The organism is Ruminiclostridium hungatei (genome assembly GCF_002051585.1).
Classification (GTDB): domain Bacteria; phylum Bacillota; class Clostridia; order Acetivibrionales; family DSM-1351; genus Ruminiclostridium; species Ruminiclostridium hungatei.
Genome location: NZ_MZGX01000019.1, coordinates 57,672 through 115,342 on the forward strand (window position 1 = coordinate 57,672; position 57,671 = coordinate 115,342).

Sequence of the window (57,671 nt, forward strand, 5' to 3'; positions counted from 1 at the left end):
TTGGGGGAATAACGTTACATATTACTGGAGGACATTGGAAAACGATGATATAAGCGGTGTGCAGTATGTATATACACTGATTAAATAAAAGGATGAGGTGTTATGAAAGATACATGTGGCAAGTCAAAGTGGATTTCACGCAGCGAAAGCCACTGCGTGTCTTTCATTACTATTTATGTATGCGCTATGCGCGTAGAGGGGAGATAAAATGAAAAGAAAAATTATTCCGGCAGCATGTTTAGCAGCCGCCGTAGTGCTGCTTTTTGCAGCATATACTATAAATAATGTCTACAAAGATAAAGACACAGCTAATGCAACAGCAGATATATCCAGTAAAGCTAATTCAGGAATGGGACATTTCAGCGAAATAAGATATGATCAGAATACACTTATAGACAGCTCCGACGTTATAGTCAGGTGTATATTCACCGGAAAAAAAGAAACAAAGAATATAACATCTTTAACTAAAAATGGAAGAGGAGAAGATATGGAATTTGAGGCTCCTGTAACCACCTACAAAATGAAAACGGTGGAAAGCCTGAAAGGTTCCGTTGATGATAAGTTTGAATTTGGCCTGATAGGTACCGGTGACGGGAATTTTATAAAGGGCGGAGACTATGTACTGTTTTTAAACTATAACAGCGAACTGGATAAGTATAAGCTTGTAAGCTACAGCCAGGGCTTCAACAGAGTCAGGGAAATCAGCAAGGAAAAGATAAATGCAGCAAAAGCTGCTGCAGACGGAACGTTATCTCAGGATCAGACAATTGAAATTGAGACGGTTGAAACAAACGAGGTAATGAATTATATGGACCTTAAGAATAAAATAAAAGAGCTGGAAAAATAGCTAGAAGTGATGCAAATATAAACATTCCCATTATGAAGAGCCGGTAGTCTTAATATTGCCGGCTTTTTGTATTGACAAGTCATGACTATATGGCATTATATGGTTGAAATTCAAAATAGCATAATACAGGTTTGCTTTATGAATAAAGGCATATTACATATTTGAGGGGTTAGCGTGAAAGATATATGTGGCAAGTCAAAGTGGATTTCACGCAGAGAAAGCCACTACGTGTCTTTCATAACTATTTATGTATGCGCTATGCGCGTAGATGGGAGATAAAATGAAAAGAAAAATTATTCCGGCAGCTTGTGTAACAGCCGCCATAGTGCTGCTTTTTGCAGCATATATTATAAATAATGTCTGCACAGACACAGCTACTGCAACAGCAGGCATAACCAGTATGGATAATTCCGGCATGGCTAATTGTGGAACAAGCTACTTCAGTGAAATGAGATATGATGAAAATACGCTTATAGGCAGCTCTGACGTAATAGTCAGGTGCATATTCACCGGAGAAAAAGAAACTAAAACCGTAACTGCCTTGACAAAAAACGGTAAAGGGGAAGAGGATGGAATGGTGGCCCCTGTAACCACCTACAAGATGAAAACCGTGGAAGGCCTGAAAGGTTCCGTTGACGATAAGTTTGAATTCGGTTTAATAGGTACCGGTGACGGGAATTTTGTAAAGGGCGGAGACTATGTACTGTTTTTAAACTATAACAGCGAATTGGATAAATATAAGCTTGTAAGCTACGGACAGGGTATCAACAGGGTCAAGGAAATCACCAGGGCAGGTGAAGGTACTGCAATATCTTCAGCAGACGGCACGATGTCTCAGGACGGGAATATTGAAATTGAGACGATAGAAACAAACGAGGTAATGAATTACTTGGAGCTTAAGAATAAAATAAAAGAATTGGAAAAATAGAATAATATTTTAATTGTTTGCCTTATGATAAATAAGGAGCCGGAGATATATATAATTTGTGACGGCATATAATAATAGCCGTTAATAATTTTACAGCCAGGAGCCTTAATAAACAGCAATAAAATGTGCTGAAAATCATACAAGCTCTATATATTTTTTGCTGTGCCACCCCATCTTTTTAAACTCCAAATTTAGTCCACCATATATCCAAATATACTCTATTGTTCAGGAAAAGATATGAGACTACAATATAAAATAACAAATTGAAGTCAAAAACCTAGTAAATATATATGTGAAATAATATATTGCCGGGTTTTTCTCAAATTCAAAGGAACTGCCCCTGGCAAGTCAGGGCTGCCTTTATGAAAAGCATAAGGAGGATATCATTATGTCAATTGATAAGGAAGAAATTAAAGTTTACTTGAATAACAGCAAGACTCTGGCCCTTGCAACGGTGAATGAAGCCGGAGAACCGGATATCAGAACTCTTGGGGGGTACGGTGTATCCGGTTTGGAGGTATATTTTGCCACGGCAAAAGAAAGCAATAAGGTTAAGCAGTTGGAGAGTAATAATGAAGTCGCCGTATTATTCCAGCATGAAAATCAGACAATACCTGATTTTGTAAATGTAACTCTGTACGGAAGGGCTTTACTGACTGAGGGTGATGATTTGGGCGCCGGCAGGCAGGCTATTTTGCAAAGAAGACCCCAACTGTCTTCAGCGATACATAATCATAATATTTACAGGATTAAAACCGAAAGAATCAAGGTTCTGGATTTTAAAGCCTCTGAACCGGCGGAGAGAGTTAACACAATAACTTTATAGCATCACATCCAGTCAGAGAAGGGAGGCCTTCAGATATGAAAAACCTAAGAGTAATTCTGCTAAGTCTGATAATACCGGCGGCAGTAATCATATTCTGGAGTATTGCAACAGCCCGGGGAATAGCGCCTGAAGCCATATTGCCAAGTATAAGGAGCGTTCTTAAGGTATTTAAGGAAAACCTGGCGTCGGGACAGCTTGAGCTGGACCTGGGAATAAGCCTTATGAGGGTTGTAAAGGGATATTTTGCCGCAGTTCTGCTGGGAGTAATACTTGGAACCACCATGGGCATGTCAAAAAATATGAATTATATTTTTTCCCTTACTTTGAATGCAATACGTCAGATTCCCATGATGGCGTGGATTCCGCTGATTATTTTGTGGTTCGGTATAGACGAATTATCAAAGATAGTGGTAATTATACTTGGAGCCTTCTTTCCCATCATGGTAAATACCTTCAGCGGCATCAGGGGCACTCCGCCCGGCTATATTGAAATAGCCAGGCTGTATAAGCTGAGCAGATGGAATACCTTCAGAAAAGTATATCTGCCTTCTGCAATACCGCAAATCTTTGTGGGCCTGAAGCTGGGACTTGGAATATCCTGGATGGCTGTCGTAGCTGCCGAGCTCATTGCCTCCACCGAAGGAATAGGTTTCAGAATCAGCGATGCAAGAAGCCTCATGAAGCCGGATGTTGTCATAATGGGAATGATTGTGATTGGTGTAGTTGGAATATTGATGGATAAGATACTCACGTTTGTTTCGAGAAAAGCTACTCCGTGGATAGGAAGCAAAAGGTGATACATTTGTGAAGGGAGTCGGGGCATATGGCCGGGCAGGTTTTAAAAATAAAAGATTTATACAAATCCTTTAAGGTGGGCAAGGATGAGATTCCGGTTTTGCAGAATATCAGCCTTGAATTCCGGAAAGGCGAATTTGTAACTATTGTGGGGCACAGCGGCTGCGGAAAGAGCACCTTGCTGAAAATCATTGCCGGGTTGGTGGAATATGAGACCGGCGAAGTCACCTACGGAGAGAAAAGGATAACCGCACCGGGAACTGACCGGGGAATGGTATTTCAGGAACACAGGCTGCTTCCCTGGCTGACCATTGAAGAAAATATAGGTTTTGGCCTGTTCAGCTTATCAAAGGAGAAAAAGAAAGCTGCCATTTCCAAGCATGTTGAATTAGTCAGGCTCAATGGCTTTGAGAAAGCATATCCCAGTCAGCTTTCCGGGGGAATGGCCCAAAGGGCGGCAATTGCCAGAGGACTTGCAAGCAATCCCGAGATACTGCTGCTGGATGAGCCCTTCGGAGCACTGGATGCCTTGACCAGAATCCAGATGCAGAAAGAAATTCTGAGGATATGGAAAGAGGAAAAAACCACCATGATCATGGTCACTCATGACATTGATGAAGCAATATTTCTCGGACAAAAGGTAGTGGTAATGTCAGCGCGGCCAGGTGAAATCAAGGAGATTATAGATGTGAACACCGCTACTGTAAAGGACAGGGGAAGCACTGAGTTTGCACATATAAAGAAAAGGATCTACAATCATTTCTTTGAGGACGAAAATATGGAAATTGAGTACGTAATCTGAGACGGAGGAAGCATTATGAGAAAGAATAACTTTAAAGTTTTAGCATTTTTAGTTTTGGCATTATTAATTGCCGGCTGCGGATATAATTCCACCGCTGAAACGTCTGTTAAGGCCAATGGTTCCATAAGCCCGGGTGCAAAAAGCACTGCGGGGCAGGATACTGCTTCAGGAAAAGCCTCAGAGCCTTCGGAAAAAACCGTTACCCTGGCCTTGGCTCAGGAGTCAAACGAGCTCACAGGTATTTGGGGGCTGGCCGACAAAAAGAAGTATCTTGAGGAGGAATTGAACAAGGTAGGATACAGGCTGAAGGTATTGGGCTTTGCAGCGGCAGGTCCCGCTGTGAATGAAGCCTTTGTGTCCGGGAAAATAGACCTGGCCTATTATGGCAATCTTCCGCCGGTGGTTTTAAAGGCAAAGGGAATAGATGTATCCATTGTGTCCATCGGGGACTCCCGGTTCAATTTATCGGTGATTGTGCCGGCGGCTTCGGATATCAGGACGCCAAAGGACCTGGAGGGCAAAAAAGTCATAGTTGGCCGGGGCACCATACTGGATGAATATTGGGGCAATCTGGTAAAGGCATACGGAATAGATGCGGGAAAAGTGAAATTGATAAATGATGTGGCCAATGCAAATTCCACACTCATAAGCGGAAATGCCGATGCACTCCTGTCTGTTGACCTGACGGCACAACTGATAAACAAGCAGTATCCCGTAAAAGTCATAGAATCAACTGCAAAAAATTATCCGGAATTTGCAAGTCAGACAGTTTTGGCAGCAGCGGGCAAATTTGCAAAAGAACAGCCCCAGGTGGTCGTTGCAGTTCTTAAGGCTTACATCAGAGCATATGACTATGCGCTGGAGCATAAGGACGAGGCACTGCAGGCCTTTGCCACAAAAAGCATTCCCGTTGATGTTATAGAAAAGGTGTACTCCAGTGAATTTAACTTTGCAAATCTGGACGGGGGAATTGAAGAAGCCGACAAGGCCAGGTTGAATAAGCTGAACGAGTTTCTTCTCGAATACAAATACATAGAAAAAAGTGCTGATATTGACAATCTGGTTGACACCAGCTTTTTTGAAAAAGCTAAAAAGGAATTGGGAAAATAGCACGGGTCACGGCACAGGCCCGGCCCGGTGTAAAAACAAACATACAAAAAAAGGGTGGTATGAATGAGTAAAAAAATCAAGCATATTGCAATATATGGAAAAGGTGGAATAGGTAAATCCACCACAACTTCGAATATAAGTGCGGCACTTGCGGAAGCCGGCTACAGGGTTATACAGATAGGCTGCGATCCCAAGAGCGATTCCACAAATACCTTGCGCGGAGGAAATTATCTTCCCACTGTGCTGGACAGCTTGAGGGACGGAAGCAATGTAAAAATTGAGGATATATCCGTGGTAGGCTTCAAAGGGGTGCTTTGCATAGAGGCCGGAGGGCCCGTCCCGGGGGTGGGCTGTGCGGGAAGGGGAATAAATGCCGCAATCACACTGCTTCAGGAGCTGGACCTTTTTGAAAAATTCAAGCCTGACGTGGTTCTGTATGACGTACTGGGCGACGTGGTGTGCGGAGGCTTTGCGGTACCTATCCGTGAAGGCATAACCGACAAGGTGTATGTGGTAAGCTCCTCTGATTTTATGGCCGTATATGCGGCAAACAACCTGTTCAAGGCAATAAGCAAATATGCTCCCACGGGAGGGGCCCAATTGGGCGGTATTATAGCAAACAGTGTACTGACACCCTATGCAAAACCGCTTATAAATGACTTTGCATCCAAGACAGGCACAAAGGTGGTTCAATATGTGCCCCGTTCATCAGTTGTTGCACAAAGCGAATTGCACGGCAAAACTGTTATAGAGGCAAATCCTGATTCGGAACAGGCGGATGTTTACAGGGCGCTGGCAAAATACATTATCGATGACAGCGAAGCGGCCGTTCCAAACCCGTTAAGTGTCACAGAACTCAGAGATTGGGCAAAGGATTGGGGCGACAGGATTTTAAAGATTGAAGCTGATGCGGCAAGCGATCTTAATGCAAATATATAACCGCTGTGCGGTGTATGGAGGTATTTATGGCTGTTTTGAGAGGCAAGGCTCCGATTATAAGAGAAAAAAGGTTATCTGCTATCGGGGCATATTATGGAACTGTAGAGGCTCTTTTGAGAGAATTTTATGACGGTAATCTGAAACAGCGTATCAGAACCTTTTCTCAGGAGACAAATTCAGATATTTTATATGCTTTACAGGCAATCAATTCTATTGAGAATGTGGTGATAATCATACATGGTCCCAGGGGCTGCGGAATAATTCAGAACCATTACAATAACAGAAACTCCCTGGCGACCCAATGGGCAGTAACCAATATTGACGAGGAAGACTCCATTTTAGGCAGTGATGTAAAACTTAGAAAAACTGTAAAGAGTATTTACACGGAAAATCAGCCTGAAATCATTTTTATCCTTACTACCTCGGTGGTTGCCATAAACAACGATGATGTGGCCTCCGTTGCACAGGATTTGACTGATGAGCTTGGAATTCCCATTGTTCCCATTTATACCGACGGCTTTAAATCAAAAATAGGTATAACAGGCTATGATACGGCTATTCATTCAATAGTAAAACACCTGCTGCCCAACAGGGCGGAAAAAGAAAACTTTATAAACGTCATTTCCCTTAACGAAAACAAGGAAGGCATAGAGGAACTGAAGAGACTTTTGGAAGCCTTGGGTGTTGAAGCCAACGTGTTCCCCGGCTTTTCAAAATATCAGGACCTTGCAAAAGCAGGCAGTGCGGCATTTAACCTGGTTGTAAAAAAAGGTGAGGGAGATTACTTCGCCAAGGTTCTCAAGGAGGTTTATCAAACACCTGAAATAGAAGCAAATGCGCCCGTGGGAGTCAAGGCTACCGGAAAGTGGCTTGCCCAGATAGGAAAACAGCTTGGCAGGGAGCAGCAGGCGAAAGAGCTCATTGAAAAGGAAAGTCAACATGCCGTAAAGGCACTTGAAAGGTACAAGGTTGACCGTATAAAGGTATACCTGAGCTGTGAGCCCGAATATGCCAATTCCCTTATCGGCCTTCTGGAAGAACTGAACGCTGAGGTGGTGGGTATAAAGGTGCCTTATCTTGATATTACGCTGCTTGACCAGATGGAAAAGCTGTACCGCAAAAATCCGGAGCTGTCCCTGCTCATAGGTGAGGGACAGCCATACGAGCAGATAAATATCCTGAGAAAGTCGGGAGCGGAGGTATATGTAGGAAATGACCAGGCTGTGGGTTCAATAGCCCTTGAGGGTATTCCTGTGCTGGACATACGGGATATCAATATCCTTGGATATAAGGGCAGCATAAGCTTTGCAGAAAAATTTTACAGACTGGTCAAATACAGAGGCTTTTCCGAAAATTTTAATGCTGCGCCCAAACCACCTGTTTATCAGACCGGCTGGCTGAAGAAAAACACAAACTGGTATATAAAGCAGGAGGTGAAATAATGGCGGAATATATTGAACTCAACAGGAACGGCTGTCTGCTTCAGGGGGCTGTGAGCGTCTTAAAGTCCATTAACGGCGTTGTTCCCATTGTACATTCAACAGCAGGCTGTGCGGCACAGGAAAAATATATTTCAAATGCTGCCGACAGATATGGCGACAACTACACTATTGCATGCACCAACATAATTGAAAAGCAGATAGTATTCGGAGGAAGCTCGAGACTGAGAGAACAGATAAAGAATACCGTAAAGGTTCTGGAAGGTGAGCTGTATGTGGTAGTCAGCGGCTGTGCCGCTGAAATAGTTGGAGATGATATTGGCGCAATGACCAAGGAAGCCGCCGAACAGGGCTATCCTGTGATTAATATAAGCACTCCCGGCTTTAAAGGCCACAGCTTTGATGCGTACACAAAGGTGGCCAGGGGAATTATTGAAGGCCTTGAAAAGCTTCAGGCCTCAGAAGCCGCTGTGGAGGAGTCCTTAATAAACATATTCGGAATTGCTCCAAATCTTGATCCCTACTGGGAAGGGAATCTTGAAGAACTGCATTTACTCCTGGAGGAAGCCGGCTTCAAGGCAAATCCCCTGTTTGGCTACGGGAGCTCAGTGGAAAACTGGAAACAGATAAGGAACGCCGGCCTGAATGTTGCGTTTACCGGCTGGGGCCTTGAAATAGCGCGTTATCTCAAAGAAAAATATAATACTCCATATATTTATATCGAAGAAACAGCACTTGGAATAGAGGGAGTTGAAGAAATACTGGAGAAGCTGGCTTCTGTACGCAGTGAAAGGCAGGAGCAAATTGAGGCACTATTGCAGCAGAAGCGGGACAAATACCTGTATTATCTTTCCAAGCTTGCACCCACCTATTACAGGCGGCATATCCAGAAAGAGGTGGTCGTGGTGGGGCCGACCTATATAGCTGCACCCGTTGCCAGCTTTCTTGAAAACAGCTTTGGTCAAATAGTCAAGGCAATAATTTTCACCGATAAGGCTGCAGATTTTGAAAAGGAAAATATCTCAAAAAAAATAAAATTCGAAACATTTTTTTCTGAGGACGGTAAAAGGATACAGGAAAAAATCAGGGAGCTTTCCCCTGAAATAATCCTGGGAAGCCAACTGGAGGCAGGTGCTGCCAAAGAACTTGAAGTTCCCCTGCTGCACATTTCACTTCCAACCGAGGGAAGTGTTATTTTAAAAAGAAGCCTGCTGGGAGTAGACGGTGGTCTTGCATTCCTTGAGGCATACAGTAACGCCGTTTTAACTGTTGAATAGCCGGATTTACAACCGCGCCGGGAAGGAGACTGATTATGGGATTTCCAAGTATAATTCCAACGGGAACGACAATTTACAACAAAGATAAGGCCTATGGGGGATATACGGTTTTACCCACTGCCAGAGGCGCACTGCTCATAGATATGAACGGCAGGGAATTGAAGCTGTGGAAAGGGCTTCAGGGCTTTCCCAACAAATTGCTCCCCGGAGGCCAGGTATTCGGCTCCTCCGGCACCAGAAATCCCAGGTTCGGAATGCAGGACCAGGTGGATTTATTGCAGGTGGACTGGGAGGGCAATATTGTATGGAAGTTCGACAGGCTGGAATATATAGAAGACCCTGGAGAAGAGCCAAGATGGATGGCAAGGCAGCATCACGACTTCCAGAGAGAGGGTTCTACGGTGGGATATTATGCTCCGGGCAGCCTCCCGCTTGTAGACCGGGGAAATACCCTGATTCTTGTACATGAAAATCTTCACAATACAAAAATAACCCATAAGCTTTTGCTGGATGACAAGATCATTGAGGTGGACTGGGATGGGGAGATACTCTGGCAGTGGAAGGCCAGTGAACATTTTGATGAATTGGGCTTTGATGAGGCGGCAAGGAATATACTGGCAAGAGACCCCAATATGCGCCCCGCAGGCGGGGGAATGGGAGATTGGCTCCACATAAATTCAATATCCACCCTGGGTAAAAACAAGTGGTATGACGGAGGAGATGAAAGATTTCATCCTGACAACATAATCTGGGATTCCAGAGAAGCCAACATACTTGCAATCATAAGCAAGGAAACCGGTAAAATCGTATGGCGCACAGGCCCTGACTTTAATGCCTCCAAAGAATTGGTGGAGCTGGGCTGGATAATAGGACAGCACCATTTGCACATGATTCCCCGGGGCTTGCCCGGAGAAGGGAATTTGCTTGTATTTGACAACGGAGGCTGGGGAGGCTACGGTGTCCCAAATCCAACCTCACCTACGGGGCGGATGAATGCCAAAAGGGATTATTCCAGAGTACTGGAATTCAATCCGGTTACGTTGGAAATAGTATGGCAGTATACTCCGGCAGAAGCAGGGCTTGTTAATCCTCTGGATTCCTATAAATTTTACAGTCCTTTTATCAGCAGTGCCCAGAGGCTTCCCAACGGAAATACACTCATTACCGAAGGCTCCAACGGGAGACTTATAGAGGTTACAAAGGAGCATGAAATTGTCTGGGAATATATAAATCCCTATTTTGGAGGCCTTGCCCCATCCATGAATATTGTTTATCGGGCTTACCGCGCACCTTATGATTGGGTTCCGCAGCTTCCCGTCCCCCAGGAAATTTCCATAGAAAGACTTGATATTTCAAAATTCAGAGTGCCAGGTTCGGCTGTGTATGCTGAAACTGAAATAACAGAGCTGGCGGGGATACAGAAGACAGAATTGACAGAGGGAAAGGAAAATGCTGCTTTTTGCGTGCTTTCGGATACGGACAGGGATGCCTGAGAGTTTTAATAAAGGGTGGAAGGGCATGAGACTAAAATTTGTTTAAATTTTATATAAGGAGGCAGAAGGTATGAGTGAGTGGAAAGATAAGCTTTATGAGGAATTGAGGTTGAAAATAGCCCTGGGAATCGAAGGAGTGAGCTTTGATGAAGAGGTACTGAAAAAGCTGGTCCAAAAGAAGGAAGTTAAAACAGTTGAATTCTGCGGGCCGGGAAAATTCTCACAGGCAAAAAAGCATTACTATTTTCCACATGCAGTACATTTGCAGAATGGCTTTGGCGTATTTCCGCTGTCGGACCCAAATTCACCCTACAAAATCGTAGAGCGGAATAATGTGTTCGGAATAGAGCACAGGGGCAATTATCTCTCGGATATAAGCTTTGATAGGGAACCGGGGTTTTATTCCGCCAAGACAAAGGACGGTGCAAATATGAAGGATATTGCCCAGGACCGTTCCGTCAGCAGTACCGACAAAAGCATAGTGGTATGCTATAGTGAAGAATGTTCGGTCAAGGATAAGGGACAGACGTGCCTGTTTTGTACCTTTAATGCAAAGAAGAAATATGAGGATGGTCCTGACGGCCCTGTATGGAAGTACCCGCAACAGATAGGTGAGACGGTGAAGGCGGCGTATGACGAAGGCTACAAGCATGTAACACTCACAGGAGGCTTTATACCTGAGCGCAGGGAACTGGAATACTATCTGGATGTGGCCGACAGCATAAAGGAGGCCCTGGGGAAGGACACCTTCAACGGCACGGCCTGTATAGGTGCGCCGCTGGATCTTTCGGTAATAGAAAAGTACAAGGAGGCAGGCTTCAGTACAATTGCATTTAACACCGAGGTCTGGGGAAAGAGCTATTTTGAGCTTGTGTGCCCCGGCAAGGTAGATGCCTGCGGAGGCTATGATAATTGGATCAATGCCATAGAATATGCGGTGGAGGTTTTTGGCAAGGGCAAGGTCAGGAGCAATTTTGTATGCGGCCTCCAGCCCAAGGAAGTTTTGTACGAGGGCATTGAGTACCTGGCCTCAAGGGGTGTGGTGACTATTGCCTCCAGTTGGGTTCCGTATGCAGGTTCACCCCTGGAAGGACACCGTTCTCCCACTATTGACTGGCATTGGGAGGTACAGCTTAAGCATGCGGAGATTTTAAGAAAATACGGGAGGACCTTTGAAGAGGTGTTCAACGGAGCTCCTGCCAGATTTCCCGTACACGACATATTCCAGATAGAGGACGGTACCTGGCCGGGATCGGGAATACAGTAATGCAGTAATATTTTTATAGTTCAGACGGCTGAAAACATAGGGGCTTTGAATTGCCATAAGGTGATTTGAAGCTTTTTTTTGTTCCTTTTCCATACACTGCACAATATCTAAAAAAAACAGGGTTAAATTCAAAATATATTCACTTGAAACAAAATACTACAAAAAAATATAATAATAACAAACATATATGAATTATATGTTGCTTTGATTCAAAAGGTGAAAAGGAGGAAAATACGTGGAAGGATTAAATGAAGCACTCGAACACATTCACATCAAACCCGGTCTCAGGGAAAACAGCGGCAAACAAGTAAAAGCATGGGGATATAACGGCGTATTCAATTTACTTACATCGGTTTCATTCCCGCTGATACTTTTAGTAACCTGGCAAATTGTTTCAGTATTAAACATTTTTCCACCTATGCTGGTGCCTTCACTTAAGTCTGTTGCAGAAAATCTGGCGGAGCAGCTAAAGACAGGTTTGCTGTTTTCCGATTTGTCCGTCAGTTTGGTCAGAGTAATGAAGGGTTATTTCTTTGGAGGACTTTTGGGACTTTCCTTTGGAGTTTTCATGGGAATATCCGCCTTTGCAAATCGTTTTTTTTCCGGCATATTTGACGGGATACGGCAGATACCCGGCCTTGCATGGCTGCCTCTCATTATCCTCTGGTTTGGTATCGGAGATACCTCAAAGGTGGTTCTGATTGCTAAAGGTACGTTCTTCCCGGTATTGCTGAATACCATAGATGGTATCAGAAACACCGACAAGGGTTATCTTGAGGTTGCAAGACTATATGGTATCAAGAAGCTGGAGCTCATAAGGAAAGTGTATTTTCCCTCAGCGGTACCGTTTGTTTTTGTGGGGCTCAGGCTGGGAGCAGGAATGGCTTGGATGTCGGTTGTGGGTGCAGAAATGCTGGCTTCAAGCTCGGGCCTGGGATACCGCATAAGCAATGCCCAGCAGTTGATGAGATCCAACGAGCTAATAGTTGATATGATCGTCGTAGGTGTCATAGGGTGGCTTGTGGATTTGATTTTAAGGAAAATAACCAAAAAGGTTCTGAGATGGAAGAAATAAAAGGCAGTAATTTAAATTTATTAAACGAGACGAGGTAGAAAGTCATGAAAAAAATGAAATCAATTTTGGCAATTATGCTTGTATCCATCATCCTTCTTGCGGGGTGCGGAACAGGCAGTGAAAGCAGTTCAGGCAGCTCTTCCGCCGGAGGAAATACGAAACCGGCAGGCAGTTCAGTTTCAGATACTTCCCAAAAGGGTGAGGTACATACGCTGAAATACGGCTTTGTGGATCAGGGCTCCGGAGTTGCTACCGGGCTTGTAGGCATAGCAAAAGACCAGGGATATTTTGAAGAAGAGCTTGCAAAGGTAAATGCAAAGATAGAAATAATTCCCTTTACCGGAGCCGGACCTGCAATCAATGCGGCACTGGCCAGCAAAAGCCTTGATGCCGGCGCCATTGGAGATGTTCCTGCCCTGGTGGCAAAGGCCAGCGGCATAGATACCGTAATGGTGGCGGGAGGACTTGCCGATGCCCCTACGTATGTTGTAGCCCAGCCGGGAAAAGGATATAAGTCCCTGAAGGATTTGAAGGGCAAAAAGGTGGCGACACAAATCGGCGCCTACATGCAGAGAGTGCTTTATCTGATGCTTGAAAACAACGGACTGAAAATTGACGACATACAGTTTGTAAACATGACTGCAAAGGATGCTGTCAACGCCCTGGCAGCAAAAACCGTGGATGCAATCGTTGTAAGTGCCGCCCAGTCTCAGACACTTGCTTCAAAAGGTCTGGGTGAGCTGCTTGACAGTACCGAGGGACACAGGGAATGGCTGAATTCCACAGCAACCGTATTCAATGCGTCATATACAAAAGAAAATCCGGAAGTGGTCAAAGCCTTTATTAAGGGCTTGCTCAGGGCAAGGGAATATGCCCAGAAAAATCCTGGGGACCTGCGGGCCTTGCAGATTAAAGCAGGTACACCTGAAAACGTTATAGACCTTGTTTACCCGGATTTGAAAAATTACTCCACTCTGGTTGAAGCGGATAAGGATGTTATCGGCAACCTGAAAAGCGTGGCACAATTCCTCAAAGACAACAAGCTTGCCGATTCGGTAGTGGACATCGATGCTTGGTACAATCCGTCTTTCTATAATGATGCTCTAAAGGAATCGGACAGCAAATGATACAGGCAAAATCAAATTCCGGCATAAGGCCGGGAGTAGCTTTTTATAAAGAATTTACAATACTGGCTGTTCCACTGGTGCTTATACGGGTTTTGGACACTTCTGTGAACCTTATAGACGGAATTTTTGTAGGTCAATTGGGGGAGGCTGCCATTGCAGCCGTAAGTTTCAGCAACAACTTTTACTTTATGTTCTGCCTTCTGGTCTTTGGAGTGTGCAACGGAACAGCAATTTTTACCGCACAATACTGGGGCAAAAAGGATTATCCGGGCATCAGGAGAATGTTTGGCATCAATCTTATACTGGGTGAAGGCATTGCTATGGTATTCTGTACGGCGTGTATGGCACTTTCCGGGTATATAATGAGGCTGTTTACCGTGGATGCGGAAGTAATCGCCTTAGGAAGTGATTATTTAAAGGCTACGGCACTTAACTATCTGTTTTCTACTGCGATATTTACACTTGCCTCATGGCTGAAAAGTGTCGAACGGTCAAAATTTTCTCTTATTGCCTCTGTGGTTTCCATTGTGATAAATACTTTTCTCAATTATGCTTTGATTTATGGCAAGGCAGGGTTTCCTGCACTGGGGGTAATGGGCTCGGGTATTGCCACCACAATAGCCAGAGGACTGGAGCTGTGCCTGCTGGTTGGTCTGACCTTTGGCAGGATACCGTTTCTTCGCGGCAGCCTGACTGATTTTTTCAGTATAGAAAAAGGCTTTATAAAACGGTATCTTAAGACTATTTATCCTGTGACTGTCAACCAGGGACTCTATGGCATAGGAACCATGCTGTATAACACTATTTACGGCAGAATGGGGACCTCGGTTGTTGCGGCGGTGAGCATTGTTTCAATAGTACAGAAATGTTCCACGGTTTTTATGACTGGAGCAGCGGCGGCAGCCAGTGTTTTGACTGGCAGGGAAATTGGAGCGGGAAATATGGAAGGAACCTATAACAATTCTGCCAGGCTTCAGAAGATAGCACCTCTTATAGGTGTCATATGCAGTTCGGTGTTTTTACTGCTGACTCCCTTGATTATCGGTGCATACAAGGTTGACGGTTCGGTAAAAAGCCAGGTTTATCATATGGCCGTATTGCTTAGCATATCAATTGTTTTTAATGCATACAACCATATTGGCATTGTGGGAATTTTGAACAGCGGAGGAGATACCTTCTACTGTTTCATACTGGATACAATCGGTGTATGGTTTATTTCACTTCCGCTGCTTTTTATGTCGGGCATGGTCTTCAAGGTATCAATCGAAGTGGCATTTGGACTTACTCTGGTGGAAATAGTCATAAAAAGCTTTTTTGTACGGTGGAGAATAACAAAATATTCATGGGCAAAAAATCTGGTGAGCGAACCACAAAAGGCTTGATGGAAGTCAAACTTAAAAATACAAAAATGGAGGTAGGAAGATGGGTAACGAAGCAATCAAACAAAAGCTATACAAGGAACTGGCAATAAAAAACGAAATAAGTGTAGAAGGTATAAACGTAGATCCCCATATATTTGAGCATTTGGATTTGGGAGGGGAATATCAGGAACAGGTTCACTTATGCTTTGAGATGGATCATGAGACCCATGAAGGCATAGAAATGCCAACGGGTTTTATTACTCCGGGGGGCTTGAGGATAAGCTTCAAGTGGGACAGGAGGTCTGATTTTGAGCTTGTTTATGATGGCAAACAGTATGTGGTAACAAAGGACAAGAAGGAGATTTTCCCGGTCACCTTCGACAAGCGCCCGAATTTTTATGGTCTGAAAGCAAGTGATGGCACGCCCTTTAACACTATTGCAGGTTTTTCCCAGGGAGATACTATTTATGGAAGTACTGTTTCCATAGCTTACAGCAATGAATGTGCACTGAAGGATAAGGGCCAGGACTGCCTTTTCTGCAATATAAACGCCACAAAAAGCACTTATGCGGAAAAGGAGGGAATAGGCTGGAAAAACCCAAGGCAGATTGCCGAGGCAGTAAGTGCCGCTTTTAAGCTTGACGGGGTAAAACACATGAATCTTACAGGCGGTTTTATTCCGGAAAGAAGGGAAGTTGACTACTATATTGATGTGGCAGAGGCCGTACAGGAAGCAACCGGACTTCAGGATTTCAACGGGACTGCCGTTATCGGAGCTCCGCTTGATTTAAGTGTCATAGACAAATACAAGGAAGCTGGCTTCCGGACACTGGCAATGAACCTGGAGGTATGGGATGAAAATTATTATCCTGTAATCCTTCCTGGCAAGGTTGCCCAGTGCGGAGGCAGAGAGCACTGGATAAAAGCAATTGAATATGCTGCAAAGGTTTTTGGAAAAGGCAAGGTGCGGTCGGGATTTGTAGCGGGAATTGAACCAAAGCCTGCAACCCTTCAGGGGGTTGAATACTTCGCATCTTTGGGAGTACTGGCCCTTACCGGAGCCTGGACGGTCAATCCCGGTTCCGCACTTCAGGGACACCGTACACCCGAGGCGCAATGGCACCTTGATATGGCTTACAAGTGCCATGATATTTTCAAACGCAATGGTTTTACCTACAGTGATTATTTTGATGTGGCACCAAGTCCAAATTTTCTGATACATGACATTTTTGCCATAGATGAGGAATTGCTGCCGGTTTTCAAAACGGCTCCGGTATTCAGTATCGTTTAATATTTATCCCAAATTTGAAAGGAGCATTTACATGACCATATCAAAGGAACAGTTAAAAGTAAGCTTATATAAGGAACTTGAACTAAAAAACAATATCGGCAATGATGGTGTAAGTTTTGATTTTTCCATATTCAAGGACCTTGACCTGGGAGGCAGCTATCAGGAGCAGATACACAGCCAGTCGGAGGGGGACCATGAAACTCATGTGGGTGTGGATTTTCCATGCGGTTACTCAACACCAGGCGGCTTCAGGCTTGGGTTCAAGTGGGACAGAAAATCAAAATATAAAATTGAGCTGGATAACGGAAAATATTATCTTACTTATAAGGGAAATGAATTATTCCCCATAACCTTCCACAAACGTCCCGAATATTATAATAAAAAGACTTCCGACGGAACAATAATGTCACATGTGGGCACGTTTACGCAAAGCGGGACTGTTCATATCACCTACAGCAATGAATGCTCCTTGAAGGACAAGGGACAGGATTGCCTTTTCTGCAATGTTAATGCCACAAAGAATACCTACGGTGAGTATGAGCATCACCAATGGAAGAATCCCAAGCAGATAGCGGAAACCTACAAGGCAGCAATTGATGAAGGAGTTGCAAATCACCTGAATGTTACCGGAGGCTTTATTCCGGAAAGGAGGGAGGTGGACTACTATATTGATGTGGCGGAGGCTGTCCAGGAGGCCACAGGTCTGGATGATTTCAACGGTACTGCGGTTATAGGCGCACCGCTGGATTTAAGTGTCATCGATAAGTACAAGGAAGCGGGCTACAGGACAATCGCAATCAACATAGAGGTCTGGGACAAGCACCTGTTCAAGGCAGTCTGCCCCGGTAAGGAATTGGAATGCGGCGGCTGGCAGAATTGGATAGATGCCATAGAATATGCCGGCAAGGTTTTTGGTTTTGGAAGAGCCAGGACTGGTATTGTTGCAGGGCTTGAGCCAAAGGTATCCACACTTGAGGGTGTAGAATATTTTGCTTCCAGGGGCATACCCTGCCTTACAGGAGCGTGGAACCCAAATCCCGGGTCTGCGCTTGAGGGGCATAGGACGCCTGAAAATGACTGGCATTGGGACATGGCGCTGAAATCATATGATATATTGAACAAATACGGTATTACCTTCCAGCACCTGGCTGACAGTTCACCATCCTCGGATTTTCTGGTGGCGGACATCTACAAAATAGAAAAGGAACTGCTGCCGGTATTTAAAACATTATAGAAATGACCGGCAGTTTAATCAGTTGCGGCGGGTTTATTTTATCAACCCGCCAGTAACGGATACTTTCCGGCATATCAGTGCTCCCGTATAGCTTGCATAAATGGATGGCTCAAAAAATACCTTCCATTTACGCAAGCTATACGGGAGTATCTTTTTGAAAAGTTTTCATGAGGTTTTCCACTTTGAGTAGCCATCCACTTCTCCAAGTACACTGAGCACTATTTGAATGGGCCGCTGCTCTATTCTCCCGGTCAATTCTTTGACAGCCTTATGGGCATGGTCGTCGGCAAGATCGGATAAAGTCCGTACAGAGACAAAGGGTATGCCCTTGTCGGCGCAAACATGGGCAATAGCAGCAGATTCCATATCGAAGGCTACCGGTGAAAAGTCGGCAATTATCCGGTTTTTTGTACCGGTGTCGTTCAAAAAGAAATCACCTGTGGCGATACGTCCAACATGGCAGCTAAAGCTTAAAGCCAGGCTCTTTTGCCTTAAGAGTTCTATGAGTTTTTCCGGAATTATATAAGGCTTTGCCTGAGGAACCAGACCCGGTTTGTTATCCAGGGATAATGCGCGGAAGTCAACTTGCCTGTAATCGTTTCCTATAACGATATCACCACCGGAGGCTCCGTCCTTAAGTCCGCCGGCAAAGCCTACATTTATAATCAGCTCCGGGTTGAAATTATGTATTATTTCAGCCGTCCGGTACGCAGCATTCACCTTTCCCACCCCCAGCACCCCGCAGCAGACTGTCAGTCCCAGGCCGGCATTTACAAAGCTTTCATTGCTGTCTGCCACCCACGAGCCGTCCTCGGTAAGAATTTCAATTAATGGAGCAAGCTCAATTTCCATAGCACTGATTATAGCTATCCTGATCATCCTTATCCTCCTCTTCTAAAATTGTTATATGGTTACAAAATTAATTATAATTTAAATAAAAATGACCAATAAGCCACTAAATTTTGATAATAACATGAATATATTTAGTGATTTATTAATGGCCGGCTGGGTAAATATAAATAAATAGATTTTTTAGCTGACAATTATTGCTGAAAATGCAAAAAATATGGTATAATGCTGGAGAGAAGGTTAATTGTCGGAATGTAATACTGTTTACTGTTTAATAGTTTAATAGTGATTAATTTTATTAATTGAGGTATATGGTAGATGATGCAGAAAAATTTTAAAAGGATTTTACTGGCAGTATTTACATTTTTGGTGATTATATCAATGGCATATTCGGTGTCTGCCATAGACAGCCAAAAACAAAAAAATGTTCTCATAATCCATTCATATAATGAAGGTATCCAATGGACCAGCGAGCAAAATGCAGGTATTATCGATACCCTGGGCAAGTCAAATGAAAATTGTGCAATCTATGTGGAATACATGGATTGGAAAAACTATCCCTCCCAAGACAATCTGAACTCACTTTATGATTACTTTCAATATAAATATGCCGGTAAAAAACTTGACCTTATTATAACCACCGATGATGCGGCCTTGAATTTCGCATTGGAAAACAGGCGCTATATTTTTTCCGGCGCTCCTATAGTATTTTCAGGTGTCAACCAGGACAAGGTGCAGGAGCTTGAGAACCGGTACATGAATTTTACGGGTGTGGTGGAAGAAATAAATCCGGTTGAAACCATTGACATTGCCTTGAAAATAAATCCGCAGATTAAAAAGGTGTATCTTGTGTATGATAACACGGAAAGCGGCTTGTCAACAGGAAAGCTTATAACCGAAAAAATCAGCCAGATGGACCTTGGACTTGAGGTTGCTCCGCTGAACAATCTGGAATTCGGCAACCTTCTGACTATGGTAAGCAGGCTTGAAAATACCGACATGCTGTTTTTTGCCACATATTACAGTGATGCCACCGGCTCCATTATTGATTTCAACCGTGCAGCCAGAGAAATAAGCCGGCACAGTACGGTTCCCATGTACCACCAGTATGATTTCGGCTTAAACAATGGTGCTTTCGGCGGCAATATGCTCAGCGGAAGGCTTTACGGAAACTATGCCGCCGAACTGGCATTAAGAATACTGAAAGGTGAGAAGGCAAACGACATTCCTGTAGCTTACACGGAAGCGTCCAGGAAGGAGTTTGACTATTTTCAGGTAAAAAGGTTCAATATTCCATTGAATAAGCTTCCGGAAGATGCACAGCTCATAAACAAGCCGTTTTCGTTTTTTGAGACTTACAAGCTGCTGGTGTGCGGAGTTATTTCGGCATTCTTTGTACTGATTTTTTTCCTGATGGTTCTGCTGATGTATATCAGGAAAATCAGAAGAATCAGAAGGGAGCTGCATATCAGTAACGAGGAACTTACGCAGACATATGAAGAGCTGGTTGCCACAGACAATGAGCTGAAGGATCAATTGAGAGAGATCTCTGAAATCCAGCATAACCTGTCGGTAAGTGAAGAAAAGTATACATATCTGGCCCTGCATGACGTGTTGACAGGACTTCCCAACAGGCGTTCACTGTTTGAGGATGCAAACAGGATATTAAGGAACAGCAGCGGCAAAAAAGCCGCTCTCCTGTTTATTGACATGGACAATTTCAAGTATATAAATGATACCATGGGTCATGAATTCGGTGATCTTCTCATAAAGGGAGCAAGTGAAAGACTGTCTCTGGACCTGTTTGACAACAGCACGCTTTACAGGCTGGGAGGAGACGAGTTCATAATCTTTGCAGAGGAAACAGGCCTGGAGGGTGCTGAACAGCTTACGGCAGACATTTTGTACAGCTTCCGGGAAAAGTTCTTTATCAACAGTATCGGCCTTCATATCAGTTTCAGTATTGGCATTGCCATATATCCGGACCATGGCAACACCATAGAGGACCTTATAAAATCTGCGGATATTGCCATGTACAAAGCCAAAGAAAGCGGCAAGAACAGGTACATATTGTATGATGCAAGTATGAACAAGGATTTTACCGAAAGAATGGTTCTTGAAAAACACCTGCACACCGCAATGGACAACAACGAGTTCGAGTTGTTCTATCAGCCGCAGCTTGACCTTGGTACAAACAAGGTTACGGGGCTTGAGGCTCTTCTTCGGTGGAATAATCCCGAGCTGGGCTATGTTTCTCCCGTAAAATTCATAAAAGTCGCCGAAGATACTCACTTGATAATTCAACTGGGGGAATGGGTACTGATTCAGGCCTGCGATTTTCTTAGTCATTTACATAAACAGGGCATGACACATATGACAATGTCGGTGAATATTTCGCCACTTCAGATATTCCAGGCTGATTTCAACAACAAAATACTAAAGATTCTTGAATATTTTGAGATTGATCCCCGTGCCCTGGAACTTGAAATAACTGAAACACTGCTGATTGAATCCTTTGATATCGTATATGAAAAATTAAAGCAGTTGAGGGAAAAGGGCATAGGCATTGCACTGGATGATTTCGGAAAGGGCTATTCCTCCCTGAGCTACTTAAAACAGCTTCCAATCACAACCCTGAAGATAGACAAATGCTTCATAGACAATGTGTCAATTGGTATGGAGAATAAAACCATAACCAGACATATTATAAAGATGGGAAGGTCAATGGGAATGTCGGTAATTGCAGAGGGTGTGGAGCACACTGAGCAGTTGGAGTACCTGAAAAAATATGAGTGCGACAAAATGCAGGGATATTTGTTCTCAAGACCATTGCCAAAGGGCGAGGTAGAAAAGCTTTTGTCAGGACTTATGACATCCGGTGACAAATAAATCAACCCGGCTTACAGGTCATGCATAATGCACGCATTTGAAAAGCCGGGCTGAAAGAGTGGTTGTATGAATCTGAAACAGAGGTCAAATTACTCCTTGACCATAAGCTTGATAATTTCAGAAATATACAGTGTGTGATGGTCACTGTCAGGATAAAATCTGGAATCAAGTGCAGTATCTATGAAGAATTCAGGCTTATAGGGCTGTGCATACAGCTTTTTACATATCATAACCTTGCCGGCTTCAATAAAATATGGTACGCCGTCGTCGTAAGCTACGGTCAGTTCAGCTTTGGCAATCTTGTCTTCATCTCTTCCGGAGGCTGTTCCCAGGTAGCCCAGTTGCTTTCTGTAACTGCTGTCAAGGAAGGACAGGGAAAAACAGTCCGAGCCGTCTACAAATTCCTTGGTGTAGCGCTGAGGACGGATGACTACGAAGGACACATTTTTTGTCCACATCACGCCCAGACCTCCCCAGGCGGCAGTCATGGTATTGACAGCCCCGGCTTTGGCAGCAGTCACAAGCATCCAATCCTGACCGATTATTTTAAAGGGACTTTCATTAAATTTTTCGGGTGACATCTCAATAAAATTATTCATAAAAACTCCTTTATTCGTATAATATTAATCCGTATCCAAAAAGTTCCTGAATCCATTATAACAAATAAATATATAAATGTCAGATAAACGCCATTATAAATATTCTGATACCTGCAAGGCCCAAGGCCAGGGCCAGGCTTTTTATAATCCAGTCTCCCTTGAGTTTTTTTGAAAGCAGTGCCCCCAGTTGTGCTCCGAAAAGTGCTCCCATAGTAAGGCCGGCAGTTTGCATGAACCCACTGGAAAGAACACCCGTTACCAGGTGGACAACACTCCCTGACAGGGACATGGCAGCCAGCACAAAATGTGAGGTGGCAGTGGCCAGATGTACCGGAAAATTGAGCATCTGTATCATGACAGGGACATGAATAATTCCTCCTCCGATGCCCAGAAGGCTGGACAGATAACCTACCAGAAGGCTTATTACTATGCCTGCCAACGGGCTATAGGAAAAGGTGTATACAATGCCGTCAATATCTGTAACTCTTCTGGTAATCTGTTTTCCCGAGGCTTTTTTATGTCTGTTTTTGTTCCGGGGATTTATAAAAAGATATACGGCTCCCGCCAGCAGCAGTATGCCAAAGAGCATGTCAAAGATATCCCTGGGTATCAGAGAGGTGGTGAGGGAACCGAGAATTGAGCCTGGCAGCGTGGCCAGGGCAAAAATAATACCCGACTTATAATCTGTTTTTTTCATTTTGGCATAGGCAAAAGAACCTGACAGGGAGTTGAAAAATACTACTGCAAGTGATATTGCAGTGATGGTTTCGGGACTTTTATCCGGATAGAGCAGCAGCAGGACCGGCACAAGAATAAAGCCCCCTCCCGCTCCGATGAGGGTTCCGAAGGTGCCTACCAAAAATCCAAGTGGTACCAGCCATAGAAATTGATACATTGTATTACCTCTCCTGAAAAAATGCTATTAAGGATTATTTTAAAGCTGTTAAGCAAATATTATGCTGCAATTTTAAGCCATAAACGTATTTGGAAAGTCAATTACTATCGGCTGAAAGCCTCTGAAGTACAGCCTCTTTAAATCCCAAACCGTTGAAGCCTTTAAATAAAAGGCTTGAAAGCACATATTCGCCTGAAAGGCGAAGGTTTCAACCGTAATTGACTTTATGAAAACATAAAGTTTATATCTGACCTGTGAAATATTGTACTCCTATACTGGCGGCGGCCACACAAAGCCATACCAGCAAGCCCAGCAATATGGGCTTGAAGCCGGTCTTCAGCATCTCCCTGAAATCGGAACCCAGTCCGACGGCGGATAGTGCCACAACTATCAGGAATTTGCCTGCCGCCGAAAGACGGCAGGCCGCTGCAGCACTGATTATCGATAGAGTATTCAACAAGGATAAAGCAAGGAACCCCACAATAAACCAGGGGAAAATCTTTATAAAACTGTAATTTACCTTATCTGAGGTTTTTGCTGCACCTCTTTTCCTCAGCAGGGTGATGGCGGCAAAGAGCAATGAGACCGGGATAATCATAGTGGTCCGGGTCAGCTTTACAATTGTGGCATACTCTCCGGCTGTCCTGCTGAAAGCATAACCTGCCGCAACCACGGAGGAGGTATCGTTTATGGCGGTTCCGGTCCACAGTCCGAAGGCTTTGTCCGAAAAACCAAGCAAATGTCCCAGGGGAGGGAAAATCAATACTGCAACAATATTAAAAAAGAAGATTGTGGAGATGGAATAGGCAACTTCCTTTTCGTCAGCCTCAATTACCGGTGAAACCGCCGCAATTGCAGACCCGCCGCAGATGGCTGTGCCAACCCCAATAAGAGCAGTCAGCCTGCCGGGTATTTTTAACAGCTTTCCAAAGACCCAGGCGGATATAGCTGAAACGGAAAGGGTAACCAGCATGACACACAAGGATTCTCTGCCGGTTTTCCAAACCTGGGCCAGGCTTAAACCTGCACCCAGCAAAATGATGGAATATTGCAGCAGCTTTTTTGCAGCAAATCTTACACCGGTTTCCACCCACGCAGGTTTGCCTGCAAGGTTATTAATAAGAATTCCCAGAACTATACCAAAGACCGGTGCTCCAACTATGGGAAACAGTCCGCCCAGCCAGACTGCCGCAATAGCAATTAATAAGGAAAACAGGATTCCTGCCGTATTTTTTCTTAACCAGCCCATAATATACTCCATTCCATTGGCTTTTGAGTCAACCCAATTCAATATTGTTTTGATATAAACATTTTAGTACTGGACTATCATAATTTCAAATTATGATTTATTATAAATGTATAAAAAATATTTATGGCTGAATTTGAATTTTTGGAGGATATATGATAGACGCAAAGCTCACTACCTTTATAAATCTGGCAAAGCTCAGGAATTATACCAGAACGGCAGAACTGCTGAATCTGACCCAACCGGCGGTTTCCCAGCATATCAGACAGCTTGAGGATTACTACGGGGTGCAGCTTGTAAAGAAAAAGGGAAGACAGCTCAATCTGACCGGGGAAGGCGAATTGCTTTTAAAATATGCAAATGAGCTGGAAACAAAGGATCTGAATTTTCAAAGGACCCTGATGAATAAATCTGCCGTGGTGAAAAGGTACAACCTCGGAGCTACCCTGACCATAGGCGAGTTTGTACTCCCCTGGCTGCTGGGAGAGCATAAGCGCCGGTTTGAAAGTGTGGATATTATAATGCATGTGCACAATCTTGAAGATATCCTTGAAAGGCTCAACCTCGGACAATTTGATCTGGGTATTGTTGAAGGTCCTTTTGACAAGACAAGGTTCAAATATAAAAAGTTCAAAGAGGATGAACTTGTACTGGCGGTATCCCCAAAAAGCCACCTTGCCAAAATGGAGGAAATAGAGCTGGCGGATATTGTGGGCATGGGAAGGCTTATACTGAGGGAGAATGGGTCGGGCACCAGGAGCGTTTTTGAAAACAAACTGCTTGAGCTGGGAATAGGACTCCAGCAGGTGAAGATATATATGGAGGTTGGCAGTATAGGAGCAATAAAATCACTTGTGCAGGCTGACCTTGGTTATACCGTAATATCCAGGGAGGCAGTCAGGCAGGAAGTGGCAGCAGGTACATTAAAAACAGTGCCTCTTAAGGGGGTAAGAATTCTGAGGGAATTTAATTTCGTGTATTTGGATTACGGGCAGGAGGCTTTCATCAACGGATTTATTGAATTTCTCACAGGGGCCATATTAAATAATTAAATCAGGAACCAAGCGGGGAAAAAATTCATACAATATATTGTAATATTTGAATATAATGATTGACAAATATAGTTGAAGGTTTTATAATATCAATAAGAAGTAATTAATGAAAAGGGAGATGGAAATGAAGACATCCAGGGAGTTTATTCATCAATGGTTATGGGTTGTACTTATTGCTTTTTGCATAGTTGGATTGTTTTATCCCGCAGTAGGGATTGCAGCTCTTATATGCATGCTTGCTCCATCGGTGGCAGCCATATGGAAGGACAGATTCTGGTGCGGCAGTTTTTGTCCCAGAGGGAGCTTCAATGATTCCGTATTGCGGAGGATAAGTTTCAAACGGCCGTTGCCAAAGCTGCTGAAAAGCAAGTGGTTCAGATACCTCTTTCTGGTACTGCTGATGAGCGCCTTCGCCGTTCAACTGACGTTAGCCTGGGGAAGTCTGGAAAGTACAGGCCTGGTATTTGTACGAATGATAATAATAACTACCCTTGTAACAATAATCCTGGGGATTTTTTACAGCCACAGGACCTGGTGTGTTATCTGCCCCATGGGCACTATGGCCTCCTTGGTCACAAGGGCTGCTGCAAATAGTCCCACGGCAAAAACAAATAAAAAGGTGGCCTTTGTGCGGGAAAGATGTGTAAGCTGCAAGCTGTGTTCAAAGTCATGTCCCGTGGGAATAGATGTATTGAGCTATAAGGGCCCGGGAAAAGTTCTAGACCATGACTGCCTGAAATGCAACGAATGCGTTTACAAATGCCCGAAAAATTCCCTGACAAAGGTTTAATGATAAAGGTTCAATGATAAATGCTTATTGCCGGAAGTTCAATTGCAAAGGTTCTATGGCAGAGTTTTATGCAAGGCATCCGGCAGTTGAAGAATACGTTTTATTATTGTAAAATATTAAGGATTTAACAAAAATATACTTGAATAGGATTTATATATGGGAGGAATTTTAAAATGTCGGTTGTCAAAGCGAAAAATTACTACACAGGGCAGGGCGGCTGCCAGAGGATGAATTGCGCACAGGCGGTTATAAATGCGTTTAAGGAAGATTTCAATATAGATGAAACCATGGTGGAGACCTTTAAAAGCTATGGGGGAGGAAAAGCTCCAGATGGCCTGTGCGGAGCCTACTACGCAGTAAAATACATCTTAAACAAACAGGCTCCAGGCAAGCTGGAGGAATTGGAAAAGCACTTTCTGGAACATGCAGGTGCACTGGAATGCAGCAATATCAAAGGGCTGAAAAAGCTTTCCTGCGTGGGCTGCGTTGAAAAAAGCTCTGAATTCCTGGAAAAACTGGGTTAGCATGAAAAATCTATTAGTTGTTATTCTGATGGTTTTGGGTATCATAAGTACTGCTTGCGGTACACAGGAGAAAGTTTTGTTCCTGCCGGTAAGTAAAAACACGGCGTCGGTACAAACCGGGTCAACAAAGGAGCTTGGCAATATGGAGATAAAACCCCAGGAGGCTAAGGCACGTCTTGACAAAGGGGAGAGTATAATTCTTCTGGATGTACGTACTGAGGAGGAATACAACGAAAAACGCATTCCCGGAAGTATTCTGATACCTGTGGAAGGCATTGACAGCGATGCTCCGGCGAAGCTGACCGACAAGGCTGCTGTCATATTTGTGTATTGCAGAAGCGGAAGAAGAAGTGCGATCGCAGTTGAGGTGCTTACTCTTATGGGATATACAAAAGTATATGACCTTGGGGGGCTTGAAGACTGGCCATATGAAACTGTAAGCGGTAAATAACCGTAGCCTTTGTAAAATATTTAAGCCGATATATATAAAATATTTAAGATGATTCAGGGCACCCGGGCAAAGCTATTTTGCAGGGTGTCCTGTTTTGTGTTTGAAGCTTTTAAATAGTATTGCATATTTTATTTTATATAATATGACATGCCTGTGTCAGGTTTAAATGCTATAATATTGACAGAGAGGTGCATTATGCATATAAACAGGTTGTTTGAAACAGTTTACCTTCTGCTGGATAGAAAGTCCATAACTGCCGGAGAGCTTGCTGAACATTTTGAAGTGTCGGTGAGGACCATATACCGGGACATCGATGTATTATCCCAGGCCGGGATACCGGTTTATATGAGCAAGGGAAAGGGCGGGGGTATAAGACTTCTGGACAATTATGTACTCAACAAATCCATATTGTCCGATTCGGAGCAAAAGGAAATACTTGCGGCCTTGCAGGGACTTAATGCCGTCCACTACCCAGAGGTTGACAATGTAATAGCCAAGCTGGGACTTTTGTTCAACAAGGCTGATTACAACTGGGTGGACGTGGACTTTTCCCATTGGGGAGAGACAAACAGGCAAAAGTTTAATATGATTAAGACTGCAATCATAAATAGAAGGGTTCTGGCTTTCGACTATTCCGGTTCATACGGAGAAAGCAGCAACAGGGAGATAGAGCCGGTGCAGCTCTGGTTCAAGGACAAGACCTGGTATCTGAAAGGCTTCTGTCTGACAAGGAAGGCCTTGCGTATATTCAGATTGACCAGGATGAAGGAAGTAAGGCTTACGGAAACTACCTTTGAAAAAAGGACGGTGCAGGAACTGGAGCTTTCCACTGCCGGAGAAGAGTCCCGTAAAATTGCATATTTTAAGCTGCACCTGGACAAATCGGTAGCATACCGGGTTTATGATGAATTTGACGAGAAATATATTATCAAAAACCGGGACGGAAGCTTTGAAGTTACAGCCTTTTTTCCCGAAAGTGACTGGGTATACGGCTACATTTTGTCCTTTGGAAGTGCTGCCAGGGTTATTGAACCTGAATACATAAGGAACAAAATCATTGAACGGCTGAAGGAAACAATGGGACAATATGAAAGGTGAAGCTGAAATGGAATATATGCCGGCAAAAACTATAATATCCGGTTATGCCCATAATAATAACTGGTTTGGCATAAATTACAACATGAATATATACAAGGGCTGCAATCATGGCTGTATATACTGTGACAGCCGGAGTGACTGCTATCATGTGGAGGATTTTGACCGGGTGAGGGTAAAGGAAAATGCGCTGGGCATCATCTCCAGGGAGTTAAAATCCAAGAGAAGAAAAGGCGTAGTGGGAACAGGTGCCATGAGTGATCCCTATAATTCTTTTGAAGGGCAGTTGGAGCTTACCAGAGGCTCTCTTGAGCTTATAAACCGGTTTGGCTTCGGGAGCTCTATTGCAACAAAGAGTGACCTGGTTGTCAGGGATATGGATATCCTGCAAAAGCTTCAAACTCATTCACCTGTAATTGTAAAGGTGACGGTTACAAGCTGTGACGACCAATTGGCAAAAAAAGTTGAACGGAATGCCGTCCCTTCCTCAAGACGGTTTGCCGCCGTGAAAAGTCTTACGGACAGCGGAATTTTTGCAGGAATACTTATGATGCCGGTTTTGCCTTTTATTGAGGACACAGAGGAAAATATCAAGGGCGTTCTCAGGCGTGCACATGAAAGCGGCGCCAGGTTCGTATATACTTCCTTTGGCGTCACCCTGAGACAAAATCAGAGGGATTGGTATTATGACAAACTGGATGAACAATTTCCCGGCGTGAAACAAAAATATATCAGGCAGTTCGGAGATTCCTATGTCTGTGATTCCCCACGGCTGGAGGAGCTGAAGGTGATCTTTAAAGAGGAATGCAAAAGGCTGGGCCTGCTGTATGGTATGAAACAGATAATAGCTGCATACCGGCAGGGGTATGAGGACAGGCAATTGACCTTGTTTTAACGGCTCAGGATTGAGGTATAATAATATTAAATTACAGCGTATATGGAGAAGGAAAATGCCAAGAAGAACCTACGTAACAAATATGCCTGATAAAACAGGGGCATTTATGCTTGCTACAAAAATTATTGCAAGGCATAATGGAAATATTGTCCGAGTGAGCTATAACAAGGCTGTTGACCTTCATACGCTTTTTATAGATGTGGAGGCGCAGGAAGACAAGCTGGCCCTGATTGCCGGGGAATTGGGCAGTGTGGGTTATCTTAATGAAAAGATTTCTGAGACCCGAGTTGTTGTGGTAAACATAAAAATACCGGATAAGCCCTCTTCCGTGCTGCCAATACTGAGAATACTGGACAGATACGGAATAAATATTTCGTATATCAACTCAAGCTCAAACAATACAGAGTTTCAGGACTTTAAAATGGGCCTGCTCATTGAGAATCCCGGCATAATCAAACTATTGCTGGAGGAGATCAGCGAGAGCTATCAGATAGACATAGTTGACTATGATGACGCTGAAAACAGCCTGGATAACACGATTTTCTATATACGCCTGGCAAATGAAATGCAAAAGCTCATGCATTTAAGCACTGAGACCACCATGGAGTTTATTGCAGAATCCAACCGCATATGGCAGGTGCACCAGGAAAAAGGGGAGAATCCCAAAAAGGTATTTGAATATATAAGAAGGTTTGCCAATTTTATAAGCCTCCACAGGGACGGCAATTTCAAAGCCGACATCGAAAAGGTGAAAATCAGCCCCCAGGTGACCTTGTACAATATCCAGCCTCCCTGCGGAAGCAATACCTATGTGCTGGAAGCTGAAAATGAGCTGGTGCTGGTTGACACCGGCTATACCATATATCAGGGAGAAATATTTGAAATTTTCAGCAAGCTGTTTGGCGACTGGCAGGCAAAACTCAAAAGGGTATATATATCACATGCCGATGTGGATCACTGCGGACTTCTGGCAAAGCTGGGAAATACCGAAATTTGTGTTAACAGGAAAAGTGCCGAGAATTTAAAACGTCAATATTTGGGGATTCCCGATTACAGGGAGCACAACGAGGTGGGACTGGGATACAGCAAGCTGAGCCGCATAATTTCCGGCTATATTCCGCCTGATACGGAGAACTTCACAATCCTGGACCGGGGGGATATACCAGAGGAGCACCGTGAGCTTTTGCACATAGGAGATTTTTCAGTTGCAGATTTGGATTTTGAAGTGCTTGAAGGCAGCGGAGGGCATGTTTACGGTGAAATGGTATTTGTAAACAGAAAATTCGGGGTGGCTTTTACAGGTGACCTCCTTGTCAACATAAGCGGCTTCAGTCCAGAACGCGCAGAATTTAACTCTCTGGCGCCCTACCTGATGAACAGCGTCAATTCTGATTCCGCAAAGGCCACTGAAATGAGAAGGCAGATACTCAGCCTGGCGGAAGAAGCAGGGGAAGCAGTGCAAAAACCCTGTATGATCTGCGGAGGGCACGGGCCCCTTTCCATAATAGTAAATCACAGGCTGCAAAAAATGCCGGGGGTGGAGAATGTTGCATTGTAGCATAGCATTGTAGCATTGTAACATTTAGCATTGCAGCTCTCCGGTTGTAAAGCTATACCACCTTTTGGAAGGTCAGCTCTTTTTCATAGGGTTTGAGCAGCCCGTCCAGGGAACTGCCTGACCGGGTGTGACCGATCCAGGCCAGTGCCTGGTCTTTTTCCAGTATAACCGGCATCCTGTGGTGTATTTCAGACATTTGTCCATTGGCATCGGTGGTTATTATTACAAAACGGGTGGAGGGCATGTCGGACTTGTCCGCAAAGCTGCCGTACAAGCCCGCAAAATAAATAAGCCCGGAGCTTGCTGAACGGATAAGATACTTGTCCTTTTGACGGGTAGTGCCGGCGGCAGCTTTCCATTCATAAAAGCCGCTTGCAGGTATGAGGCATCTGCCTGCGGCAAGAAGTTTCCTGAAGGTGGGTTTTTCCTGCAGTGTTTCACATCTTGCATTTATAATAAGGGAACCGGCCTTCATATAGTGTGGGAAGCCCCACTTAAAAAGCTGCAGGTCTTTTGCAATGCCGGAGCTGTCAGAATTGTAAGAACTGTCGGAACGGCTGGAACTACCGGTGATAACCGGTGCGGTATCGGTAGGAAATATTTCTCCGGTCTTCATCAGGGAAGCCTCATTTTTGTAACGCTGATTAATACCCTTGAGTATTTCCAGCATTTCTTCATTTTCTTCCTCTGTAAATACGACATAACGTCCGCACATATTTTCCTCCTGTTTCCGGGGATTAAAAATTTATCTTTTGCCTTTGCATACTTGTAATACCAGACATATATGATTATAGCATTTTTACTTATCCAGGTACAAACCTTCCCGGGTACAAACCTCGTAAATGGGTACTTTTAAAAACAAGTCCCCATTTACGCAGGCTGTACAGGCATAAAATGCAAACCCTAGCTTATCTTATGCATATAAAGGTATTAATGCTGTTTATATTTAATTCCATATAAACCCACATACGTCCGTTCCATCTGTAACCGTATATTACACGCTGAGTAACACTTGCTATCCATGCCCAGAAGCTTCTGCCATTGTTCAGCCAGATAAATGCGAACCTGTTCCGGCACTGTCTGATAGGGCCTGGGAAGAAGTTCGGCCTGCGGGGAATATATCCCGGAGGACGCATGGTGGGGGCAAATTGTCCAAAATTGTGAGGCCCCGGAGCATATGGCATAAGACCGGGCTGACCCGGCTGCCAGGGTTGTTGACCCGGTTGCCAGGGTGGCTGACCCTGCTGTCCAGGTTGTTGGCCCGGTTGCCAGGGTGGCTGGCCTTGCTGCCAGGGCTGCTGCCCCTGCTGAGGCATCATAGGGCTTGGCATTCCATCAGGTCTGGTATAGTCATAGTCATAGTCTTCATACTCTTCGAATTCATCGAATTCGTCATAGCCATCATATTGATCCGACATTATTAATCTACTCCTTATACGTAATCTTTTTAATACATAATATGGCAGGATTTGCCGTACGGTTACATAAAGAGTATGTAATAATGATACAAGATATATTATTCGTAGCTAGGAGCTTCTTTTACCTCAATATAGAATCTCTGATTTCCAAAGCCCCCATCCTCGAAAAAAAGCTGGAATTTTTTGCCCCGGCAGGTGCAGTAAAATCTCCAGGCGGTTATCTTTTCCTTGAAGCTCTGACCGTTCCTGCTGTCCAGCACCTTAGTTATTTTATAGGTGCGGCCTTCCCACTGGAAGGATTGAGGAATCAATTCTCCCGTACTGCTTCTCCGAAAAGCCGTAACATCAAGATATGCCCTTCTGTATTTGGGTTCCTGGGCTTTTGCTGCCAATTCTTTTTCTGACTGCTTTCTTTCATATCCAAATGGGACCATATCAAATCACTCCAATTATTTTCCTATAGCCAGGACACTATATTTCACAAAAACCTTTTATTTTCCTTCCATAAACCATTTATTGCCCTCCAGAAAAAGATATACCTCCTTATTCATCACCCTGCACCTATAGCGGATCCCCTGACCGCCTACCTTTTGACTGGCAGCTTTCCTGAAGTCAAATACCTTGTCTATATCATATTTCGTGCCGTCCTCCCACACGAAGTAAAGAGGGAGCAGGGCACCATCCTTTGTAAAGGAGGACATAACATCTACATAAACCTTGCGCATAAGAAGGGCTCCTTTCTATTCCCGGCAATATCCCGGACAGTGCCGAACAGGCGGGTGGAAGCACCCTTAATAATATATACAGAACATGTGTTCGATATATATTATATGCTCTGGAAGTTATTTTTACAAATGAAAAAATTGCCTGGAATGTGGTTATATGAAAAATTATTATAAAAAATAATTGTCATATTTTTTCAATATATTCCATATTTTTAGAAGGAATTATCAAATAATGGTAGAATATAGTATAATATGGTAAAATATAAAGAAATGTGGAATTTGTAGTTATGGCTTAATAAGAATTTAGACCCTGCAAAAATGAGGGCTCATTTTGATGTGTGTTTTTGTTCAGTAAATCAGGAAAGGAAGGTAACGTTATTGTATAATAAATTTGATTATCAGGGGCTCCTTATATCTGAAAGAAAAACAACTAAAAAAACTAATATTATTGCTATGATAAGACTTTCCAGGCCTAAACAATGGATTAAAAATATTTTTGTTTTTTTAGCTTTATTATCCTCAGGAGATATAATTGAGCTGTCTCATATAGTCAATTCCTGTATTGGATTTGTTTTATTCTGTTTTATATCAAGTTCAGTTTATATTTTAAATGATTTGATAGATATTAATGCTGATAAAATCCATCCTATAAAAAAATTTCGGCCCCTTGCTTCCGGAGCAGTATCCAAGGTGCAAGCTCTTGTGCTGCTGATAATATTGTGTTCCATATCATTAATACTCTCATTTTTGTTTAATTATAATCTTGCAGTAGTTATATTCATTTATTTTATTCTTAATATTTTATATACCATAAAGCTTAAGAAAATAGTAATTGTAGACATTATGGTAATATCTACCGGATTTCTTTTGAGAGTAATATCCGGATACGTAGTGATACAGGAAGAAATATCTCTGTGGATTTTGCTGTGCACATTTTTTCTTACTATGTTTTTGGGCTTAAATAAACGCAAGCAGGAAATACACACGTTAAATAGCGATGCAAAGGAGCATAGAAAAATATTGAACGAGTATTCCGAAGAATTAATCAATCAAATTTTACCAGTAGTTGCATCCTGTGCTATAATATTTTATTCATTTTATACCTTTCAAGTCTCAAAAAACATATGGATGATGCTGACAATACCTTCAGTTATTTATGGAATGTTAAGATATCAATATTTATCTTTGAAATCAAATGTGGGAGAAAATCCTGAAATAGTACTGGTTAATGATGTCCCATTTATTGTTAATTTTATTTTATTGGTGTTTATAGCAATAACAATTAAATTTATTTAAAAAGTTTTACCTTTGCTTTCTCTTAGATGTATGGTTTCTCAATTTAAAGGGAGGCAGGTTAAAATAAAAATGTAAATACAAAAGTATAATGTATTTAAATTTACGCGTTATAATTATTAAACTGTTTAGGAGGATGAGTTAAATGGAAGTTTTAAAAAAGTATTTTTGGTTAATATGTCTGACAATTGGTGTTGGAGGTTTTTTAATTACCTGGTTTTGTCTGCCTCATCAAGGTGCTATTGAAAAAATATGGTGGCTGGTGTTTAAATTAGCAATTTATGGTTTTATTATTTTAAGTATAGCTTTTTTCCCTAACAAGCAAAAGTATGGATTTCTATTAGTAATACTCCCGTTTTTTGTGTTCTTAGGATACATAATTCCTAGAATAAGCTATTTTGGTTTTAGTGGTATAGTTCCTGTAAAATACGATGAAGTAGGAGGAGAATTTTACACACTTTTATATTTGCTGTTATATCCAATGATAAATTTTACAACCGCTTTTGCATACAGGATGGGTGGAGGAAAACCAGGTCATGTTATTAAAATATCGGTTACTGGTGTATTAATAATATTTTCCGGATTTCTTGATTTAATGTGGTATGTTATTAATTCGTCTGAGCTGCCTGATGTATTGCAATATTCTCATCATATTATCATTTTCTTTGGAAGAATACCGACTTATACTGAAGGGATAATTTTCGCGCTATGCCATATTCCTTTCATAATAGCAGTATTATTATTGCCACTTGATAAGTGGATAGAAAAAATATCAAATAAGTTTACAAATAATAATAGTTTGAATCACGGAATTTAAAAATAAGAGGTGTTCTATGTCTTACATAAAAGCAAGTATTGTTATCAATACAAAAGACAGGATTTCCAGACTTTATGTAGTGTTAAAAGCCCTTGAAAGCCAAGTGGACAATACTGTTGAAGTAATCGTGGTATTTGACGGATGCAATGATGAAACCTTAAATACATATAGTAAGATTAAATTTTCTTATCCTATTATAGAAATAGTATCGGAAAAAAATGTAGGACGTTCAGCTTCAAGAAATCTTGGCGCCAAAAAGGCCAAGGGAGAAATAATTATATTTATTGATGATGACAGGGTTCCTTGCAGGGATTTTGTAAAAATGCATATTGAAGGACATAAGGAACCCTGTATACTGTTAGGAAACAGGAAAGATGTTCATCTGACTGAATATAAGATTAAAAAAATGATGATTTCACAGGAGGAGTTTTCTGGATTTCTGGATAACATGGAATCAAATGCGACTATTGCATTTGATTCTCATGATAAACTGTCGAGAAAATTACTTTTTTTTCGGTATAATCCTATTATATGGATTGTTTTTTATACTGGAAATGTATCGCTGGAACGTGAAAGCTTTCTTAATGCCGGCCTTTTTGATGAAAGCTTTAAAGGATGGGGCTATGAGGATTTAGAACTGGGCTACCGTTTATATAAGCAGAAAATTAAATTTGTAAAAAGTAAAGCCACAGTAAGCTACCATCTCACGCATGAAATATCTGTTTCAGACATGATGGAGGAAGCATTAAGGAATTTAAAATATTTTTCAAAAAAGGTTAAAGGTGATATACTGGCTAAATCAGTAATATTTCTATTGACAGTTCCATTATATTTAAGAATTTTTCAGCGATATTTTATACGGACATCGTTTTTAAAAGGAAAGCCTGAAAGCAAAGACATACATTGAGGTCCCAGCCTGAGGAGTTAATGATGAACAGTAAAATTTCAAAAGTATATATTCTTTTTAGGGAAAAAACCTTAGAAAATACTAAATTAAGGAATCTTATAAACAACTCTGATTATAGAGATTTCTTAACCAGTATTAATAGGGTTTTTTTCTTTAAAGTTATAGTTTATTTAATTACAACCATTATAATAGTATTGACTGCAAGAACCCTTACTCCATCACAATTCGGACGTACAGGAGTAATCAGCAATATTGCGTATTTATTATTTGTGCCGATGATTTTAGCGGTTCACAGTGCAATGTATAAGTTTCTGCCCGAAAGTGACAATAAGGAAAGAAATGAACTGATAAGCATATCTGCTTTGGGCAGCCTCATCTCTATTCCCATATTTTCAATAGTATTGCTTTTTATCAACAGACTGATTCTAAAGCAATTGAATATCCCTGTTAATGAATGGAAAATGGCTATACTGCTTACAGTTTTTTTAAGCTTGAGTACAATCAGTGAGTCATATCTGAGGGGACAAAAAAAGTTCAATTCCATATGCTATTTTAAGCTTTTTTCATCTGTTATTAATCTGATGCTGATAATAATTTGCTTTTTTGTACTTAATATAAAAAGCCTTGAAATCTACGTTTACAGTTTGATAATTTCTCACTTGGTTTTTACATTACTTGCCCTGACAAAAACAGGAGTTACTAAAATGTGTAAAGTAAGCTGGGCAGGCGTTAAAAAAGTTTACACTTATAGTTTTAGCAATATATTAAGCATGTTTCTTGGGGGAGTTACCCTTTCAAGTGATTTATTTTTTGTAAATTATTTTTGCAGTCCTTCAACTGTGGGTCTATACAATGCATATCAGGGCTTCGTCAAAAATATATTTTCAGTTTTATTCTATGAAGTATTTCTGGTTGTTTTTTTACCATTTTTAGCAAAGGCAAACTACCTAAGACTGGGAAAAAATATCAAGAGATACATTCCGGTTATTATAGCTGTAGTTATGGTTGGCTCCGGTCTTTTAACAATGATTTTTATTTTCCTGTTCGGACAGAATTATAAATTAAACCTTATTTACATATTACTTTCTTCGTTAGGGATTGCCTTATATACCATATATCAAATTTATGTATATGTTTATAATATTGAAGGAAGTAAAAGGGCAATGTTTACAGGTCTTTCCACATTAGCAGTATTGCCGCTTGCCCTGGGGATACAATATTACCTTACCCGGTTTTATAGTATGAAGGGAGCACTTATAAGTGTAGTATTAACAAACTTCTTATTAATACTGTCATTAAAAATTATGAATAGGGACAGGTAGCAAACAAATTCAACAACACCTTGTAATAAATCCTGTATTTTTACTTTAAGGCCAAAGTAGTTTTGCTATATTGTTTTTTGCCAGAATAATACAGTGCCGATGCTCTATACTGCCGCCCACAACCACAGGCTTGTTTCTCAGTTCAGGCTGGTGCAGGCATTCAACGCTTGCATAAAAGTTGTTTAAATCCGAATGCAAAATAACTCTTTACATAGAAACACCCTTAATAATACATATAGAATATAAGTTTGATATGTATTATATGCCTTGGAAGTTGTTTTTACAAATGAAAAAATCGCATGAGATGTGGTTATATGAAAAATTGATTTTATGAAGAAAGTAATTGTCATATTTTTTCAATATATTCATGTTCTTGGAAGGAATAATCAAATAATGGTGGAATATAAAGGGAGGTGGGGTTGTGGGAAGGTGAGATTTTTAAAAATATATTTTACAAACTCTCATTTGCTTTTGATAACAGAATGTATCTGCTTTATAAAAAGCTCGTTTTTAAAAGTATAGAGAGTGGAAGGATTTTATGGAAGAAAACAATCAATTTACAAAATCTGATATCGGGGCTCAGGCTGCGTGGAAAGGTTTTTCCTCTCAAACGCTTTATACTGGATTTCAGAGCTTCTGGAAGAGAAAAAATTTTGTCCTTTGACAGCAATTAAATTTAAAGAAAATATTGAAAAACCAGACAAACTAATTGATAGTTAATTGCAACAGAAATACTTTTTCGGAGGAACAAATGAACCAGGATTTGCAGGAATATATCAATACATATGGTGCAGACATACAAAACCTTTTCACTGAGCTGAGAAAGCTTATATTTCAGAGCGTTTCTACTGAAATTGATAAGGAATTATGGGCTAAATTACCCAGCTTTTATGTCGGGAAAAACTTTATCCGCATCATCCCGTTTAAAGACCACATAAACATTGAAGCAAGTGCCATTATGGAGCATAAAAAAGAACTGGATAATTTCAAGCTTACACCCAGGGGCATGCTGCAGCTTTATGCACATCAGGCCATACCCTATAATGTTTTGCAGACTATTTTAAAAAAGACACTTGCGGGCTGAATTCCACAGTGGCAAACACTATATACATGTGGACCATTCAGTATATTTAGGAGGCATTCATGGTTTATTTTGAAACACCAAGGCTTATTTTCCGCGATTGGAGGGAAGAGGACCTGCCTGAATTCAGGGAGATGAATAAAGATACCAGGGTAATGAAGTATTTTCCAAAAACACTTTCCCCGGAAGAAACAGACGGGTTTTATAACATAATCAGGGAGGAGTTCCAAAAATACGGTTATGGCCTTTACGCAGTTGAAACAAAGCTTGACCAGCGCTTTATAGGTTTTATAGGCTTCCACCGGGCAACCTTTGCTGCTCCCTTTACACCTTGTATTGAAATAGGCTGGAGACTTGGAACTGAAGCCTGGGGTAAGGGCTTTGCCACAGAAGGAGCAAGGGCCTGTCTGAAATATGGCTTTGAAGCACTGGGTTTAGAAAAGATATACAGCCTTACCTCAAAAATAAATATCCCGTCTGAAAATGTAATGAAGAAAATCGGCCTGGCAAAAGTAACGGAATTCCAGCATCCAAATATACCCGAGGGCAATCCTCTGAAGGAGCATTTACTTTATGCGGCAGATAGCTGCTTTTATAAGTAAAAACCACCTTTACCAGGTCTGGTGGAAGTATCAATATTGCCTTTAGTTTCTTGCAGCAGCTTATATTACAAAGCTGTAACTTCTAAATCTCCATATAAGTTGTAAAATAAAAGAATAGTGCATTTTACAGGGAAATATGAAATTATTTTGCGTGCACCAGTTTAGTTATGCAGTGGGAGTAATATACCGGGTCAGGAGGACAAATGAAAATCAGAGAATTATTATTATTAATTGTTATTACCTTGATTTTGACTTCTTGCAACACTGTTCCTTCCAATAATTCATCAGCCTCACAATTCATACAACCCATGAAGCAAAAAGAGGTGTTATCCCCCTTTACTCAATTTGAGAATCTTGAAAGAAATGAAGATATGGTCTTCAACAGCAAGCTGCTGGATGACATTTTAAAATCCTATGGTATTTATGACAGGCTGCTGGAAAAAGTACCAAAAGAAGATTATATTGATTCACTTTGCTCAGACATTAAAATCAATGGCTTTAGCATTGAAAACAAAAAGGTTGCCGTATTGCAGATAATTAAGGGACACTTGTACATATACATAATGTTTTCAAATAGCGATGATAAATGGATGGTTGACGGTTTCGCATACCAGAAAGAGAGGGAAAAACCGGAGTACAGGGTTGAAAAATCCAGTGACCAGGCGAAATATTGGCTGGTTATAAGACACGAGGCAAACCATGGCAGCGGCCTGCAGCTTTTCGATGAAATCTGGTATAACCCGGATGGTTCTGTTGCGGGGGAATATCCTGTAGAAGGCAGTGCTTTATTCTTTCCGGAGATGGTTGTACCTGAGGCAAATGCTTATTTTTCTGCTTCGGTTGATTATGATGGCGATTCCAGCATATACCTATCCTACTCAATAAGTTTTGAATATACCTATAAGTCAAATGCAAAAGACTCCGGTTTGTATGGTCTTCAAAGTAAATTCCGCCCTGCGGTACGTGATAACTGGGAATATGATTTAAAAACGCGGCAGCTTAAATTTTTATCCTGTGACACTGGGTTACCGCAAGGCTTTAGCAGGATGGAGCATTTAGCGTCAGACGATTTTGGCATTTTGCAGGGATATATTGATTTCTACAGAACCCGGTTGGGCGATAAAAAGGTTGCTACATTAGGTGAATGGGAAAAATTTATAAGTGCTGCTCCTGGCTTGACCAGCGAAAAATAGGAGGGATAAGCTTTGCCTGTAAATATATTAAAAGAACCGAGAAATCTGGAATATCAAAGGCTGCTTCAGTATGCCTTTGAATTATGCAGCAGTTTTGTACTGTCTGTGCGCAAGGAAATACTGGCATATTACCCTGAGCCTGAAATATTCAAGAGACTGGAACCATATTTGATAAAAAAGGTGGCTGCGCCGGATTACCCGCAAATACAATGCTATAGTCCCGACTTGCTGCACTATTTCTATCAATGCAGTGGGGCGACGCAGGCGATTGTTTTGCCGGAACTGAATGGGCTTTATGAATGGAGGGAGCCTTTTTGGCCTGAAGACCTGACCTTTCTCAATGCTGAAGGCCAGGTGTGGCTGGGAACCATATCCCATGAGCATATGGCGGCTATTATTGAAACCCATTATTCCCAGGTGGAATTTCTGAAAAATGAAATCGGGCTGGAAATATACTGGCTGAAAAGGACATATACCGAAGCAGAAGTGGAAAATGCCACTAATACCCTATTCAGCCTGATTGATGAATATTTTAATTTATTGGGCAGCCATTCGGAGGATGAGCTTAGAAACAGTCTGACGGGTAAAAAGGCTTCACAGGATTTCGGCTTCTGGGAGGACTGCATTTTAGGGGACAGGTACAATATAAGCGAGCACTGCCTTGCTTTTGAAATAGCACGCTTCAGCAATTTATTAAAGCTGGAGAAGGCTGTTTACGCCTATGATTTTTTTTCGCTATTGGATGAGGAGGCAGCTACGGGTTACCTGGAGGAATTGTTGGCAGTGAATATATCCGGCAATCCTCAGGTTATGTATGATTGCCTTGAAAGCTTTAATGCCAGATATCGGACTGACAGGAAAAAATGAGTCTTAAGGCTCCCCGCAAGGGTAAAAGTATTTATGTATGATTCCTGTGATTTTTGGTATTATATTCATAACATGCTTTATACAGGATATCCTATAAGCAGCTATACATGATATTCTATACGCAGCTATACGCGGATATGCGTAATATATTCTATACGGGAGTGATTACAGTGACTGTACATAATATTGACCTTAAAACCTTCGTGGCAAACGGACAAGTTGAATGTGAACATAAGGAAAAGCTTCTTTATGTTAGGACCCAACGTGCAATACCTACTCAGCGCTTTGATGCCGAGCACCTGTCAATAAATTCCCATATTTTTCTGCCAGGCAGATTCAAGCTGCCGTTGAGAATTGACCTGACGGCAAAAATTGATGCCCCCGGTTTATACATATTGCTGGGAAAGGGACATGTGAATTTCGGAACCTTATGCTCTGATAACAGGCGTATGGACGATATTGCCGCCCCGGCAAGAAAGACAATGTCTTTTCATAACCATATGGACATGAATGAATTCACGGATATTTCCCTGATTTATGACTTTAATCAGATGCAGGTTCTGATAAACGGTGAGGAAAGATATTACTCCAACAAGGAAAGATATATGAAAGCCAAGGCCTTTTCTGAAATGAACAAAGAGGGCTTTGAACTGAAGCTTGCATGCGACAAGCTGGTAAATCTATGTATAAAATCGGTTACCATAACCGAGTATGGCGACAAAACCCCGATTTCCCGTCAGGAGGGTGACCTGCCTGCCCCCATAATGAAAAACCTTGCCATAGCAGTGGGGGAGAAGCCGGCTTTTGAGAAGTGTATTTCTCTTTTGCCGTTGGATATTCAAAGTGAAATTGTCAAAATGGATGAATATTTAAAAAGCCTGAAACCCTTCAAATTTAAAAGGCAATTGGAGAAGAACGGCAATAAGATAACCTATGTAGCTCCGGATTATGGATTTTCCTATGCCATATACCTGAGCAATGATATTTTTGACCACTCTCTGCAATGGTATCTTATAACCAACGGCAAGCCGGAGACCTGGCACCGGAAAGCTGATTTGATGGAGGAGACCCTGGACAGGCTAACGCAAAGGGCACCTGATCTTGCCGGGCGTATGTTCCACAGCCTGGATGATTGTGTGGGGTGCTACAGGGATTGTCTGGCAAAAACCAGGTACAAATTGCAGGATAAGCAAAAAATCGTCTGTCATGGGAAACTGAAGTTCAGAATGGATTCCACAGGCTTTGAGGATGTGCGTACTTTTATTGAAGGAATAAAAGCTATTGTGTAACAGGCGGTTGGCTGCTCACGCCATAAAAAGCCTGATTTTTACCGGGGAGGGATTGAATTATGACTGCTTATACAGCATTATTGCGGGGCATTAACGTAGGAGGAAAGAACATCGTCAGGATGGCGGAGTTAAAAGAGCTGTTTGAAGCTATTGGGCTTCTGAAAGTACAAACCTATATTCAAAGCGGTAATGTGCTGTTCAAATCAGATGAAGTCCAGGAGTCCTTACAAAAAAAAATCCAACAGGAATTTGAAGGACGCTTTGGCTTTTCCAGCACTGTTATTTTGAGGACAGCAGCCCAACTGGAACAAATTATCCTGAATTGTCCTTTTTCTCAGGAAGAAATAGCTGAAGCGGAATTGGCGTCAGAAGTAGAAAGTCTGTATGTTGCACTGCTGTCTCAAATTCCGCCGCAAGAAAGACCGGAATGCCTGGAGGCCTATAGCAGTGAAAATGATCGGTATCACATAGTCGGCGGTGAGGTTTTTCTTTTATTACGTCATAGCATCCGCAAATCAAAGCTGGCCAATAATCTCCAGAAGTTGGATGCGGCGGCTACCGTGCGGAATTGGAAGACCATAAACAAGCTGGTGGAACTGGCAAAGGCTATGAATGGTAAATAACCTTTTTATAATGAATACTCCGGTTTTTTAAATTATTCTTCCAGAATAGATAGTTTAAAAGCACTCATAAAAAATCTCCTTTATGGTTAATACTTAAAATTTTAACCAGAAAGGGTATACAATCATGGAAGAAAGCGACTTGCTTTATGCAGAAGTTAAGGAGAATAATAGTGAGATATTTTACAAAGGAATGGTATGAATTATGCCAGAAGACAGGGGCACATATGCTGCTGGAGGAAACGGCAGAGGCGGAGCATTTTTCAGAGCAATATTTCAAGCAGACATATGACCAAAAATTGAACGAATGGCTTTCTTTAGAGGAGGAGGTAGCTTCTGTGCCTTTTGAAGCTGTTTTTCCGGCACAAATGGAAATTGTGGATGAAAGTCTATCGGAAGAAGAGCTTGAAGCCTTTAGGGAAGAGTATCGTTTAAAGCTTGAAGAGGCAAGGGAGAGGTTCAATTCACGGGAACCTTTCAGCCGGGAAAAGGAGTCCCGGCTATTTTATGAAGGATTTATACAACAGCTTGAATATGCCGGAAAGCTGTTGCCCGGGCAAATACTCAGCCAGATAGCCGATCTTCGTGTTTTTGTGCTGGATAAGGCGTCCAGGCAGGTAATAGAAGCTGTAACCCGGTTTTGTGAAGAAAATAGAAGAGTTGTGGAAACCGCTGGTAAAGCGTATTGGGAGTATTATGAAAAGGCATTGCAGCTTCTTGAGGAAGCTGAAAAAAAAGTGTTTAAAAGTATTCACTTTCATGACTGCACTGTCAAAGAAGTTAAACAAACCGGAAAGTCCTTTTCAATAGTATTTGACAACTCAGGGGGCTTTACCGGAATAAAGGAAATGACGTTGGAGAATTATACGTTGATTAATCAGGAGGGCTTACTTGAGGAAGCCTGGTGGCTTTATGAAGAAGTTTACAGATGGGAGCAGCAATACGAGATACACACATTGCTTCAGAGCAAGGATTTGAAACTTATAGAACTTACAGTCAGAGCTGAACATATTTCATTCAAATAAAATAGTAATAGCAAAATGCACCCGGATTTTCATCCGGGCACAATGAAAAAAAGGAGCAAATGCCAGTTGCTTTTCTGAGGTCTCTTTGTTACTGCCTCATTCAACTTCTTTTGCATTTGGTAAACGCTACTAATATAATATTATGTAAACTAACGAGAATAGGTTACACTTTTGAAAAGGGCAAAAGCACCATGCCGGGGAGCAAAAGTGTATTTTTTGTTGAGATAATAAATCTCTTGGAGTATAATTGGAGCAGCTATAACGGTCATAAATCAATACGGAGTTTGCGGTTTGTTGGGCTCGGAGCTGGACGGAAAGGAAATAAAGAGCATACGGTGCTGAGTGCAGGGGACTGCTTAACAGTACTTACAAATGAGGACAGGAGATAAAATGATACGATTTAATTGTGATTACAGCGAAGGGGCACACCCCAAAGTGCTGGAAAAACTCGTTGAAACAAATATGGAGCAGACTGCCGGTTATGGTTGCGATTCATATTGCAGCAAGGCAGCCGGGCTGATAAAAAGCAAATGCGGCCGGGAGGATATAGACGTACACTTTCTGGTGGGAGGGACACAGACAAACCTGACTGTCATTGCGGCTGCGTTAAGGCCTCATCAGGGTGTAATATCCGCAGACACCGGGCATATAAACACCCATGAGACAGGTGCCATTGAAGCTTGCGGGCACAAGGTGCTGGCCCTTCCTTCAGCAGACGGCAAGCTGGCAGCAGGAGATATAAAAGCCTGCTATGAGGCCCATGCAAGCGATGAAACCAGGGAACATATGGTGCAGCCCAAGCTGGTCTATATATCAAATCCTACTGAGGTTGGAACCATATACAGCAGGGAGGAACTATCTGCCATCAGTAAGGTCTGCAGGGAGAAGGACCTGTTTTTGTATCTGGACGGAGCACGTCTGGGCTATGCCCTGTGCGCAGAGGGCAATGATCTGGATTTACCCGCTTTGGCAAGGCTGTGCGATGCCTTTTACATAGGAGGCACCAAAATCGGAGCACTTTTCGGAGAGGCTCTGGTATTGTGCAATGACACAATAAAAAAGGATTTCAGATATATGATCAAGCAGAAGGGCGGGATGCTTGCCAAGGGAAGACTGCTTGGAGTGCAGTTCGCTGAGCTTTTCAAGGACGAGCTGTATTTTGAAATGGCAGGTCATGCCAACAAAATGGCTATGCTTATAAAAGAAGCCTTTAAAAGAAACGGTTACAGTTTTCTGGTAGAATCCTTCACAAATCAGCAGTTTCCCATAATACCGGACAGTATACTTTTAAAGCTGAAGGAAAAATTTGAATATTCTTTCTGGGTCAAAGTCAGTGAAAAAGCCAGTGCAGTGCGGTTTTGTACAAGCTGGGCTACAGACCCCGGGGCTGTGGGGCAGTTGACAGAGGAAATCCACAAGTACGGGCCGGTGGCATATGAGGATACCTGACTTTGAATGAAATATCAGTGGAAGGTCAATTGAATATCGGTGGAATACAGCATGCTTATGGGGCATGCTTTTTTATTTGTGCGCAGATGGCAGCCGGCCGGGTTGGTTTTATGAGACGGAGTTATTGTATTGTGTAATAATTAATTTGTATTGTACAAGTTGCATAATAATGCTACAATATATTCATTAAAAATATACATAACAACTAAACATAACAAAAGGAGTCTCATATGAAAAGTATCCGAATCAAAATTGTACTGCCAATTATCGCTATCCTTGTTTTGTTTGTAGGTTTTATGGTTTTTCAGATTATGTCTATTCAAAATAACCTTTCGCAGGTCAAGCTTATGAATGACAAATATTTTTATACCCTGGCAAAGGCTGAGGAGCTGAAGTACAGCGTGGTGCAGGTTCAGCAATGGCTGACCGACATAAGCGCCACCAGAGGTATCAGCGGTTTTGACAGCGGTTTTTCAGAGGCTGAAAACAGTGCCAGGGAATTTAATTCAATTATTGCCAAGTTAATTCAGGCAAATCCTGAAAAGGAAAAGCAGCTAAAACAAATCCAGGCCGATTTCATACCATATTTTGAAGACGGAAAGAAAATGGCTGAGGCTTATATCAAGGACGGCCCGTCCAGGGGAAATCTCATGATGATAGGCTTTGATGATGCCGCAAACAGCCTGACCAGTGACATCAACCGTTTTAAGACCGAAGCCTACACTAATATCCAGAAGTCCATGAAGGACATAGAGCAGTCTGTTGACAACACATTAACAGTGGTTATGTTTTCTATAGCAATTGTAATTATAGTGGCTGCTGCTGCATGGATATTCGTTGCCAGAGGCGTGGTCCGGCCCATACGTGTTGTTCTGGGTAAGCTCAAGGCTATGGCGAGCAACAGCGGTGATCTCACCAGACGCATAGATTATGACAGCAGGGATGAGATAGGGGAGCTGGCCCGGAATTTTAACCTGATGCAGGAAAGTTTCAGAGAGATGATAACCATCATAAAGGATGAGTCTCAAAGCGTTGAAGCTGCGGTGGAAAAGGCAGGTACAAATATAGGCAGGCTTTCCGAACTGATTGAAGAGGTGTCCTCCACAACAGAGGAATTGTCTGCGGGAATGCAGGAGACTGCCGCCTCCACAGAAAAAATGAGTGACTCTGCCATGGAAATACAGGCTTCCATAGAGGGAATCTCCAACAAGGCACAAGACGGAAGAAACAGTGCTGCGCTTATTACTGACAGGTCGGAAGAGCTGAAGGAAAAGGCAGTATTGTCAAAGGAAACAGCAGATGAAATCTGCAAAGACACCCGGGACAAGCTGGTGGAGGCAATACAAAAATCAGGAGAAGTTGAAAGAATTGCTGTCCTGTCGGAAGCTATTCTGCAGATTGCCTCCCAGACAAATCTGCTGGCCCTGAATGCCGCCATCGAAGCTGCAAGAGCAGGGGAAGCAGGGAAGGGTTTTGCTGTGGTTGCGGATGAAATAAGAAAGCTGGCTGAAAGCTCAAAAACAACCGTAGCGGAAATACAAAGCGTAACCGGTGTGGTTGTTGCCTCTGTGGAGAACATGGTTTCAACCTCGGAACATATGCTGGAATTTATAAATAATCAGGTAATACCCGATTACAAGGTTTTGGTGGAGACAGGAGAACAGTACAGCAGTGATGCTGATATGGTAAGCAATATGACCGCCGAGTTCAGCAGTGCTTCGGATGAAATCATGGAGTCCATACAGGATGTGGCCAGAGTAATAGGAGACATATCCAGGGCTACAAATGAATCTGCCTATGGTACGAGCCATATTGCCGATAAGGTAATGTCCATATCCCAAGAATCCATGAATGTAGTCCGCCAGAACGGGGAAGTTTCCGCGAGTATAGCAAGGCTTACTGAAATGTGCAACAGGTTTACGGTATAAAAGGCAAAGTCTGCTGCGCTGAGAATTATGTCGAAAAATTGCACAAATGAAGATTAACAAAAAAACCACATTTTCCCATTGGGGCAGGTTTATACCTTTGGAAAAATAGTGGTTTTTTGTTTGAAGGGGGTGACATAAGATTATAATGACCGGAGGGTCTTAATAACTGGGAAAATCCACTATAATGTACTTTTTAAAGGCCTGAATGCTGTTGAAATATTTTTGAGGAGCAAATTATTTTGAACTTTTCTCAGGGATATTTATCCAATTATATGGATTAAAATGTAAAATCAAGAAAAGAAAGTTATAGGTGACAGCTTTCGACAGAAAAATTGAAAAGAAAAAGGTATTATAGAATAAAATGATATAAATTGTTTTAAGAAAAGTGTAGGGTGATAATATGCTGACTTTCAATTATATCGAGATTAACATGATAGCCATGGCAATACTGCTGATTATATATTTTAATATAAGAAATAAAAAGGAAAGCTATCTTTATGATCAAAAGCTTTTTATTCTTATATTATTTTTCAATGGGTTGATTTTAGTATTTGATACTGCCACCTGGACTCTGAATATGAGAAGCGGAGAAATCCCCAGGCTATTAAACAATATTTCCAATACCGTATATTATATTCTCAACCCCGTACCCTGTATGCTTTGGTCGGTATACGCAGACTTTCAGATATTCAAGGATCAGAACCGCATTAAAAAAATCAGCAGGGCTTTAAGCCTCCCGGTTATCATAAACGGTATTTTGGCTTTATTAAGTCCTAAACACGGGTTCTTGTTTTTCATTGACAGCAACAACATTTATCACAGAGGCAGCCTGTTTATATTCCTGTGCCTTATATGCTATTTTTATTTCGCATATACAATGCTTAAACTGGTAAGAAAGAAAAACAGAATGGACAAAAGGCAGTATGTGGCTCTGGTCTCATTTGCATTTCCGCCGTTTATCAGTGCGGTTTTCCAGATACTGTTCTTCGGAATTTCGGTTATATGGATTTGCATGGCCTTTTCTCTGCTGATTGTTTTTATCAATATCCAGAATAATCAATTGTACACCGATTACCTGACGGGTTTGTATAACCGGAGGCAGCTTGACAACTACCTGTATCAGAAAATCAAGAACAGGATGCATGCCAAGTACCTGGCCGGTGTAATGATAGATGTAAACTCCTTCAAGCAGATTAATGACATATACGGGCATACTTCCGGCGACAATGCCTTGGTTTGTGTCTCGGACATCCTTAAAAGGAGTTTCAGGAAAAATGATTTCATTGCCAGATACGGAGGCGACGAATTTGTAATAGTCGTTGAAATAAGGGAGCAGTCGGAGCTGATTGGCATGATAAACCGCCTGAAGGAAAATGTTGAAGCTTTTAACGACAAAAAGCTTATTCCATATGAAATAAGTCTCAGCATAGGTTACGACATATACGACACAAGGTCGGGAGTATCAATCCAAAAATTTTACAAGCATATTGACCAGTTGATGTATGAGGATAAAAGGGGCAGGGCTGTAAGCTGAGAAAGCGGTACTTTTTGGCTGTATCCCATATTTGCCGGAGGCTTCATCCAGAAACAGGGGCAGATGGGGAGGGTTAAAGGTCCAAACAATGTATACCACCATCAGCAGTAAAGCTGCTGCTGCCGACAGGGATACCCTGATGCCCTTGGAATACTCATACACGTGGAAGCCCAGCAGTTGTCCCACAGCGTCCGACAGCAGCAGAAGCAGAATATCCACCACCAGGCATTCAACTCCGAAGGCCCGGGTATAAAAATAAAAGACAAGGAAGGTTGTAAGAATGGCAGCTACAACACTGACCAGCATGCCTGAAAACCATTTTCGGGGGTCAAGGCCATGCTTTTTGCCTTTGGTAATGTAGAATATGAACCACCAGCCCAGTATGGGGAGCAAAAGCATTTTGGAATGTTCCCAAACGCTTTCGTTTACTGCCGCCATTGCTCCGACTGCGGGACTTTCGCCCGACAGCTCATATAAAAAATGAAAACAGGTCCCTATGACGAAAAGTACAGGTATGGAGATATAAAGCCATTTTTTTAAGGATAAATTTCTTATCATAAAAATCACACCTTTCATAGCATTTTGTCTTGCCCATAAATTCCCAAACTATATCTTAACAATATAATATAGTACTGAAGGTGTGACTTTTATTCATTTGTTTGCGCTGCACCTGCTGCTGGAATTTCTTAAAAGCAAAGAAAATTGCCCCAAGTATGCACAAAAAGGATAACAGATAGTTTAATTTGAAGCTTTCCTTTAAATACAGCACTGAAAAAACGGCGAAAACCACAAGTTAATGGAATAACAATTTATAATAAGGATTTTCATTCTGATTTGTAAACATGCGGGCTTTTTTTCATATAATAATTACATACGATATTATGAAAGAGGAAAGTATTGTATGAATATTGCGTTATTTGATGAGATAAGGATTTATTATGGAAGTGACAGGCTGCTGACGATTTTTCAGGACCTGGCAGGCAACAATGAGAATGAAGCTCTGAAGTCTGTCAATCAGAAGAACCTGCAGTTTCCCTCCCTGTTCATACTCTGTCCGGAAATCAAAAGGCTGCGGCTCTCAGATGGCCTGAATGTACGGAATACATATGCATATAATTTCATAAGCCGGATATTGGAGGGAGAAGAACTGGATTCCCAGGTTCTTTTGCAGGAATATGAAGGGGAAAATCCGGAGAATCCGGAAATTCTACGATGGATGCTTGAGTCGGGCTATGCTGAAGACGGACTCAGTGAAGAATATGACCAGGTATTGGATACCGCTGCCATATGCCTCTTGAAAGTATACGGCAACAACCGCAGCCTGAAAATAATTGAGGATATGATATTCAGCCGCTATAGAAAGGGCTCGTTTATTTATGACCTGACCTGGGCATATTTTGAAACAATAAATCCTCAAAATTTGAATGGGCTGGCTGCCAGATTGCGTTCCTCAGAACCCAAGGATGTGGAATTAGCCAGGAAGCTGCTGAATTTTATACCGACTGTCAGCGAGAGGGAGGATAATACAAGAAAACAATATCAGAACACCTTGAAATGGATAAGCCAAAATCAGAACTTTCTGTATTACACGGGAGTTACCAACAATCAGACCTTTGAACCTGCAAGGTTTGCAGTATCACTTGAGGCCAAGTACCTGCAAAAGCCTGCTGAAAGCTTTTTACAGCGGCAGTCCAGGCCCGCTGGAGCTGTGGGATCTGAAAACCTGGAGCGGTTCAATGAACTGGAGGACGACTACAAGCTTCTCCTTTCAAATTATTCAAACGCTCTTTACCGCTATAACAGATATAAATGGAACAAATGGATTCAGAGTCCGGTTGAAAGGCAGATTGAAATTGCTGAAAGGGTTATGGGGGATGTTCAATGATTAAGATTAACGGTAAAGTGCTGGATGCGGATTTTATCAGCCAGTACGGATCAAACAGCGTAGAGGGAAAGGTACTGGATATACTCATGAGCAGCAATGAGGTCTACAATTACAGTTCTCTCAATGACCTTAAGTTTGAACTGAGTGTCAGAAGAAGTATTGTCAATGCTTCCAAAAGCCTGAATAAAAGCCATATGGACTTCAGCGTCTTCAGAAAATCCCGTTGTAATCCGGAATTTTGGTACAGGACAGGTGAGGGAGGCTTTGAACTTAAAAGCGGGGTTAAGCCGTCGGATGCCATAAAAGACATCTACATAAACAGTTCGAAGTATGCCACCGAGTGCGCAACAGCAATGGTTATCGTATATTATAAAGCTCTTGTGGATGTTTTGCCGGAGCAACTGTTCAACAGACTGTTCCCAAGGATATATCTTATGAATTGGCAGCATCTGTCCTATAATCTGGGAATAGTGGATTACATCAGGGTATCCGATTACCTTCCGGGAGACTGCAGATATTTTAAAAATCCGGATGTGGATCCTGTAAAACCCGAATGGCAGGGAGAAAATGTCTTTCTGCTGGATAACGGGCTGTATTACGGACATGGCATCGGAATATCCTCAGGTGAACGGATAATTGAGATACTTAACAAGAAAAGGATAAAAGGCTCTACCGTGTCGGCATATTTGCTGCCGTCTGCAAAAAGGCTTGACTTTAAATATCTGAGCAATAAATATTATGAGTTCCCTACCAGGCAAAAGGTGGAATTCAACTCGCTGGAAAGTAATCGGGAAAGTAATCTGAGCTGATTTTAAATGCTGAACCGCTTTTGCTTTACCCGTAAAAATGCTAATATATAAAGTAAGAAACTTTAAGACAAAATATCAATTCTGAGCGGAGGCTTTGATATGAAAGGCGCAAAGAACTGCGAATGCTGCATTAACTATATATATGATGAGGATTTTGCCTCGTATCAGTGCGGGGCAAATCTGGATGAAGATGAGATGGGGCGGTTTTTAAGGTATTCCTTTAACAATTGCCCTTATTTCCGGTTCAATGACGAGTATAAGACAGTCAGAAAGCAAATCTGATTAAAATTTTCCTCAGGCTCTATCCATTATAAGGCTATTATAGGCCTTCCATACAAATATTCATTAATATTCATGGTTTTAAAAATGGCAGTTTACCAAAGACTAGGGAATATGAAGCATTTGTCATGGAAGCCGGAGCGTGGCAAAGCTGAAAATCTACACCGGCTGGAAATGGAGAGAGCATGGGACTTAAAAAAATAAAAAAACTGCTTGCAATCTTATTATCAACTATTTTTTTCACATCAGCAATCACTTCGGTATCCGCTGCCACCTTTACAGATGTGCCGGAGAACCATCCCTATAAGGATGCTGTAGAATTCAGCCGGGCCAAGGGTTTTGTGGCTGGAACAGGTGTCAGTACCTTTTCGCCTGATGCAAAGGTTTCACGGGCGCAATTTGCGTTCATATGGTGCCGCTCCTTGAATATTATAGAGGACAACCATCCTTACAGCGATATTACAAAACTTAGAAATTACTATGACAGTTCCGTCGTAATTTTAAGAGGCCTGGGAATTCTCAGCGGCACAAGCACAACAAGATTTTCACCCTCAGGCTATCTTACGCGGGAGCAATTGGCCCTGATAACAATGAAGACATATAATCTGGGAGTTGCAGATGATGATGCCTACAAGGCCTATGCAGACTCTGCCGCCATCTCGGACTGGGCGCAGGATGGAGTATCGGCATGTATTAACGCAAAGGTTCTGGAAGGCCTGTATGACGGTGAGAGTTTTAAGCCAGGGGAGCATGTGACACGTGCCGAATTGTGCAAGCTTATATACAACATATCGGTTCCAGCCTATACCATAACCATTGCGCCCCTTGAAGGCGGTACGGTAGAAGCTTTGCCGTCAAAAGCCCGCCCGGGTACGGTCATCACTCTGACTGTAGCGCCGGAGGCCGGAAAGCAACTGAAGGCCGGCAGCTTAAAATACAATGGTACTGCTGTCACGGGAAACACCTTTATTATGCCTGCGGAAAATGTTACTATTACCGCTGAATTTGAAGACAAGCCGACAGTGCTGGAATCCATTTCCGTAACAACTCCGCCTGCAAAAACAACCTATACTGCCGGTGAGGCTCTTGACCTGGCAGGTATGGTGGTCACTGCAAACTACAGCAACAACACAAATAATGTTATTACGGAATATACCACCGTACCTGACGCGGGAAGCACACTTGACACCCAGGGAACCGTAACTGTAACGGTAAGCTTTACTGTAGGTGATGTGACAAAGACCACCACCTTTACGGTACAGGTAAACCCGGCAGGGTAGTGCAAAAACCGCTTGACCTCAACTGTAAAAACCGCCGGAAGCTGTCTGACGCCGGCGGTTTTACAACTTCATATTATTTAGGAAATGTCATAGCCGCTACATAACCGACTTGAAGGTGGCAGAAGCCTTACCGTTTTCTCCGTATGCAGTCCAGCTTATCTCCAACCTGATTGTTTCCCCGGTGAAAACGTCCTTTGAATAATTATATGCATTTGTGGCAATCCCATCTGTATTGGGATTTTTTAAAATGAATTCCTTCCTGGTTCCGTTTTCAAATATGAAGGCGACCTTGATTGACACCTTGGGATCGCGCATGTTATAGGTTGTGAAACGGATTTCCCTTTGGGCCTGATTGTGCTCAAGGCTTATGGATATATCAGGCTTGCGGGAATCTTCAACCGGCTTGGATATTTTGCAAAGGGTATTTCCGCTCTGTTCCAGGGTAATTGCATTTTTGCCCACGGGAGGAACACTGATAGGAGGCCCTATAACCTTGGGATCAAGTCCCAGAGTATCAGGATTCAGCCGATTTTTTCCAGTTCCGTTGGTTTTGATTCTGAACAGTTTTCCGTCCGACCTGTAGTAGACCCAGTCACCAACCAGGTTCAAATTGCCGGAGGGCTGATCGTTCAGCCTGGCTGTGCCGGTGCCGTCGGCACGTATTTTGCAGAGTTTCCCTCCATTGTCCCTGTCGGAATAATATATCCAGCCGTTGCCGGCGTTTATGGAGTCTGCTTTCGCACTGCTCAGCTTTTGGGGAGAAAGGTCCTGTGAGGGACTGCCGGAAGTGAGAATACCTGCCGTGTTAAGGGGCAGCCTGTAAATACCGGGGACGTTATCACCCCTTGTATAATAGATATAATCGTCCATTACGGCAAAGCCGCTGACCGCTTCAGTTGAAATTTTGGTATTGACGCCTGTAATGATATTCAAACGGTAAAGGGTGTCGCCGTTGCTCCTGTTGGTGTAGTATATATAATCTCCAATCATATTTTCCAGATAAGCCTGGGTATTCAGGGATATCCGGCTGCCTGCCGCCAAACCGTCCAGGGCATGGGAAAAGAAGCTGCTGTCCCTCCAGTCAAAATAGTATATAAGTCCGTCCCGGATATGCTGCTTTTGTATTTTGTAATCCTGCGTATAAATCCGGGTAAAGGAGGTCCCGTCGGTTTTAATTTTATAGCTGCCCTTGTCATTGAAGAAGTATACCCAGTCACCAACCACATCAATATAGTCGACTCTGCCGTTTACAAGCTTTTGACGGGTTTTGCCGTCATCGCTTATTCTCCACAGGCCATTAAAATTGTATTTTGCGTTATAGCCATAGTCAATGTAATAAGTCCATTGGCCCTGTTTTACCACATGCTTCACATTGGATGAATTATTGGGTGAATTTTTGTTTGCCTCATCCAGATCGTTTTCCTTTCTGGCTTTGAAATACCTGTTGAAAATGCTTACTTCCTCAGGGGTGAGGTAGCCCGGGCTTATTACATCGGGGGACAGGACTGCAATTCCCGAGGTGTAGAATAAATTTTGCCTGAATACCTCAGAAACTGCTTTTAACGGGATGTACATCCTTCCCTCATACAGTTCTGCAGGGACTTCAAGAGCTGTATTTTTCCCGTTAACAAGCATATATGCCTTGCCCGCAGTAATACTTATCTGCTTGTCGGCAAGGGTGACTGTGGCAGTACGGCTTTTAGCCTCCCACGTTATTTGTGCACCATAGTTTTCACTGAAAAATTTTACAGGAACCAGCATTCTGTTTTTTCTGGTTATGGGTTTTACTGCAAGATTGCCGCTGTCAAACCGGGCATCCTTGTCAAAAGCTCTTGCATAAGGTCCGCTTTGTTGTATCACGATAGCATTTGAAAACTTCAGCTTTGCCGGCAGGGAGAGCATGTATTCAAAAGGCTCCCCGGCATATTGCAGGTATGAAGGCGAGGCTGCGCGGTTGGCTCTGGATATATGAATCAGGCTGCTGGTGCTGTTGGAGTCTATAATCTCGTAATTATAAGAGAAGCCGTCTGTGGTAAAAAGCTTTCCAAGCATTCCCTTTTCAATGTAAAAGCTGCCGTCTTTAAACTGCATGTATTTATAGTCGTCTTTATATATGAAATCTGTGCCCGAAACGCCCGTTACCTTATTGCTGCTGATTTTAAGATGGATGTTGTCAATAATGATTTCATCACCGGTTTCCCTGTAGCTGGCCCCTGCGTATGCGGCCACAGCTTTCAGGGGAAGCATGTATCCCATATGGCTGTCAAATTTATATAGATAGGGCTTTACTCTGCCGCTGCCTCCATCCAGGAGAGTATAGCTGCCGTTAACTATTGCATAGGGGCGGTCAATTGCCAGCAGCAGGTCTTCCGACAGGCTGTTTCTGACCTCTGCAGGCAGGTCGAGCAAGGGGGCCGCTTCTGCCGGGGATGAAAAAATAATAAGAGATATGGAAATAAGAATGGCTGTATAAAGAAAAAATCTTTTCACGCTTTCCTCCTATAGTATACATAATATATGTAAGTAATTATAGCACAGCGCCGGGACTATTAATAAAGGAAATGATTGCTAGGGTGAGTATATAAAGGATTTGTTCTTGTACTTGTATCCTAAACTTCGAGACAGTTATAGTTTAACAGGTCATAAAATAAGTATATTTTATTAAGCGCAATACAAGAAATATCAAAATAAGTATTTTTATAAAATTATTGGATATATATGGTACAATATATGTGTAACTAGGAGGAAGTATATGTGTACACATACTGAATATGCTGAAATACTTCGTGGCGGAGAAGAAAGAAGAGACGCATCCGATAATATTAAAGGATTTTTATACCAGGACTTACTGGCGATTGAATTAATAATGAATAGTAATAATGAGGATAAAATTTATGTTGAGTGGGTAGAGGATATCTTAGTAGAAAACTCCAGTCAGTTATCTATTTATCAAGTTAAGCACTATCCTAAAAGTCAACTGGATTTTCAAGACATCTATGATAATATGTTTTATCAGTTTTTAAAATTCAGATTATATGGAACTGAGGATAAAAGGTTTATTACTTGCGGCTTTTATTACGCAGACAGTGTGAAAAAATATAACAAGACAAATACACAAAATAAAATAAAAGAAAATGATTTAAAAACAATTGACAAGCTAAAGATTAGGAAAGAACTTGAAAAATGTTCGGATATGAAAGAGAGGAAGAATCTGCTATTTGAAAAAGTTGCAGGAAAAAGCTTGCTTGACGAGTTTGAGTTCAGCACAGTAGAGAAAGAAAAAATTGAGAATTTAAGGGATACTCTAAAAAATAGTTTGTATAGCCTGTCTGAAACATCTATAAAAAATGATGATTCAATTCAAAGACTTAAAAATGATGACATCAAGGATTTATTAATGGCATTGGCGGTTCAGTATGTCCAAAACTCTTATTACAAAAATTCTGAAGAATATGCTCAGAGGATTATGACAAAAGAAGATTTTAATAATCATATAAATAGAATCTTTGAAGACGATGTGCAGAAAAATACAGAAATTATTATTTCTTTGGTTATGGGGTATATTGACAATGCGTTTGAAGAAGTTTTTCATGAGATAGAGGAACTTAAAAATGCAGCAGTTTATAAAGAAATCTATTTATCTACTAAAGACTATTTAAACAGTATTCTTAAATGTAAGAGAAGAAGATTCAGGTTTCTAAATTCACTTAGCACCGATGGGGATAAGGAGCTTAATTGGGACAGATATCAAGAAAATAATTTTAATGAAAGAGATAAATTTATAGAGCATAGAGGCGTAATAAAATCGGTTACAAAAAATGCTTGGAAAATACTATATGATATTGATTGCAGTAATTATGGATTTAATATAAAGGAAAGTGAAGAGAGTTTCTTTTTTAACTTTGAAAACTATGAAGAATCAAAAAAAGTAATAATTTTTTCTTCATTAGTTGGAGAACAAGACGGTGATATTAAAAAAATTGTACCTAGACTTGCAAAAATGAAGGAGAGGCCAGACAAATGGTATATGCGTGGAGAATTAAGGAGTTATTACAAGTATTCGCTTGATGTTAATAAGATTCGAGATATAGATTTAGGGATAGGACATAGCATTTTATATGAGGAGAATAATTTTTTTAAAATAGAATGCATGGATTGCGTCAAATATGGTTCTGAAAAAATGGAAATTAAAGATCAAGATTTAAAAAATTGTTTATTTAAGAGAGATTGTACTATAAAGGGAGACAGAGTATGTACATAAAAGATTTTTTTACTGATGAATATACATCTATATATGAGTCGGATGACATTGAAGAGCCTATTAAAGCTTTTTTAATAGAGATGAACAGTGAGGAAGATCTTATAGATTCTATAAGGGATGATGAAGACAGAATAAGATATGCCAAACCGTTGATGGATATTTATATACACGAAACTAAAAATGAAATGTTTTTGGTATTAGATTGTATAAAACTTAAATATAGAGAAATCAAAGATGTGTGTGCAGAATGGGAACAAAATGTATTGCACTTTGTAAACTTTGGCAAAGAATATCGTGAGAATATAAAGTATCTGCAATATGAAATTTATTTGCTGATTTTATGTATAGATGAAATAGGAGATTTAGATGATCATTTCAGGTCTGAGACTGAAAAGTCTTTAAGGATATGCAGAAAATTATTTCTGCTGTGCAA

General features: G+C 41.9%; 57 protein-coding genes and 1 pseudogene (2 of these 58 cut by a window edge). 46 read left to right on the forward strand and 12 right to left on the reverse strand.

Annotated elements, in window-relative coordinates:
* From CLHUN_RS14095 to CLHUN_RS14175, 17 genes are all read left to right on the forward strand, one after another.
* Positions 1 to 88, forward strand: the final stretch of a protein-coding gene (locus CLHUN_RS14095) for a matrixin family metalloprotease (protein ID WP_080065274.1). Its footprint begins 557 nt before the window's first position; the window shows 88 of its 645 coding nt (coding positions 558-645); the start codon falls outside the window, past its left edge; it ends in the stop codon at positions 86 to 88.
* Positions 89 to 208: 120 nt separating this feature from the next.
* Entirely contained in the window at positions 209 to 847 is a 639-nt protein-coding gene (locus CLHUN_RS14100) for a hypothetical protein (RefSeq protein WP_080065275.1), read from the forward strand.
* Positions 848 to 1,127: 280 nt separating this feature from the next.
* Positions 1,128 to 1,775, forward strand: coding sequence for a hypothetical protein (locus CLHUN_RS14105; protein WP_080065276.1), 648 nt, complete (start codon positions 1,128 to 1,130; stop codon positions 1,773 to 1,775).
* Between the two features lie 388 nt (positions 1,776 to 2,163).
* On the forward strand, positions 2,164 to 2,601 hold the full coding sequence (locus CLHUN_RS14110; protein ID WP_080065277.1) for a pyridoxamine 5'-phosphate oxidase family protein: 438 nt from the start codon (positions 2,164 to 2,166) through the stop codon (positions 2,599 to 2,601).
* A gap of 35 nt (positions 2,602 to 2,636) precedes the next feature.
* Positions 2,637 to 3,398 (forward strand): ABC transporter permease, encoded by a 762-nt coding sequence (locus CLHUN_RS14115; RefSeq protein ID WP_080065278.1) that lies wholly within the window; start codon positions 2,637 to 2,639, stop codon positions 3,396 to 3,398.
* Between the two features lie 26 nt (positions 3,399 to 3,424).
* Positions 3,425 to 4,198 (forward strand): ABC transporter ATP-binding protein, encoded by a 774-nt coding sequence (locus CLHUN_RS14120; protein ID WP_080065279.1) that lies wholly within the window; start codon positions 3,425 to 3,427, stop codon positions 4,196 to 4,198.
* 15 nt (positions 4,199 to 4,213) lie between these two features.
* On the forward strand, positions 4,214 to 5,308 hold the full coding sequence (locus CLHUN_RS14125; protein WP_080065280.1) for an ABC transporter substrate-binding protein: 1,095 nt from the start codon (positions 4,214 to 4,216) through the stop codon (positions 5,306 to 5,308).
* A gap of 63 nt (positions 5,309 to 5,371) precedes the next feature.
* Positions 5,372 to 6,247 (forward strand): nucleotide-binding protein, encoded by an 876-nt coding sequence (locus CLHUN_RS14130; RefSeq protein WP_080065281.1) that lies wholly within the window; start codon positions 5,372 to 5,374, stop codon positions 6,245 to 6,247.
* A 26-nt stretch (positions 6,248 to 6,273) separates the two neighbouring features.
* A complete protein-coding gene (locus CLHUN_RS14135; protein WP_165755761.1) occupies positions 6,274 to 7,689 on the forward strand; it encodes a nitrogenase component 1 in 1,416 nt (471 codons plus the stop codon).
* Positions 7,689 to 8,963: a nitrogenase component 1 gene (locus CLHUN_RS14140; RefSeq protein WP_080065283.1), complete on the forward strand. Its 1,275-nt coding sequence runs from the start codon at positions 7,689 to 7,691 to the stop codon at positions 8,961 to 8,963. The genes CLHUN_RS14135 and CLHUN_RS14140 overlap by 1 nt, the downstream gene beginning before the upstream one ends.
* 35 nt (positions 8,964 to 8,998) lie before the next feature.
* Positions 8,999 to 10,456: an aryl-sulfate sulfotransferase gene (locus CLHUN_RS14145; RefSeq protein ID WP_080065284.1), complete on the forward strand. Its 1,458-nt coding sequence runs from the start codon at positions 8,999 to 9,001 to the stop codon at positions 10,454 to 10,456.
* A 70-nt stretch (positions 10,457 to 10,526) separates the two neighbouring features.
* Positions 10,527 to 11,723, forward strand: coding sequence for a radical SAM protein (locus CLHUN_RS14150; protein ID WP_080065285.1), 1,197 nt, complete (start codon positions 10,527 to 10,529; stop codon positions 11,721 to 11,723).
* A gap of 235 nt (positions 11,724 to 11,958) precedes the next feature.
* Positions 11,959 to 12,798, forward strand: coding sequence for an ABC transporter permease (locus tag CLHUN_RS14155; protein WP_080065286.1), 840 nt, complete (start codon positions 11,959 to 11,961; stop codon positions 12,796 to 12,798).
* 44 nt (positions 12,799 to 12,842) lie between these two features.
* Positions 12,843 to 13,925, forward strand: coding sequence for an ABC transporter substrate-binding protein (locus tag CLHUN_RS14160; protein ID WP_080065287.1), 1,083 nt, complete (start codon positions 12,843 to 12,845; stop codon positions 13,923 to 13,925).
* On the forward strand, positions 13,922 to 15,307 hold the full coding sequence (locus CLHUN_RS14165) for an MATE family efflux transporter (RefSeq protein ID WP_080065288.1): 1,386 nt from the start codon (positions 13,922 to 13,924) through the stop codon (positions 15,305 to 15,307). Before CLHUN_RS14160 ends, CLHUN_RS14165 begins: the two co-directional genes overlap by 4 nt.
* Before the next feature lie 40 nt (positions 15,308 to 15,347).
* A complete protein-coding gene (locus tag CLHUN_RS14170; protein ID WP_080065289.1) occupies positions 15,348 to 16,577 on the forward strand; it encodes a radical SAM protein in 1,230 nt (409 codons plus the stop codon).
* Positions 16,578 to 16,608: 31 nt separating this feature from the next.
* Positions 16,609 to 17,811 (forward strand): radical SAM protein, encoded by a 1,203-nt coding sequence (locus CLHUN_RS14175; RefSeq protein ID WP_080065290.1) that lies wholly within the window; start codon positions 16,609 to 16,611, stop codon positions 17,809 to 17,811.
* Positions 17,812 to 17,976: 165 nt separating this feature from the next.
* Here the strand turns inward: CLHUN_RS14175 and mtnN are convergent, their stop codons facing one another.
* The gene (gene mtnN, locus CLHUN_RS14180) at positions 17,977 to 18,690 is read right to left on the reverse strand and encodes a 5'-methylthioadenosine/S-adenosylhomocysteine nucleosidase (protein ID WP_080065291.1); all 714 of its coding nucleotides are present in this window, start codon (positions 18,688 to 18,690) and stop codon (positions 17,977 to 17,979) included.
* Positions 18,691 to 19,041: 351 nt separating this feature from the next.
* On the opposite strand from mtnN, the gene CLHUN_RS14185 reads away from it, so the two are divergent.
* Complete coding sequence (locus tag CLHUN_RS14185) at positions 19,042 to 21,549, forward strand: ABC transporter substrate binding protein (protein WP_242656521.1); 2,508 nt, start codon at positions 19,042 to 19,044, stop codon at positions 21,547 to 21,549.
* A gap of 89 nt (positions 21,550 to 21,638) precedes the next feature.
* Here CLHUN_RS14185 and CLHUN_RS14190 read toward each other — a convergent pair whose 3' ends face one another.
* The 3 genes from CLHUN_RS14190 to CLHUN_RS14200 form a co-directional block, all read right to left on the reverse strand.
* A complete protein-coding gene (locus tag CLHUN_RS14190) occupies positions 21,639 to 22,148 on the reverse strand; it encodes a flavin reductase (protein WP_080065293.1) in 510 nt (169 codons plus the stop codon).
* Between the two features lie 79 nt (positions 22,149 to 22,227).
* A complete protein-coding gene (locus tag CLHUN_RS14195) occupies positions 22,228 to 23,043 on the reverse strand; it encodes a sulfite exporter TauE/SafE family protein (protein ID WP_080065294.1) in 816 nt (271 codons plus the stop codon).
* Positions 23,044 to 23,284: 241 nt separating this feature from the next.
* Positions 23,285 to 24,292, reverse strand: a complete 1,008-nt coding sequence (locus tag CLHUN_RS14200) for a YeiH family protein (protein WP_080065295.1) — start codon at positions 24,290 to 24,292, stop codon at positions 23,285 to 23,287.
* A 152-nt stretch (positions 24,293 to 24,444) separates the two neighbouring features.
* Between CLHUN_RS14200 and CLHUN_RS14205 the strand changes: the two genes are divergently transcribed.
* The 7 genes from CLHUN_RS14205 to CLHUN_RS14235 all read left to right on the forward strand — a co-directional run bounded on the left by CLHUN_RS14205 (position 24,445) and on the right by CLHUN_RS14235 (position 30,654).
* Positions 24,445 to 25,341: a LysR family transcriptional regulator gene (locus tag CLHUN_RS14205; RefSeq protein WP_080065296.1), complete on the forward strand. Its 897-nt coding sequence runs from the start codon at positions 24,445 to 24,447 to the stop codon at positions 25,339 to 25,341.
* 124 nt (positions 25,342 to 25,465) lie between these two features.
* Positions 25,466 to 26,131, forward strand: a complete 666-nt coding sequence (locus tag CLHUN_RS14210; protein WP_080065329.1) for a 4Fe-4S binding protein — start codon at positions 25,466 to 25,468, stop codon at positions 26,129 to 26,131.
* Positions 26,132 to 26,304: 173 nt separating this feature from the next.
* Positions 26,305 to 26,655 (forward strand): C-GCAxxG-C-C family (seleno)protein, encoded by a 351-nt coding sequence (locus tag CLHUN_RS14215; RefSeq protein ID WP_080065297.1) that lies wholly within the window; start codon positions 26,305 to 26,307, stop codon positions 26,653 to 26,655.
* Between the two features lies 1 nt (position 26,656).
* Positions 26,657 to 27,106, forward strand: a complete 450-nt coding sequence (locus tag CLHUN_RS14220) for a rhodanese-like domain-containing protein (protein ID WP_242656522.1) — start codon at positions 26,657 to 26,659, stop codon at positions 27,104 to 27,106.
* 195 nt (positions 27,107 to 27,301) lie between these two features.
* Complete coding sequence (locus tag CLHUN_RS14225) at positions 27,302 to 28,204, forward strand: helix-turn-helix transcriptional regulator (protein WP_080065298.1); 903 nt, start codon at positions 27,302 to 27,304, stop codon at positions 28,202 to 28,204.
* Positions 28,205 to 28,211: 7 nt separating this feature from the next.
* The gene (locus CLHUN_RS14230) at positions 28,212 to 29,096 is read left to right on the forward strand and encodes an SPL family radical SAM protein (RefSeq protein ID WP_080065331.1); all 885 of its coding nucleotides are present in this window, start codon (positions 28,212 to 28,214) and stop codon (positions 29,094 to 29,096) included.
* A 55-nt stretch (positions 29,097 to 29,151) separates the two neighbouring features.
* Positions 29,152 to 30,654 carry an MBL fold metallo-hydrolase gene (locus tag CLHUN_RS14235; protein ID WP_080065299.1) on the forward strand — a complete coding sequence of 501 codons (1,503 nt, stop codon included), beginning with the start codon at positions 29,152 to 29,154 and terminating at the stop codon, positions 30,652 to 30,654.
* Positions 30,655 to 30,706: 52 nt separating this feature from the next.
* Here the strand turns inward: CLHUN_RS14235 and CLHUN_RS14240 are convergent, their stop codons facing one another.
* The 4 genes from CLHUN_RS14240 to CLHUN_RS14255 form a co-directional block, all read right to left on the reverse strand.
* The gene (locus tag CLHUN_RS14240; protein WP_080065300.1) at positions 30,707 to 31,369 is read right to left on the reverse strand and encodes an SOS response-associated peptidase; all 663 of its coding nucleotides are present in this window, start codon (positions 31,367 to 31,369) and stop codon (positions 30,707 to 30,709) included.
* 193 nt (positions 31,370 to 31,562) lie between these two features.
* Entirely contained in the window at positions 31,563 to 32,072 is a 510-nt protein-coding gene (locus tag CLHUN_RS14245; protein WP_080065301.1) for a hypothetical protein, read from the reverse strand.
* Positions 32,073 to 32,170: 98 nt separating this feature from the next.
* Positions 32,171 to 32,506, reverse strand: coding sequence for a hypothetical protein (locus tag CLHUN_RS14250; protein ID WP_080065302.1), 336 nt, complete (start codon positions 32,504 to 32,506; stop codon positions 32,171 to 32,173).
* Between the two features lie 57 nt (positions 32,507 to 32,563).
* Entirely contained in the window at positions 32,564 to 32,797 is a 234-nt protein-coding gene (locus CLHUN_RS14255) for a hypothetical protein (protein ID WP_080065303.1), read from the reverse strand.
* A 378-nt stretch (positions 32,798 to 33,175) separates the two neighbouring features.
* Between CLHUN_RS14255 and CLHUN_RS14260 the strand changes: the two genes are divergently transcribed.
* The 4 genes from CLHUN_RS14260 to CLHUN_RS14275 all read left to right on the forward strand — a co-directional run bounded on the left by CLHUN_RS14260 (position 33,176) and on the right by CLHUN_RS14275 (position 37,136).
* Positions 33,176 to 34,093: a decaprenyl-phosphate phosphoribosyltransferase gene (locus tag CLHUN_RS14260; protein WP_165755762.1), complete on the forward strand. Its 918-nt coding sequence runs from the start codon at positions 33,176 to 33,178 to the stop codon at positions 34,091 to 34,093.
* 142 nt (positions 34,094 to 34,235) lie between these two features.
* Positions 34,236 to 34,907, forward strand: a complete 672-nt coding sequence (locus CLHUN_RS14265; RefSeq protein WP_080065305.1) for a hypothetical protein — start codon at positions 34,236 to 34,238, stop codon at positions 34,905 to 34,907.
* Positions 34,908 to 34,923: 16 nt separating this feature from the next.
* Complete coding sequence (locus CLHUN_RS14270) at positions 34,924 to 35,814, forward strand: glycosyltransferase (protein ID WP_080065306.1); 891 nt, start codon at positions 34,924 to 34,926, stop codon at positions 35,812 to 35,814.
* Positions 35,815 to 35,834: 20 nt separating this feature from the next.
* Positions 35,835 to 37,136 carry a lipopolysaccharide biosynthesis protein gene (locus CLHUN_RS14275; protein ID WP_080065307.1) on the forward strand — a complete coding sequence of 434 codons (1,302 nt, stop codon included), beginning with the start codon at positions 35,835 to 35,837 and terminating at the stop codon, positions 37,134 to 37,136.
* A 60-nt stretch (positions 37,137 to 37,196) separates the two neighbouring features.
* Here CLHUN_RS14275 and CLHUN_RS14280 read toward each other — a convergent pair.
* A pseudogene (locus tag CLHUN_RS14280) lies at positions 37,197 to 37,337 on the reverse strand (Y-family DNA polymerase); the annotation flags it as partial.
* 337 nt (positions 37,338 to 37,674) lie between these two features.
* Here CLHUN_RS14280 and CLHUN_RS22740 point away from each other — a divergent pair.
* From CLHUN_RS22740 to CLHUN_RS14340, 11 genes are all read left to right on the forward strand, one after another.
* Positions 37,675 to 37,800, forward strand: coding sequence for a hypothetical protein (locus tag CLHUN_RS22740; RefSeq protein WP_278247546.1), 126 nt, complete (start codon positions 37,675 to 37,677; stop codon positions 37,798 to 37,800).
* 87 nt (positions 37,801 to 37,887) lie between these two features.
* Positions 37,888 to 38,220, forward strand: a complete 333-nt coding sequence (locus tag CLHUN_RS14290; RefSeq protein ID WP_080065309.1) for a DUF1801 domain-containing protein — start codon at positions 37,888 to 37,890, stop codon at positions 38,218 to 38,220.
* A 59-nt stretch (positions 38,221 to 38,279) separates the two neighbouring features.
* The gene (locus CLHUN_RS14295) at positions 38,280 to 38,819 is read left to right on the forward strand and encodes a GNAT family N-acetyltransferase (RefSeq protein WP_080065310.1); all 540 of its coding nucleotides are present in this window, start codon (positions 38,280 to 38,282) and stop codon (positions 38,817 to 38,819) included.
* Between the two features lie 203 nt (positions 38,820 to 39,022).
* Positions 39,023 to 40,012 carry a hypothetical protein gene (locus tag CLHUN_RS14300; RefSeq protein ID WP_080065311.1) on the forward strand — a complete coding sequence of 330 codons (990 nt, stop codon included), beginning with the start codon at positions 39,023 to 39,025 and terminating at the stop codon, positions 40,010 to 40,012.
* A 12-nt stretch (positions 40,013 to 40,024) separates the two neighbouring features.
* Positions 40,025 to 40,879 carry a hypothetical protein gene (locus CLHUN_RS14305; protein ID WP_080065312.1) on the forward strand — a complete coding sequence of 285 codons (855 nt, stop codon included), beginning with the start codon at positions 40,025 to 40,027 and terminating at the stop codon, positions 40,877 to 40,879.
* Between the two features lie 170 nt (positions 40,880 to 41,049).
* Positions 41,050 to 42,168 carry a hypothetical protein gene (locus tag CLHUN_RS14310; RefSeq protein ID WP_117387064.1) on the forward strand — a complete coding sequence of 373 codons (1,119 nt, stop codon included), beginning with the start codon at positions 41,050 to 41,052 and terminating at the stop codon, positions 42,166 to 42,168.
* Between the two features lie 59 nt (positions 42,169 to 42,227).
* The gene (locus CLHUN_RS14315) at positions 42,228 to 42,791 is read left to right on the forward strand and encodes a DUF1697 domain-containing protein (protein WP_080065313.1); all 564 of its coding nucleotides are present in this window, start codon (positions 42,228 to 42,230) and stop codon (positions 42,789 to 42,791) included.
* Between the two features lie 170 nt (positions 42,792 to 42,961).
* Positions 42,962 to 43,813: a DUF4085 family protein gene (locus tag CLHUN_RS14320; RefSeq protein WP_165755763.1), complete on the forward strand. Its 852-nt coding sequence runs from the start codon at positions 42,962 to 42,964 to the stop codon at positions 43,811 to 43,813.
* Between the two features lie 390 nt (positions 43,814 to 44,203).
* Complete coding sequence (locus CLHUN_RS14330; RefSeq protein ID WP_080065316.1) at positions 44,204 to 45,262, forward strand: threonine aldolase family protein; 1,059 nt, start codon at positions 44,204 to 44,206, stop codon at positions 45,260 to 45,262.
* A gap of 230 nt (positions 45,263 to 45,492) precedes the next feature.
* Entirely contained in the window at positions 45,493 to 47,190 is a 1,698-nt protein-coding gene (locus CLHUN_RS14335; RefSeq protein WP_080065317.1) for a methyl-accepting chemotaxis protein, read from the forward strand.
* 400 nt (positions 47,191 to 47,590) lie between these two features.
* Complete coding sequence (locus CLHUN_RS14340; RefSeq protein WP_080065318.1) at positions 47,591 to 48,724, forward strand: GGDEF domain-containing protein; 1,134 nt, start codon at positions 47,591 to 47,593, stop codon at positions 48,722 to 48,724.
* Here the strand turns inward: CLHUN_RS14340 and CLHUN_RS14345 are convergent.
* Entirely contained in the window at positions 48,653 to 49,282 is a 630-nt protein-coding gene (locus tag CLHUN_RS14345) for a DUF6512 family protein (protein ID WP_207559170.1), read from the reverse strand. The two genes, CLHUN_RS14340 and CLHUN_RS14345, sit on opposite strands and share 72 nt — an antisense overlap.
* Positions 49,283 to 49,337: 55 nt before the next feature.
* Positions 49,338 to 49,514, reverse strand: a complete 177-nt coding sequence (locus CLHUN_RS21830) for a DMT family protein (protein WP_117387065.1) — start codon at positions 49,512 to 49,514, stop codon at positions 49,338 to 49,340.
* 111 nt (positions 49,515 to 49,625) lie between these two features.
* Here CLHUN_RS21830 and CLHUN_RS14350 point away from each other — a divergent pair, with 111 nt between their 5' ends.
* From CLHUN_RS14350 to CLHUN_RS14365, 4 genes are all read left to right on the forward strand, one after another.
* Positions 49,626 to 50,609, forward strand: a complete 984-nt coding sequence (locus tag CLHUN_RS14350; RefSeq protein WP_080065319.1) for a hypothetical protein — start codon at positions 49,626 to 49,628, stop codon at positions 50,607 to 50,609.
* Entirely contained in the window at positions 50,606 to 51,418 is an 813-nt protein-coding gene (locus CLHUN_RS14355; protein WP_080065320.1) for a protein-glutamine gamma-glutamyltransferase, read from the forward strand. Before CLHUN_RS14350 ends, CLHUN_RS14355 begins: the two co-directional genes overlap by 4 nt.
* Before the next feature lie 99 nt (positions 51,419 to 51,517).
* Complete coding sequence (locus tag CLHUN_RS14360) at positions 51,518 to 51,700, forward strand: DUF6472 family protein (protein ID WP_080065321.1); 183 nt, start codon at positions 51,518 to 51,520, stop codon at positions 51,698 to 51,700.
* Between the two features lie 182 nt (positions 51,701 to 51,882).
* Entirely contained in the window at positions 51,883 to 52,977 is a 1,095-nt protein-coding gene (locus CLHUN_RS14365; protein ID WP_080065322.1) for an S-layer homology domain-containing protein, read from the forward strand.
* A 96-nt stretch (positions 52,978 to 53,073) separates the two neighbouring features.
* Here the strand turns inward: CLHUN_RS14365 and CLHUN_RS14370 are convergent, their stop codons facing one another.
* Positions 53,074 to 55,467, reverse strand: coding sequence for a DUF5050 domain-containing protein (locus tag CLHUN_RS14370; RefSeq protein WP_080065323.1), 2,394 nt, complete (start codon positions 55,465 to 55,467; stop codon positions 53,074 to 53,076).
* 262 nt (positions 55,468 to 55,729) lie between these two features.
* On the opposite strand from CLHUN_RS14370, the gene CLHUN_RS14375 reads away from it, so the two are divergent.
* The gene (locus tag CLHUN_RS14375) at positions 55,730 to 57,238 is read left to right on the forward strand and encodes a hypothetical protein (protein WP_080065324.1); all 1,509 of its coding nucleotides are present in this window, start codon (positions 55,730 to 55,732) and stop codon (positions 57,236 to 57,238) included.
* Positions 57,229 to 57,671, forward strand: the 5' portion of a protein-coding gene (locus CLHUN_RS14380; protein ID WP_080065325.1) for a hypothetical protein. The gene runs 232 nt beyond the window's last position; 443 of the gene's 675 nt are visible here — the first part of the coding sequence; the start codon lies at positions 57,229 to 57,231; its stop codon lies beyond the right edge, outside the window. Before CLHUN_RS14375 ends, CLHUN_RS14380 begins: the two co-directional genes overlap by 10 nt.

Excerpts from the sequence above, each read along its gene's own strand:
- CLHUN_RS14345 (WP_207559170.1), bottom strand. The coding sequence starts at position 49,282 with ATGATAAGAAATTTATCCTTAAAAAAATGGCTTTATATCTCCATACCT.
- CLHUN_RS14115 (WP_080065278.1), top strand. The coding sequence starts at position 2,637 with ATGAAAAACCTAAGAGTAATTCTGCTAAGTCTGATAATACCGGCGGCA.
- CLHUN_RS14275 (WP_080065307.1), top strand. The coding sequence starts at position 35,835 with ATGATGAACAGTAAAATTTCAAAAGTATATATTCTTTTTAGGGAAAAA.
- CLHUN_RS14160 (WP_080065287.1), top strand. The coding sequence starts at position 12,843 with ATGAAAAAAATGAAATCAATTTTGGCAATTATGCTTGTATCCATCATC.
- CLHUN_RS14240 (WP_080065300.1), bottom strand. The coding sequence starts at position 31,369 with ATGTGCGGACGTTATGTCGTATTTACAGAGGAAGAAAATGAAGAAATG.
- CLHUN_RS14360 (WP_080065321.1), top strand. The coding sequence starts at position 51,518 with ATGAAAGGCGCAAAGAACTGCGAATGCTGCATTAACTATATATATGAT.
- CLHUN_RS14255 (WP_080065303.1), bottom strand. The coding sequence starts at position 32,797 with ATGCGCAAGGTTTATGTAGATGTTATGTCCTCCTTTACAAAGGATGGT.
- CLHUN_RS14210 (WP_080065329.1), top strand. The coding sequence starts at position 25,466 with ATGAAGACATCCAGGGAGTTTATTCATCAATGGTTATGGGTTGTACTT.
- CLHUN_RS14330 (WP_080065316.1), top strand. The coding sequence starts at position 44,204 with ATGATACGATTTAATTGTGATTACAGCGAAGGGGCACACCCCAAAGTG.
- CLHUN_RS14290 (WP_080065309.1), top strand. The coding sequence starts at position 37,888 with ATGAACCAGGATTTGCAGGAATATATCAATACATATGGTGCAGACATA.
- CLHUN_RS14125 (WP_080065280.1), top strand. The coding sequence starts at position 4,214 with ATGAGAAAGAATAACTTTAAAGTTTTAGCATTTTTAGTTTTGGCATTA.
- CLHUN_RS14250 (WP_080065302.1), bottom strand. The coding sequence starts at position 32,506 with ATGGTCCCATTTGGATATGAAAGAAAGCAGTCAGAAAAAGAATTGGCA.
- CLHUN_RS14100 (WP_080065275.1), top strand. The coding sequence starts at position 209 with ATGAAAAGAAAAATTATTCCGGCAGCATGTTTAGCAGCCGCCGTAGTG.
- CLHUN_RS22740 (WP_278247546.1), top strand. The coding sequence starts at position 37,675 with ATGGAAGAAAACAATCAATTTACAAAATCTGATATCGGGGCTCAGGCT.
- CLHUN_RS14315 (WP_080065313.1), top strand. The coding sequence starts at position 42,228 with ATGACTGCTTATACAGCATTATTGCGGGGCATTAACGTAGGAGGAAAG.
- CLHUN_RS14340 (WP_080065318.1), top strand. The coding sequence starts at position 47,591 with ATGCTGACTTTCAATTATATCGAGATTAACATGATAGCCATGGCAATA.
- CLHUN_RS14365 (WP_080065322.1), top strand. The coding sequence starts at position 51,883 with ATGGGACTTAAAAAAATAAAAAAACTGCTTGCAATCTTATTATCAACT.
- CLHUN_RS14215 (WP_080065297.1), top strand. The coding sequence starts at position 26,305 with ATGTCGGTTGTCAAAGCGAAAAATTACTACACAGGGCAGGGCGGCTGC.
- CLHUN_RS14335 (WP_080065317.1), top strand. The coding sequence starts at position 45,493 with ATGAAAAGTATCCGAATCAAAATTGTACTGCCAATTATCGCTATCCTT.
- CLHUN_RS14235 (WP_080065299.1), top strand. The coding sequence starts at position 29,152 with ATGCCAAGAAGAACCTACGTAACAAATATGCCTGATAAAACAGGGGCA.
- CLHUN_RS14205 (WP_080065296.1), top strand. The coding sequence starts at position 24,445 with ATGATAGACGCAAAGCTCACTACCTTTATAAATCTGGCAAAGCTCAGG.
- CLHUN_RS14130 (WP_080065281.1), top strand. The coding sequence starts at position 5,372 with ATGAGTAAAAAAATCAAGCATATTGCAATATATGGAAAAGGTGGAATA.
- CLHUN_RS14200 (WP_080065295.1), bottom strand. The coding sequence starts at position 24,292 with ATGGGCTGGTTAAGAAAAAATACGGCAGGAATCCTGTTTTCCTTATTA.
- CLHUN_RS14245 (WP_080065301.1), bottom strand. The coding sequence starts at position 32,072 with ATGTCGGATCAATATGATGGCTATGACGAATTCGATGAATTCGAAGAG.
- CLHUN_RS14220 (WP_242656522.1), top strand. The coding sequence starts at position 26,657 with ATGAAAAATCTATTAGTTGTTATTCTGATGGTTTTGGGTATCATAAGT.
- CLHUN_RS14195 (WP_080065294.1), bottom strand. The coding sequence starts at position 23,043 with ATGTATCAATTTCTATGGCTGGTACCACTTGGATTTTTGGTAGGCACC.
- CLHUN_RS14350 (WP_080065319.1), top strand. The coding sequence starts at position 49,626 with ATGAATATTGCGTTATTTGATGAGATAAGGATTTATTATGGAAGTGAC.
- CLHUN_RS14170 (WP_080065289.1), top strand. The coding sequence starts at position 15,348 with ATGGGTAACGAAGCAATCAAACAAAAGCTATACAAGGAACTGGCAATA.
- CLHUN_RS14135 (WP_165755761.1), top strand. The coding sequence starts at position 6,274 with ATGGCTGTTTTGAGAGGCAAGGCTCCGATTATAAGAGAAAAAAGGTTA.
- mtnN (WP_080065291.1), bottom strand. The coding sequence starts at position 18,690 with ATGATCAGGATAGCTATAATCAGTGCTATGGAAATTGAGCTTGCTCCA.
- CLHUN_RS14140 (WP_080065283.1), top strand. The coding sequence starts at position 7,689 with ATGGCGGAATATATTGAACTCAACAGGAACGGCTGTCTGCTTCAGGGG.
- CLHUN_RS14230 (WP_080065331.1), top strand. The coding sequence starts at position 28,212 with ATGGAATATATGCCGGCAAAAACTATAATATCCGGTTATGCCCATAAT.
- CLHUN_RS14165 (WP_080065288.1), top strand. The coding sequence starts at position 13,922 with ATGATACAGGCAAAATCAAATTCCGGCATAAGGCCGGGAGTAGCTTTT.
- CLHUN_RS14175 (WP_080065290.1), top strand. The coding sequence starts at position 16,609 with ATGACCATATCAAAGGAACAGTTAAAAGTAAGCTTATATAAGGAACTT.
- CLHUN_RS14355 (WP_080065320.1), top strand. The coding sequence starts at position 50,606 with ATGATTAAGATTAACGGTAAAGTGCTGGATGCGGATTTTATCAGCCAG.
- CLHUN_RS14300 (WP_080065311.1), top strand. The coding sequence starts at position 39,023 with ATGAAAATCAGAGAATTATTATTATTAATTGTTATTACCTTGATTTTG.
- CLHUN_RS14145 (WP_080065284.1), top strand. The coding sequence starts at position 8,999 with ATGGGATTTCCAAGTATAATTCCAACGGGAACGACAATTTACAACAAA.
- CLHUN_RS14105 (WP_080065276.1), top strand. The coding sequence starts at position 1,128 with ATGAAAAGAAAAATTATTCCGGCAGCTTGTGTAACAGCCGCCATAGTG.
- CLHUN_RS14190 (WP_080065293.1), bottom strand. The coding sequence starts at position 22,148 with ATGAATAATTTTATTGAGATGTCACCCGAAAAATTTAATGAAAGTCCC.
- CLHUN_RS14150 (WP_080065285.1), top strand. The coding sequence starts at position 10,527 with ATGAGTGAGTGGAAAGATAAGCTTTATGAGGAATTGAGGTTGAAAATA.
- CLHUN_RS14265 (WP_080065305.1), top strand. The coding sequence starts at position 34,236 with ATGGAAGTTTTAAAAAAGTATTTTTGGTTAATATGTCTGACAATTGGT.
- CLHUN_RS14375 (WP_080065324.1), top strand. The coding sequence starts at position 55,730 with ATGTGTACACATACTGAATATGCTGAAATACTTCGTGGCGGAGAAGAA.
- CLHUN_RS14225 (WP_080065298.1), top strand. The coding sequence starts at position 27,302 with ATGCATATAAACAGGTTGTTTGAAACAGTTTACCTTCTGCTGGATAGA.
- CLHUN_RS14110 (WP_080065277.1), top strand. The coding sequence starts at position 2,164 with ATGTCAATTGATAAGGAAGAAATTAAAGTTTACTTGAATAACAGCAAG.
- CLHUN_RS14295 (WP_080065310.1), top strand. The coding sequence starts at position 38,280 with ATGGTTTATTTTGAAACACCAAGGCTTATTTTCCGCGATTGGAGGGAA.
- CLHUN_RS14185 (WP_242656521.1), top strand. The coding sequence starts at position 19,042 with ATGGCATATTCGGTGTCTGCCATAGACAGCCAAAAACAAAAAAATGTT.
- CLHUN_RS14120 (WP_080065279.1), top strand. The coding sequence starts at position 3,425 with ATGGCCGGGCAGGTTTTAAAAATAAAAGATTTATACAAATCCTTTAAG.
- CLHUN_RS14270 (WP_080065306.1), top strand. The coding sequence starts at position 34,924 with ATGTCTTACATAAAAGCAAGTATTGTTATCAATACAAAAGACAGGATT.